Annotated in this window: 64 protein-coding genes, 1 tRNA gene and 1 riboswitch (1 of these 66 running past the window's edge); of the genes, 52 read left to right on the plus strand and 13 right to left on the minus strand. The window is 65.4% G+C overall.

Going from position 1 to position 54572, the window contains the following annotated elements:
- The coding region (locus E4680_RS08965; protein WP_135282074.1) for an ATP-binding protein at positions 1-604 on the minus strand (604 nt) is incomplete at its 3' end.
- Positions 605-654: 50 nt separating this feature from the next.
- Positions 655-867, minus strand: a complete 213-nt coding sequence (locus tag E4680_RS14300; protein ID WP_205688866.1) for a hypothetical protein — start codon at positions 865-867, stop codon at positions 655-657.
- Between the two features lie 475 nt (positions 868-1342).
- Here E4680_RS14300 and E4680_RS08975 point away from each other — a divergent pair, with 475 nt between their 5' ends.
- Both E4680_RS08975 and E4680_RS08980 read left to right on the plus strand, forming a co-directional pair.
- The gene (locus E4680_RS08975; RefSeq protein ID WP_135282075.1) at positions 1343-1570 is read left to right on the plus strand and encodes an FmdB family zinc ribbon protein; all 228 of its coding nucleotides are present in this window, start codon (positions 1343-1345) and stop codon (positions 1568-1570) included.
- Between the two features lie 36 nt (positions 1571-1606).
- Positions 1607-1948, plus strand: a complete 342-nt coding sequence (locus tag E4680_RS08980; protein ID WP_135282076.1) for a (2Fe-2S) ferredoxin domain-containing protein — start codon at positions 1607-1609, stop codon at positions 1946-1948.
- Between the two features lie 158 nt (positions 1949-2106).
- Here the strand turns inward: E4680_RS08980 and E4680_RS08985 are convergent, their stop codons facing one another.
- The 6 genes from E4680_RS08985 to nifH form a co-directional block, all read right to left on the minus strand.
- Positions 2107-2592 carry a hypothetical protein gene (locus E4680_RS08985; protein ID WP_135282077.1) on the minus strand — a complete coding sequence of 162 codons (486 nt, stop codon included), beginning with the start codon at positions 2590-2592 and terminating at the stop codon, positions 2107-2109.
- Positions 2589-2837 (minus strand): hypothetical protein, encoded by a 249-nt coding sequence (locus E4680_RS08990; RefSeq protein WP_135282078.1) that lies wholly within the window; start codon positions 2835-2837, stop codon positions 2589-2591. The genes E4680_RS08985 and E4680_RS08990 overlap by 4 nt, the downstream gene beginning before the upstream one ends.
- A gap of 23 nt (positions 2838-2860) precedes the next feature.
- Complete coding sequence (locus E4680_RS08995) at positions 2861-4030, minus strand: Na/Pi symporter (protein WP_135282079.1); 1170 nt, start codon at positions 4028-4030, stop codon at positions 2861-2863.
- 281 nt (positions 4031-4311) lie between these two features.
- Positions 4312-5868, minus strand: coding sequence for a nitrogenase molybdenum-iron protein subunit beta (nifK, locus tag E4680_RS09000; RefSeq protein ID WP_135282080.1), 1557 nt, complete (start codon positions 5866-5868; stop codon positions 4312-4314).
- Positions 5869-5960: 92 nt separating this feature from the next.
- A complete protein-coding gene (gene nifD, locus E4680_RS09005) occupies positions 5961-7418 on the minus strand; it encodes a nitrogenase molybdenum-iron protein alpha chain (RefSeq protein ID WP_135282081.1) in 1458 nt (485 codons plus the stop codon).
- A 57-nt stretch (positions 7419-7475) separates the two neighbouring features.
- Positions 7476-8354: a nitrogenase iron protein gene (gene nifH / locus E4680_RS09010; RefSeq protein WP_135282082.1), complete on the minus strand. Its 879-nt coding sequence runs from the start codon at positions 8352-8354 to the stop codon at positions 7476-7478.
- Between the two features lie 435 nt (positions 8355-8789).
- Between nifH and E4680_RS09015 the strand changes: the two genes are divergently transcribed.
- The 12 genes from E4680_RS09015 (at position 8790) to E4680_RS09070 (ending at position 16542) form a co-directional block, all read left to right on the plus strand.
- Positions 8790-9188, plus strand: a complete 399-nt coding sequence (locus E4680_RS09015; RefSeq protein WP_135282083.1) for a response regulator — start codon at positions 8790-8792, stop codon at positions 9186-9188.
- Positions 9189-9417: 229 nt separating this feature from the next.
- Positions 9418-10641: an IscS subfamily cysteine desulfurase gene (locus E4680_RS09020; protein WP_135282084.1), complete on the plus strand. Its 1224-nt coding sequence runs from the start codon at positions 9418-9420 to the stop codon at positions 10639-10641.
- Between the two features lie 22 nt (positions 10642-10663).
- On the plus strand, positions 10664-11077 hold the full coding sequence (gene iscU / locus E4680_RS09025) for a Fe-S cluster assembly scaffold IscU (protein ID WP_135282085.1): 414 nt from the start codon (positions 10664-10666) through the stop codon (positions 11075-11077).
- 22 nt (positions 11078-11099) lie between these two features.
- On the plus strand, positions 11100-11453 hold the full coding sequence (gene erpA, locus E4680_RS09030; protein ID WP_135282086.1) for an iron-sulfur cluster insertion protein ErpA: 354 nt from the start codon (positions 11100-11102) through the stop codon (positions 11451-11453).
- A gap of 10 nt (positions 11454-11463) precedes the next feature.
- Positions 11464-11793, plus strand: a complete 330-nt coding sequence (gene iscA, locus E4680_RS09035) for an iron-sulfur cluster assembly protein IscA (RefSeq protein WP_135282087.1) — start codon at positions 11464-11466, stop codon at positions 11791-11793.
- Between the two features lie 27 nt (positions 11794-11820).
- The gene (hscB, locus tag E4680_RS09040) at positions 11821-12357 is read left to right on the plus strand and encodes a Fe-S protein assembly co-chaperone HscB (RefSeq protein ID WP_135282088.1); all 537 of its coding nucleotides are present in this window, start codon (positions 11821-11823) and stop codon (positions 12355-12357) included.
- Positions 12354-14228: a Fe-S protein assembly chaperone HscA gene (gene hscA, locus E4680_RS09045; protein ID WP_135282089.1), complete on the plus strand. Its 1875-nt coding sequence runs from the start codon at positions 12354-12356 to the stop codon at positions 14226-14228. The genes hscB and hscA overlap by 4 nt, the downstream gene beginning before the upstream one ends.
- A 1-nt stretch (position 14229) precedes the next feature.
- A complete protein-coding gene (gene fdx, locus E4680_RS09050; protein WP_135282090.1) occupies positions 14230-14568 on the plus strand; it encodes an ISC system 2Fe-2S type ferredoxin in 339 nt (112 codons plus the stop codon).
- A 10-nt stretch (positions 14569-14578) separates the two neighbouring features.
- The gene (gene iscX, locus E4680_RS09055) at positions 14579-14773 is read left to right on the plus strand and encodes a Fe-S cluster assembly protein IscX (protein ID WP_135282091.1); all 195 of its coding nucleotides are present in this window, start codon (positions 14579-14581) and stop codon (positions 14771-14773) included.
- A 44-nt stretch (positions 14774-14817) separates the two neighbouring features.
- Positions 14818-15126: a 2Fe-2S iron-sulfur cluster-binding protein gene (locus E4680_RS09060; RefSeq protein WP_135282092.1), complete on the plus strand. Its 309-nt coding sequence runs from the start codon at positions 14818-14820 to the stop codon at positions 15124-15126.
- A gap of 199 nt (positions 15127-15325) precedes the next feature.
- Complete coding sequence (locus tag E4680_RS09065; RefSeq protein ID WP_135282093.1) at positions 15326-15910, plus strand: helix-turn-helix domain-containing protein; 585 nt, start codon at positions 15326-15328, stop codon at positions 15908-15910.
- Entirely contained in the window at positions 15907-16542 is a 636-nt protein-coding gene (locus tag E4680_RS09070; RefSeq protein WP_205688867.1) for an RES family NAD+ phosphorylase, read from the plus strand. Before E4680_RS09065 ends, E4680_RS09070 begins: the two co-directional genes overlap by 4 nt.
- 199 nt (positions 16543-16741) lie before the next feature.
- Here E4680_RS09070 and E4680_RS09075 read toward each other — a convergent pair whose 3' ends face one another.
- Positions 16742-17884 (minus strand): FIST signal transduction protein, encoded by a 1143-nt coding sequence (locus E4680_RS09075; RefSeq protein WP_135282094.1) that lies wholly within the window; start codon positions 17882-17884, stop codon positions 16742-16744.
- A gap of 22 nt (positions 17885-17906) precedes the next feature.
- Positions 17907-19463 (minus strand): protein adenylyltransferase SelO, encoded by a 1557-nt coding sequence (locus E4680_RS09080; protein WP_240696164.1) that lies wholly within the window; start codon positions 19461-19463, stop codon positions 17907-17909.
- 61 nt (positions 19464-19524) lie between these two features.
- On the opposite strand from E4680_RS09080, the gene E4680_RS09085 reads away from it, so the two are divergent.
- The 7 genes from E4680_RS09085 (at position 19525) to E4680_RS09115 (ending at position 24808) form a co-directional block, all read left to right on the plus strand.
- Positions 19525-19779: a hypothetical protein gene (locus E4680_RS09085; RefSeq protein ID WP_135282095.1), complete on the plus strand. Its 255-nt coding sequence runs from the start codon at positions 19525-19527 to the stop codon at positions 19777-19779.
- A gap of 18 nt (positions 19780-19797) precedes the next feature.
- Complete coding sequence (locus tag E4680_RS09090) at positions 19798-20082, plus strand: BolA family protein (protein ID WP_135282096.1); 285 nt, start codon at positions 19798-19800, stop codon at positions 20080-20082.
- Entirely contained in the window at positions 20082-20441 is a 360-nt protein-coding gene (locus E4680_RS09095) for a hypothetical protein (RefSeq protein ID WP_135282097.1), read from the plus strand. Before E4680_RS09090 ends, E4680_RS09095 begins: the two co-directional genes overlap by 1 nt.
- 30 nt (positions 20442-20471) lie before the next feature.
- Positions 20472-20939: a hypothetical protein gene (locus E4680_RS09100; RefSeq protein ID WP_135282098.1), complete on the plus strand. Its 468-nt coding sequence runs from the start codon at positions 20472-20474 to the stop codon at positions 20937-20939.
- 12 nt (positions 20940-20951) lie between these two features.
- The gene (locus E4680_RS09105; protein ID WP_135282099.1) at positions 20952-21728 is read left to right on the plus strand and encodes an ankyrin repeat domain-containing protein; all 777 of its coding nucleotides are present in this window, start codon (positions 20952-20954) and stop codon (positions 21726-21728) included.
- An 18-nt stretch (positions 21729-21746) separates the two neighbouring features.
- Positions 21747-22184, plus strand: a complete 438-nt coding sequence (locus E4680_RS09110; RefSeq protein WP_135282100.1) for a hypothetical protein — start codon at positions 21747-21749, stop codon at positions 22182-22184.
- A gap of 317 nt (positions 22185-22501) precedes the next feature.
- Positions 22502-24808 carry a TonB-dependent receptor gene (locus E4680_RS09115; RefSeq protein WP_205688868.1) on the plus strand — a complete coding sequence of 769 codons (2307 nt, stop codon included), beginning with the start codon at positions 22502-22504 and terminating at the stop codon, positions 24806-24808.
- Here the strand turns inward: E4680_RS09115 and E4680_RS09120 are convergent.
- Positions 24781-25164, minus strand: coding sequence for an antibiotic biosynthesis monooxygenase family protein (locus E4680_RS09120; RefSeq protein ID WP_205688869.1), 384 nt, complete (start codon positions 25162-25164; stop codon positions 24781-24783). The two genes, E4680_RS09115 and E4680_RS09120, sit on opposite strands and share 28 nt — an antisense overlap.
- A 141-nt stretch (positions 25165-25305) precedes the next feature.
- Positions 25306-25540: riboswitch (cobalamin riboswitch) on the plus strand.
- 218 nt (positions 25541-25758) lie between these two features.
- Here E4680_RS09120 and cobO point away from each other — a divergent pair.
- The 18 genes from cobO (at position 25759) to E4680_RS09210 (ending at position 41819) form a co-directional block, all read left to right on the plus strand.
- Complete coding sequence (cobO, locus tag E4680_RS09125) at positions 25759-26364, plus strand: cob(I)yrinic acid a,c-diamide adenosyltransferase (protein WP_135282101.1); 606 nt, start codon at positions 25759-25761, stop codon at positions 26362-26364.
- The gene (locus tag E4680_RS09130; RefSeq protein ID WP_135282102.1) at positions 26361-27683 is read left to right on the plus strand and encodes a cobyrinic acid a,c-diamide synthase CobB; all 1323 of its coding nucleotides are present in this window, start codon (positions 26361-26363) and stop codon (positions 27681-27683) included. Before cobO ends, E4680_RS09130 begins: the two co-directional genes overlap by 4 nt.
- 3 nt (positions 27684-27686) lie before the next feature.
- A complete protein-coding gene (locus tag E4680_RS09135) occupies positions 27687-27881 on the plus strand; it encodes a CbtB domain-containing protein (RefSeq protein WP_135282103.1) in 195 nt (64 codons plus the stop codon).
- Complete coding sequence (locus E4680_RS09140; protein WP_205688870.1) at positions 27856-28566, plus strand: CbtA family protein; 711 nt, start codon at positions 27856-27858, stop codon at positions 28564-28566. Before E4680_RS09135 ends, E4680_RS09140 begins: the two co-directional genes overlap by 26 nt.
- Positions 28567-28568: 2 nt before the next feature.
- Complete coding sequence (gene cobM, locus E4680_RS09145) at positions 28569-29366, plus strand: precorrin-4 C(11)-methyltransferase (protein WP_135282104.1); 798 nt, start codon at positions 28569-28571, stop codon at positions 29364-29366.
- On the plus strand, positions 29363-30205 hold the full coding sequence (locus E4680_RS09150) for a sirohydrochlorin chelatase (protein ID WP_135282105.1): 843 nt from the start codon (positions 29363-29365) through the stop codon (positions 30203-30205). Before cobM ends, E4680_RS09150 begins: the two co-directional genes overlap by 4 nt.
- Complete coding sequence (locus E4680_RS09155; RefSeq protein WP_135282106.1) at positions 30202-30864, plus strand: precorrin-8X methylmutase; 663 nt, start codon at positions 30202-30204, stop codon at positions 30862-30864. Before E4680_RS09150 ends, E4680_RS09155 begins: the two co-directional genes overlap by 4 nt.
- A 19-nt stretch (positions 30865-30883) precedes the next feature.
- Positions 30884-31996 carry a cobalt-precorrin-5B (C(1))-methyltransferase gene (locus tag E4680_RS09160; RefSeq protein WP_135282107.1) on the plus strand — a complete coding sequence of 371 codons (1113 nt, stop codon included), beginning with the start codon at positions 30884-30886 and terminating at the stop codon, positions 31994-31996.
- Positions 31983-33314, plus strand: coding sequence for a precorrin-6y C5,15-methyltransferase (decarboxylating) subunit CbiE (cbiE, locus tag E4680_RS09165; RefSeq protein WP_135282108.1), 1332 nt, complete (start codon positions 31983-31985; stop codon positions 33312-33314). The genes E4680_RS09160 and cbiE overlap by 14 nt, the downstream gene beginning before the upstream one ends.
- The gene (cobI, locus tag E4680_RS09170) at positions 33307-34086 is read left to right on the plus strand and encodes a precorrin-2 C(20)-methyltransferase (protein WP_135282109.1); all 780 of its coding nucleotides are present in this window, start codon (positions 33307-33309) and stop codon (positions 34084-34086) included. The genes cbiE and cobI overlap by 8 nt, the downstream gene beginning before the upstream one ends.
- Positions 34083-34835, plus strand: a complete 753-nt coding sequence (locus E4680_RS09175) for a cobalamin biosynthesis central domain-containing protein (RefSeq protein ID WP_135282110.1) — start codon at positions 34083-34085, stop codon at positions 34833-34835. The genes cobI and E4680_RS09175 overlap by 4 nt, the downstream gene beginning before the upstream one ends.
- A complete protein-coding gene (locus E4680_RS09180; RefSeq protein ID WP_135282111.1) occupies positions 34823-35224 on the plus strand; it encodes a cobalamin biosynthesis protein in 402 nt (133 codons plus the stop codon). Before E4680_RS09175 ends, E4680_RS09180 begins: the two co-directional genes overlap by 13 nt.
- Complete coding sequence (gene cobJ / locus E4680_RS09185; protein ID WP_135282112.1) at positions 35221-36579, plus strand: precorrin-3B C(17)-methyltransferase; 1359 nt, start codon at positions 35221-35223, stop codon at positions 36577-36579. The genes E4680_RS09180 and cobJ overlap by 4 nt, the downstream gene beginning before the upstream one ends.
- A gap of 316 nt (positions 36580-36895) precedes the next feature.
- On the plus strand, positions 36896-37627 hold the full coding sequence (gene bluB / locus E4680_RS09190) for a 5,6-dimethylbenzimidazole synthase (RefSeq protein ID WP_422666673.1): 732 nt from the start codon (positions 36896-36898) through the stop codon (positions 37625-37627).
- Positions 37624-38430 (plus strand): cobalamin-binding protein, encoded by an 807-nt coding sequence (locus tag E4680_RS09195; RefSeq protein WP_135282113.1) that lies wholly within the window; start codon positions 37624-37626, stop codon positions 38428-38430. The genes bluB and E4680_RS09195 overlap by 4 nt, the downstream gene beginning before the upstream one ends.
- On the plus strand, positions 38427-39332 hold the full coding sequence (gene cbiB / locus E4680_RS09200; RefSeq protein ID WP_135282114.1) for an adenosylcobinamide-phosphate synthase CbiB: 906 nt from the start codon (positions 38427-38429) through the stop codon (positions 39330-39332). The genes E4680_RS09195 and cbiB overlap by 4 nt, the downstream gene beginning before the upstream one ends.
- Positions 39313-40350 (plus strand): threonine-phosphate decarboxylase CobD, encoded by a 1038-nt coding sequence (cobD, locus tag E4680_RS09205; protein WP_135282115.1) that lies wholly within the window; start codon positions 39313-39315, stop codon positions 40348-40350. Before cbiB ends, cobD begins: the two co-directional genes overlap by 20 nt.
- Positions 40347-41819: a cobyric acid synthase gene (locus E4680_RS09210; RefSeq protein ID WP_135282116.1), complete on the plus strand. Its 1473-nt coding sequence runs from the start codon at positions 40347-40349 to the stop codon at positions 41817-41819. Before cobD ends, E4680_RS09210 begins: the two co-directional genes overlap by 4 nt.
- Positions 41820-42040: 221 nt before the next feature.
- On the opposite strand, the gene norR is transcribed toward E4680_RS09210, so the two are convergent.
- Entirely contained in the window at positions 42041-43597 is a 1557-nt protein-coding gene (norR, locus tag E4680_RS09215) for a nitric oxide reductase transcriptional regulator NorR (protein ID WP_135282117.1), read from the minus strand.
- A 166-nt stretch (positions 43598-43763) separates the two neighbouring features.
- Here norR and hmpA point away from each other — a divergent pair, with 166 nt between their 5' ends.
- The 13 genes from hmpA to E4680_RS09280 all read left to right on the plus strand — a co-directional run bounded on the left by hmpA (position 43764) and on the right by E4680_RS09280 (position 54449).
- Positions 43764-44942 (plus strand): NO-inducible flavohemoprotein, encoded by a 1179-nt coding sequence (gene hmpA, locus E4680_RS09220; RefSeq protein WP_135282118.1) that lies wholly within the window; start codon positions 43764-43766, stop codon positions 44940-44942.
- A 57-nt stretch (positions 44943-44999) separates the two neighbouring features.
- The gene (locus E4680_RS09225; protein ID WP_135282119.1) at positions 45000-45572 is read left to right on the plus strand and encodes a hemerythrin domain-containing protein; all 573 of its coding nucleotides are present in this window, start codon (positions 45000-45002) and stop codon (positions 45570-45572) included.
- Positions 45573-45621: 49 nt separating this feature from the next.
- Positions 45622-46011: a DUF488 domain-containing protein gene (locus E4680_RS09230; protein WP_240696165.1), complete on the plus strand. Its 390-nt coding sequence runs from the start codon at positions 45622-45624 to the stop codon at positions 46009-46011.
- A complete protein-coding gene (locus E4680_RS09235; RefSeq protein ID WP_135282121.1) occupies positions 46008-47468 on the plus strand; it encodes a DUF6306 domain-containing protein in 1461 nt (486 codons plus the stop codon). The genes E4680_RS09230 and E4680_RS09235 overlap by 4 nt, the downstream gene beginning before the upstream one ends.
- Before the next feature lie 569 nt (positions 47469-48037).
- Positions 48038-48424 (plus strand): Fur family transcriptional regulator, encoded by a 387-nt coding sequence (locus E4680_RS09240; protein ID WP_205688872.1) that lies wholly within the window; start codon positions 48038-48040, stop codon positions 48422-48424.
- Positions 48384-49178, plus strand: a complete 795-nt coding sequence (locus E4680_RS09245; RefSeq protein WP_135282167.1) for a DUF1826 domain-containing protein — start codon at positions 48384-48386, stop codon at positions 49176-49178. Before E4680_RS09240 ends, E4680_RS09245 begins: the two co-directional genes overlap by 41 nt.
- Before the next feature lie 31 nt (positions 49179-49209).
- Positions 49210-50403 carry a zinc metallochaperone GTPase ZigA gene (gene zigA / locus E4680_RS09250; RefSeq protein WP_135282123.1) on the plus strand — a complete coding sequence of 398 codons (1194 nt, stop codon included), beginning with the start codon at positions 49210-49212 and terminating at the stop codon, positions 50401-50403.
- Between the two features lies 1 nt (position 50404).
- The gene (locus E4680_RS09255) at positions 50405-50935 is read left to right on the plus strand and encodes a MerC domain-containing protein (protein ID WP_205688873.1); all 531 of its coding nucleotides are present in this window, start codon (positions 50405-50407) and stop codon (positions 50933-50935) included.
- Complete coding sequence (locus tag E4680_RS09260; protein ID WP_167792462.1) at positions 50868-51446, plus strand: DUF2796 domain-containing protein; 579 nt, start codon at positions 50868-50870, stop codon at positions 51444-51446. The genes E4680_RS09255 and E4680_RS09260 overlap by 68 nt, the downstream gene beginning before the upstream one ends.
- Positions 51443-52201 carry an ABC transporter ATP-binding protein gene (locus E4680_RS09265; protein WP_240696167.1) on the plus strand — a complete coding sequence of 253 codons (759 nt, stop codon included), beginning with the start codon at positions 51443-51445 and terminating at the stop codon, positions 52199-52201. Before E4680_RS09260 ends, E4680_RS09265 begins: the two co-directional genes overlap by 4 nt.
- A gap of 5 nt (positions 52202-52206) precedes the next feature.
- On the plus strand, positions 52207-53466 hold the full coding sequence (locus E4680_RS09270) for an ABC transporter permease (RefSeq protein WP_135282125.1): 1260 nt from the start codon (positions 52207-52209) through the stop codon (positions 53464-53466).
- 32 nt (positions 53467-53498) lie between these two features.
- The gene (locus E4680_RS09275) at positions 53499-54101 is read left to right on the plus strand and encodes a DUF3299 domain-containing protein (RefSeq protein ID WP_240696168.1); all 603 of its coding nucleotides are present in this window, start codon (positions 53499-53501) and stop codon (positions 54099-54101) included.
- A gap of 273 nt (positions 54102-54374) precedes the next feature.
- Positions 54375-54449: transfer RNA gene (locus tag E4680_RS09280), tRNA-Lys, on the plus strand.
- 88 nt (positions 54450-54537) lie between these two features.
- On the opposite strand, the gene E4680_RS09285 is transcribed toward E4680_RS09280, so the two are convergent.
- A protein-coding gene (locus E4680_RS09285) for an O-succinylhomoserine sulfhydrylase (RefSeq protein ID WP_135282126.1) crosses the window boundary here: on the minus strand, positions 54538-54572 show its 3' end. It continues 1153 nt past the right edge of the window; 35 of the gene's 1188 nt are visible here — the last part of the coding sequence; its start codon lies off the right edge, out of view — the gene reads right to left on this strand; the stop codon is at positions 54538-54540.

Genomic DNA, 54572 nt, shown 5'->3' on the forward strand with positions numbered 1-54572 from the left:
AAGCCGATACTTCGTCGCTATCGGGGCGAGACGGTTTGCCCAAGCCTCGGCGCATCGCATGATTTGCGAAGGACTCCTCTTGCGAACCTTCCAGAGGCGAAGGCAGATCCGGAACGGGAAGGATCTCGCGCACGAGCTTTTCGTCGATCGGAATAGGCCGCGTGGTGATGACAATTCGCGTCTGGCCGAGCTTGCCGTTGACGGCCTTTTTCAGGTTCTTGAGCGCCTGTCTGAACGAACCGACGCTGAGCGTCAGTTCGTCGAAGGAGTCGAGAAAGAAGGTCGCCGTATCGGACTGGGAAACACGCCAGGCGCCCAGCCGTGCTGCCTCGTCGTTGTCCAGAAGATCGCGCAACGGCTGGCTGGCCAAAGAGGCCAATTCGACGAAAAAGGCGGGCTCGCCCCGATCCCACAGAAGCCTAGACTGCGCTTGGCATTCGTAGGTCTTGCCGGCGCCCGCCTCCGAGATGATGAGTACCCGCTTCGAGCGCAGCAGATCCTGCCAAGTTGTTCCGCGATCCCAACCCAGAGCCACCAGATATTCGTGCTGGTCGGCCTTGTCCATGTCGTCTTCCGGAACATTCTGAAAAGTTCGTTCAATCATTTCGTTTCGACATTTGAAGTCGGGCCGGTGGGAATCCTTTATCGGCCTCTTCACAGCCCAAACAGAGCCTCCATATCGCGGCACGCGACCACGCCGGTTCTCTCGGCCTCGATGACGCCGGCCGGCAGCGGGAATTCGCGCACCGCCACGCCGAGCGCGGCATTGCGGTCGAACTGGTCGCGGTCCTGCAGCAGCCAGCCGGCGGCCGTCAGCAGCGCGTCGATGGATTGGCGGGCAAGTTGTTCTGGGGTTTGCAAGGCCAATGCCTTCTTTTCGGCGAGCCGGTACTTTCGAGCGATCGGATGAACTATAGGGAACCGACACCGAGATTGACAGATATGTAATCCAGCGGATGCGGGCGGTAACCACGCGTCAGGGGCATTTGATCGCAAACCGGTGTTGGATCGCCTCGAATGCTGGCTTCGTGGGCATTTTCATGTTCGCGATCTTGACCGTATGTTTCACACGTAACGCGGAATCTCCAATCCTGCGAAGCGCTGGCGCTTCGGCGCCTTTAGGCTCGGGCGTATGCCGCACTCAACGGTCCTGATCTCCCCTCTTCCCCGCCATTCTCCCGGACGGAATTCGCGCCGAACGCGTGTCGCGAAGCGGACAAACGCGACATGCTGCTTTCGCGAGGCGCTCGTTTTCGATTCGAAATCAGTCGGTTGGGAAACGGTCCCGATCTTGCTTGGAACGCTGGGCCGGCGCGGTGCCGGCGATCGGAGCGGCGATACCATGCCCATCTTCGACTTTCACTGCGAGTCCTGCGGCCAGACCTTCGAGTTGCTGGTGCGCAACGAGGCGCCGGTGTGCCCGCATTGCGGCGGCCAGCGCCTGGAGAAGTTGCTGTCCGCGCCGAACGTTGCGGGCCAATCCAAGAAAATTATCGAGAGCGCCCGGCGTCAGGCGGCGCGCGAAGGCCACTTCAGCCATTACGCCCGTTCGGAAAAGCCGCGCCGCTAGCCCGGTTGCGGACGCCCACGCTGTCCCGGAGGCATCATGTCGACTGAAACCATTGAGCTGCCCGCCGTCTTCCGTCATCACGTGTTCTGCTGTTATCAGCAGCGTCCGCCGGGCCATCCGCGTGGAAGCTGCGGCGCGAGCGGCGCGGCGCCCCTGTGGGAGCACCTTGGCAAGCAGTTGCAGATCAAGAACCTCGCCGATATCGGCATGGCGGCGACCGGTTGCCTGGGGTTTTGCAGCGCGGGTCCGCTGATGGTGGTCTATCCGTCCGGCGTCTGGTACCAGCCGCGGAACGCCGAAGACATCGACGAGATCGTGCAGACCCATCTGGTCGGCGACGGCATCGTCGAGCGGCTGGCGGTGGTGCTGAAGCCCTGAGCGACGGGCCTTCTGATCGACCGGCGGCCGTAAAGAACGGCTACGGGAAGACGTGTCCCCGTAGCTGAATTGAAGCGCCCAGTGAAAAGACGGGCGATTGGGCTGGAAATCGTTGCGGGCGCCGGTGGGTGGCCGAGGCCCGCGACAACAAGGCGGCCTCAGTCGTCGGCGACCTGAATGCGCCGCCCATCTGCGGAGACATCAAGGTCCAGCTTGTCGCCGTTTACCCGGCCGGCGAATTCGTACTGGACGACTTTCTTGCTGGCCGAGTGGCTGGCTTCGATGAATTCGATTTCAAAATCGGGATAGCGACTCTCGACGGCTTTCAGCACGGCGCCGGGAACCAGATCACGCGTGAATTCGACTTCGATTTCTTCGATCTCGCCCGATGGCAGGACATCCACCTCGATCTGGCGGTTATCGATCGTTCGGCCCTGAATTTCATAGACCAGCGTTCCATCCGTTTCCCGTTCGGTATTGGCTGACCGGAAACGGGCCTCCGGCATCGCGGTCCGGGCGGCACTCATGACCGATTCGGGCACTTCGGACAGCGCGATGGGCGTCTCTTCGCCGGCCATGGCGCCGGCGCCGAACAGCCAAACACACAGGGCAACGACGCTGGTGGCGAATGTTCTGGAAATCATGTGGACGAATTCTCCCCGGACTTGTTGGACTTGCCGAACAACTCACGCAGCTCACTGGATACGATGCCCCAGAATTCGCGCAGGTTTTCCCATTTGTTGTCCATCATGGCGAGATACTCGTCGAGGTTGTCGATCGCTTGGTGTTGCTCTTCGACCTCGATCTGCCGAAGCTGGGTTTTCAATCCCGAAATGGCGGTCTCGAGTTCCTCGATCTTGGTTTCCAGATCCTGCTTTTTCGAGCTCATGATGCTTCCTCGATGATTGAGTGCTAGCCCGCCAGGGCGCTGCCGCCGATCAGGACAAATGGAATTACGAAGAACACCAGGCCGATGTAGGCGACAGCATAGAGTTTGTGCTTGACGGTGGCGTCGGCGAGTGTCTGTGCGGCGCGGATGGGGACCTCGCGAAGAAAGGGAATGCCGTAGATCAGAATGACGCCCAGCACGTTGTAGATCAGATGAACCAAAGCGATCTGCAAGGCAAAGATTGCATTGGCACCGGTCACGGCCGTTGCCGCCAGCAGCGCCGTGATGCAGGTGCCGATGTTGGCCCCCAGCGTGAAGGGATAGATCTGGCGCAACGAGAACACCCCACTGCCCGCCAGCGGGACGACCAGGCTCGTGGTCGTCGAACTTGATTGCACCAGCACCGTGATGGCGGTTCCGGATGCGATGCCACTGATCGGCCCCCGGCCGACCGCGCTGTGAAGAATCTCCTTCGCTCGACCCACCATGAGCACCTTCAGCAGCCTGCCGATGTAGGTGATCACCAGAAAGATGGTGACGATGCCGAGTACGATCAGGAGAATGCCGTTCAGCGCATCGGGCAGCCCGCTGAACACCGTGTTCTGGAGGAAATCGACCGGCGGCTTGACCAGCGGCTTGATGAAATCGAACCCGTTCATCGAGACCGAGTCACCACCGACCAGCAACTGGGAACAATAGGCGCCGATTCGCTCCAGCAGCCCGAACATGATTTCCAGCGGCAGGAAGATCACCACGCTGACCAGATTGAAGAAATCGTGGATCGTGGCGGCCGAGAATGCGCGGCGGAACTCTTCGCCCTGGCGTACATGCCCGAGGCTGACGATGGTGTTGGTGATGGTGGTTCCGATGTTGGCGCCCATGACCATGGGAATCGCGATGCTGACCGGTAGTCCGCCGGCCACCAGCCCGACAATGATCGAGGTGACCGTGCTCGAGGATTGGATCAGTGCGGTGGCAACGGTACCGACCACCAGCCCGGCAACCGGATTGCTGGCGAAGGCGAACAGCTCCTTGGCCTGATCTCCCGCAGCCAGCTTGAACCCGCCGCCGATCAGCGAGACGGCAACCAGAAGCAGGTAGACCAAACCGGCTACCTGCAGCCATTTCAGTCCATTCGGACCGTGGGCGGCCAAGGGTTCGGGATGTTCCGTGGCGTGGGTTGTTGCCGTCATGATTGCAGATCCTGTCGGTAAGGAGGGCTGTCCCGTGCGGACGAACAGCGGATGGCAGGATCACGATAGGAGCGCGATGTGACAGCGCAGTGATGATTTTGTGACTGCGCGCGGTCAATCCGTCCTGACCACGTGCGGACGAGGCCGCAGGTTTTGGTCGCGTTTTCGGCGTGGTCGGCGGAGTCCAGAGGTTGAAGGATCGAGCCGGTCTGCGGGCGGCATTTCCAAAAGAATCGGCCGCGAGGACACGCCCCGCGGCCGACAGATGCCGCTTGCGCGGATCAGCGAATGATGTCGTAGCTGTAGTCGGTCTTGGCCGGAACGATGGTGTTCTTGTCGATCTCGTCGAAGATCTTGTCCAGGATCCACACCAGCACGTTCATGGCGCCCTGATAGCCCCACACCGGGTAGCGGTGATGGTGGTGGCGGTCGAACACCGGGAAGCCGATGCGGATCAGTGGCGTGCCGGTGTCGCGCTCCAGGTACTTGCCGTAGGTGTTGCCGATCAGGAAGTCGACCGGTTCGGTGAACAGCAGCGAGCGCATGTGCCACAGATCCTTGCCGGCGTAGGCGTTGCAGCTCTTGCCGAAGGGCGAGCTGTCGAACAGCGCCTGCATCTTCGCGGCCCAGTCCTTGTTGCCGTTGGTGGCCAGGACGTGGGTCGGCTCGGCGCCCAGTTCCAAGAGGAACGCCGCCAGGCCGTAGCACAGGTCGGGATCGCCGTAGATGGCGAACTTCTTGCCGTGGATGTGGGCGTTGGAGTCGGCGATGGCGTCGACCAGCCGGCCGCGTTCCTTGGCCAGCGCTTCGGGGATCGCCTTGCCGGTGAGCTTGGAGATGCCCATCAGGAACTGATCGGTGGCGGCGATGCCGATGGGATGGTTGAACGCCAGCGTTTCCTGACCCTTGTCGGCACAGAAGTCCAGCGTCTTGGTGGTGCAGTATTCCTGCATGGAGACCGTGGCCTTGGCATTCAGCGCCGCGGCAGCGTCGTCCAGCGTGGTGCCGCCGTCGTACATGCGGAACTCGCCGTCGGTGGGCGTATCCCACACGTCGGACGCATCGCACAGCAGGGTGTACTCGACGCCCATGAGATCGAACATCCGCGCGATTTCGCGTTGGTTGCCGACGGTGTAGCCGTCGAAGCCGCCGATGAAGTTGATCTTCTCGTTCGGCGTCCGCTCGGGCACCGGTACGGTGCCGGCCTTGCCGTCCCAGAAGTGCTTGAGCACGCCCAGCAGGGCGTTGTCGTAGCCGGTGATGTGGCTGCCGACGAAGGCCGGGGTGTGGGCGAAGGGCACGTCGAATTCTTCCGGCACCGAGCCCTTTTCCTTGGCGTTTTTGATGAACGCATTGAGGTCGTCACCGATGACCTCGGCCATGCAGGTGGTCGACACCGCGATCATCTTCGGCTGATACATGGCGTAGGCGTTGGCCAGACCATCGACCATGTTGTTGAGGCCGCCGAACACGGCGGCGTCTTCGGTCATGCTGGAGGACACACAGGAGCTCGGCTCCTTGAAGTGCCGGCTGAAGTGGCTGCGGTAGTACGCCACGCAGCCCTGCGAGCCGTGCACGAACGGCAGCGTGCCCTCGAAGCCGACGGCCACGAAGACCGCCCCCAGCGGCTGGCAGGCCTTGGCCGGGTTTACGGTGAGCGCTTCGCGGGCGAAGTTCTTCTCACGGTATTCCCAGGTCTTGGTCCATTCCCGGGCCTGTTCGAGCTTGTCGGCTGGCTCGGGGTTCTCGAACTGTTTCTTGTTCTCGAACATCTCGATGTATTCCGGGCTGCGGAACAGGTTGAAATGGTCGAGCACGTTTTCAGCATTCTGGCTCATGGTGCTACTCCTGCTGGAATCGGTAGGGTGGGCAGGGCGGCCCGGCCCACCAGTCAATCAATCGGGTACGCCGCCCACCCTCCGTGTGCCGATCAGGCAGCCTTCCACGGCGCCTGCGTCAGCGACCACACCGGGTTGTTGATGGCCATGTCCATGTCGCGGGCGAAGATGGCGAAGCCGTCATAGCCGTGATACGGACCGGAATAGTCCCAGGAGTGCATCTGCCGGAACGGGAAGCCCATTTTCTGGAAGACGTACTTTTCCTTGATGCCCGAGGCCACCAGATCCGGCTGCAGCGCATCGACGAATTGCTCGAACTCGTAGCCGGTCACGTCGTCGTAGATCAGCGTGCCGTCCTTCACATAGTGGGTGGTGCGCTGGTAGTCGTCGTTGTGGCCGAACTCGTAGCCGGTGCCGATGACCTCCATGCCGAGATCCTCATAGGCGCCGATGACGTGCCGCGGGCGCAGACCGCCGACGAACAGCATCACCTTCTTGCCTTCCAGGCGCGGGCGGTATTTATCCACCACCGCCTGCATCAGCGGCTGGTACTTGGCGATGACGCGCTCGGCGCCTTCCTTGATCTTGTCGTCGAAGTGGTTGGCGATTTCGCGCAGACTGGCGGCGATCTTGGAGGGGCCGAAGAAGTTGTATTCCACCCACGGAATGCCGTACTTCTCTTCCATGTGCCGGCTGATGTAGTTCATCGACCGGTAGCAGTGCAGCACGTTGAGCTTGGCCTTGGGCGTGGCTTCCAGCTCGGCCAGAGAGCCGTCTCCGGACCACTGCGCGATCACGCGCAGACCCATTTCTTCGAGCAGGATGCGCGAGGACCAGGCATCACCGCCGATGTTGTAGTCGCCGATGATGGCGACGTCATACGGCGTGGCCTCGAAGGTGGTTTTCTCGGGATCGAGCTTGTCGAACACCCAGTCGCGGATGGAGTCATTCGCGATGTGGTGGCCGAGCGACTGGGACACGCCCCGGAAGCCCTCGCAGCGCACCGGCACGATGGTCTTGCCTTCGTATTGCTTGGACTTCGACTTGGACACGGCCTCGATGTCATCGCCGATCAGGCCGATCGGGCATTCCGACTGCACGGTGATGCCGTGGTTCAGCGGAAACAGGTCCTGGATTTCATCGATGATCTTGGCGAGCTTCTTGTCGCCGCCGAACACGATGTCCTTTTCCTGGAAATCGGATGTGAACTGCATGGTCACGAAGGTGTCCACGCCGGTGGTGCCGATGTAGTAGTTGCGCCGCGCGGCCCAGGAATACTGGCCGCAGCCCACCGGACCGTGGGAGATGTGGATCATGTCCTTGATCGGGCCCCACACCACGCCCTTGGAGCCGGCGTAGGCGCAACCGCGAATGGTCATGACGCCGGGAATCGACTTGACGTTGGATTTCACGCCGCAGTCGGACTTGCCTTCTTCATAGGTGCCGAGGTGCTTGCCGCGGCGCTTGGCCGTCTTGTCGGGATAGACCGACAGCACCTCGTCCACCAGCGCCTTGTTGCGCGCCTTGGTTTCTTCGACAGTCATGCTCATGGGAGCCTCCAGAGGGAAAAGAGGCCGGGCGGATGAGCCGCCCGGCGGAAACCGGCTTCAGGCCACGGCTTCGGCGGTCTTGCCGACCATGGTCTCGTCGATGGTCTTCATCACGCCGTGTTCCATCAGCAGGTCTTCCAGCTCGTCCATGGTGATGGGGGTCGGGATGATGCCTTGGCCCGCATTGCCATGGACCTTCTGGGCCAGCGTGCGATACTCGTTGGCCTGCTTGGAGTCCGGGGCGTATTCCATCACCGTCATGCGACGCAGCTCGGCGTGCTGGACGATGTTGTCGCGCGGCACGAAGTGGATGAGCTTGGTGCCCAGCTTCGCGGCCAGCGCTTCAGCCAGTTCCAGTTCCTTGTCGGTCTGGCGCTCATTGCAGACGAGGCCGCCCAGGCGCACGCCGCCGGAGTTGGCGTACTTCAGAATGCCCTTGGAGATGTTGTTGGCCGCGTACATGGCCATCATCTCGCCGGACATGACGATGTAGATTTCCTGGGCCTTGTTCTCGCGGATGGGCATGGCGAAGCCGCCGCACACCACATCACCGAGCACGTCGTAGGACACATAATCGATGTCCTCGTAGGCGCCTTCCTCTTCCAGGAAGTTGATCGAGGTGATGACGCCGCGACCGGCGCAGCCGACACCCGGCTCCGGGCCGCCGGATTCCACGCAGCGGATATCGCGGTAGCCGACCTTCATCACGTCTTCGAGATCCAGGTCCTCGACTGTGCCGGCCTCGGCAGCCAGCGACAGGATGGTGTCCTGGGCCTTCGAATGAAGGATCAGGCGCGTGGAGTCGGCCTTCGGGTCACAGCCGACGATGAGGATGCGCTGGCCCATTTCGGCCAAGGCGGCCAGGGTGTTCTGAGAGGTGGTGGACTTGCCGATGCCACCCTTGCCGTAAAAGGCGATTTGCCGTAATCCGTCCATCGAAATCTCCTTCAAAATGCCGTGTGAACAACTTCCGCAACTGCCGTGTGTGATGCTTGACTCTGGCGAGGGCCACCGCGTCGTGAATGCGGATAGAACGCGCAGCGGCCGCCTGCCAACCCCCCTTCTGCAACCCTTGCGCCAAGTTGCTCAATCGATATTCAAGAGCCTGATTTTCAAGGATATTTTCGGAGTTCTGCGCGCCGTGATGGCCGCGTCGCCGGCTGTGACAAACCCGACATCACCCCGCCTGTCTGTCTGAAACAAAACATCCCGCGGGGCGCCTTCGGACAACGCGGCCGCGGCCGACGCGGGCGGCGCAGCGACCCGGGATTCAAGGCGGCGCCGGCGCGGTATGGATGTTGCTTGGGACCCCTGATGAGCCGGCGGCCGGGCGCGGCTCACCCCCTGCATCCCGGATCGGAGGACATCCCCATGCAAATCGGAGTGGAAAGCGCCCGCGCGGTCGAAAACCGTCGCGTCTTCGTCGTGGACAGTGACGAAATCATTCGCGCCGCACTGCAGTTCATGCTGCACGACGAAAACGAGGCCCATGAGATCGAGTCGATGGATGCCGCGATCCAGAAAGCCGCCGATTGGCCACCGGATCTGATTCTGGTGGGGCAGGAACTGCTGAGATCCGCTGGTTCGTCGGCGGTGCTGGAACGGCTGAAGGCCACGCTCGGGCCGGTGCCGGTCGTGCTGGTCGGCGATACCGCTGATGCGGCGGTCTGCCAGGCCCTCGACGGCGGCGCGCAGGCTGTGATCCCGCTTCCGCTCAAGCTCGAATCGGTGCGCGCGGCGGTGGATCAGGCGCTGGGACGCCGTGCCTGAGGTGGGAAAACGAGGTGCGCAGGCTCTGGCGGATGTCGGCCATGATTTGTCGGATTCGCGACAAGGCCGCCGGGTTCAGGAAGCAGGATCCGGCGCCGCGATTTGATTCGGATCATCGCCAATCCAAACACTTAAGCGGTCCGGCGCAGATTGGCACACGCATTGCTCAAGACCCTGTAGAAGCCTTGCACCGCAGGGCAGGAATCCTGATCACACAGGGGTGTTCGATATGACCAGCGCCCGCCGCCTTCCCGTTTACCTCGACTATTCCGCCACCACGCCGGTGGCGCCGCAGGTCGCGGAAAAGATGATTCCCTACCTGACGGATATGTTCGGCAATCCGGCCAGTCGTACGCATGCCTATGGCTGGCAGGCCGAGCAGGCGGTCGAAACGGCTCGGGAACAGGTGGCCGCGCTGGTCGGTGCGGATCCCAAGGAAATCATCTGGACCTCGGGCGCCACCGAATCGGACAACCTGGCCATCAAGGGCGCGGCGCAGTTCTACCGCGGCAAAGGCAACCACCTGATCACCCTCTCCACGGAACACAAAGCCGTGCTGGACCCGATGCGGGAGCTGGAGCGGGACGGTTTCGTGGTGACCTACCTCGATCCCGAGAGCAGCGGTCTGCTGAATCTCGATAGCTTCACCAGCGCCCTCACCCCCCAGACCATCCTGGTGTCGGTGATGCTGGTGAACAACGAGATCGGAGTCATCCAGGACATTGCCGCGATCGGCGCGATCTGCCGCGAGCGCGGGATTCTGTTTCACGTCGATGCCGCCCAGGCACCGGGCAAGATGCCGATCGACCTCAAGACCCTGCCGGTCGATCTGATGTCGTTCTCGGCCCACAAACTCTACGGCCCCAAGGGTATCGGCGCCCTGTACGTCCGGCGCCGGCCGCGCGTGCACCTGACCCCGCTGATTCACGGCGGCGGTCACGAACGCGGTCTGCGTTCCGGCACCCTGCCCACCCACCAGATTGTCGGCATGGGCGAGGCGTATCGTCTGGCCGGCGAGTTGATGGCGAGCGAGAACGAACGCATCCGTGCCCTGCGCGACCGCTTTCTCACCGGTATCGCGGACATCGACGAGGTCTACGTCAACGGTGATCTCGAAGCGCGCGTGCCGCACAACCTCAATATCAGCTTCAACTTCGTCGAAGGCGAATCGCTGATGATGGCCGTCAAGGATCTGGCCGTTTCCAGCGGCTCGGCCTGCACCTCGGCAAGCCTGGAACCCTCGCATGTGCTGCGTGCCCTGGGTCGCAGCGACGAACTGGCGCACAGCTCGCTGCGTATCACGCTGGGCCGTTATACCACCGCCCAGGACATCGATTTCGCGGTCGCGCTGCTCAAAGACAAGGTCGCCAAGCTGCGTGCGCTCTCGCCCCTCTGGGACATGCATCTGCAAGGCATCGATTTGAACACGGTGCAGTGGGCGGCCGCTCACTGAGTCATCTGAAGGAGGTCATCCCATGGCTTATAGCGACAAGGTAATGGATCACTACGACAACCCGCGCAACGTCGGCAACTTCGACACCGGCGAGACCGCTGTCGGCACCGGCATGGTCGGTGCCCCGGCCTGCGGGGACGTGATGCGGCTGCAGATCAAGGTGAGCCCCGAGGGCATCATCGAAGATGCGCGCTTCAAGACCTACGGCTGTGGTTCGGCCATCGCGTCCAGTTCGCTGGTCACCGAATGGGTGAAAGGCAAGACGCTCGATGAGGCGCTCACGATCAAGAACGCCGACATTGCCGAGGAGTTGGCTCTGCCACCGGTGAAGATCCATTGCTCGGTGCTGGCCGAGGATGCCATCAAGGCGGCGATCACCGATTACCGCAGCAAACAGGGAGGCGATGCCTCCGAATCCGCCGCCTCGGCGGCCTGATCCAATTCCCGGGAGAATCGTTATGTCTGCCGTCGCCACACCGACCCCCGCTCCGCTGCAGTTGACGCTCAGCGCCATCGGCAAGATCAAGGAGCTGCTCAGCGAGGAAAACAACGCCGATCTCAAGCTGCGGGTTTATGTCACCGGCGGCGGCTGTTCGGGTTTCAGCTATGGCTTCGCGTTCGAGGAAACCAACGCCGAGGATGACAGCCTGTTCGCGCAGGATGGCGTCGCGGTGGTCGTCGATCCGATGAGCTTTGCCTATCTGGCCGGCGCCGAGGTCGATTTCGAGGAAGGGCTTGAAGGCGCCCGTTTCATCATCCGCAACCCCAATGCCAAGACCACGTGTGGCTGCGGCAGCTCGTTTTCGGTGTGAGGAATCGGTCATGAGTGTGACATTGACGGAACGTGCCGCGGCCAGGATGCAGCGTTCGCTGGCCGGACGCGGCAAGGGGCTCGGCATCCGGCTGGGCGTCAAGACCAGTGGCTGCTCGGGCATGAGCTACGTAATGGAGTTCGTCGACGAGGTCGATGACGGCGACGCATGCTTCGAAAGCCAGGGCATGACGGTCGTGATCGACGCTCGCAGCATGCCGTATCTGATGGGTACCACGCTCGATTTCGTGCGCGAAGGCCTCAACGAGGGCTTCAAGTTCGAGAATCCCAACGCAAAGAGCGCCTGCGGCTGTGGCGAAAGCTTCAGCGTCAGTGCCTGAACACGAAAACGCCTGAGGTCATTCGTCATGACAGCAATGGTCGCGATCGACTATTTCGCGGTGTTCGGCTTGCCGCCTGCGTTCGCGCAGGACCTGACCGAGCTCGAGCACCGCTATCTCGACCTGCAGCGGCACGCCCATCCGGATCGCTATGCGCATCAGGATGCTGCGCAGCGCCGTGCCGCCGCCGAGGCGGCGGCGCACATTAACGAAGCCTATCGGCAGCTCAAGGATCCACTAGCCCGTTCCACCCACCTGCTTGCCTTGCGTGGGGTGGAGGTCTTGTCCGCCGGTTCCATCCCCTTGCCGGCGGACTTTCTTCTTCAACAGATGGATTGGCACGAAGCGCTCGACACTGCCCGTCGAGCCGGCGATGCCAGCCAGCTCAGCGGCCTGACTCGGGACCTGCGCGCCGAATGGGCGCGCCTCGAATCCCGGCTGTCCAGGGCGCTCGACGAGGGCGGCGACAATGCGGACGCCGCGGCCACCGTGCGCCAGCTCATGTTCCTGCGCCGATTGATCGAACAGGCGCAGAGCGCGCTCGATGCCGAGGAGTTGTCATGAGTCTGCTGCAGATTCTGGAGCCCGGCAGTGCCGCGGAAACACCCGTTGCCCGTCGCCGCGCGGTGGGGATCGATCTCGGCACCACCCACTCCCTGGTCGCCACCATCGAAGCGGACGGCAGCAGCCGGATCCTGCGCGACGAGAACGGTGGCGCCCTGCTCCCCTCGGTGGTCTGTGTGCTGCCCGACGGGCAGGTTCAGGTCGGGCGGCCGGCGCAGGCCCTGGCCGGCACCCATCCGCAGACGACCTTCCGGTCCATCAAGCGGTTCATGGGTCGCGGCGCGGTCGATCTCAGCGAAGCGGGCACCCTGCCCTACGCCATCGTTCCCGGCGAAGGCACCGTGCGGTTTCAAAGCGCGCGCGGCCCGCTCTCGCCCGTGGAAATCTCGGCCGAAATCCTCAAGCTGCTGCGCCAGCGCGCCGAGCAGGCTCTGGGCGGCTCCGTCGAAGGCGCGGTGATCACGGTGCCAGCCTACTTCGACGATGCCCAGCGCCAGGCCACGCGCGATGCCGCGCGGCTCGCCGGGATCGAGGTGCTGCGCCTGCTCAACGAGCCGACCGCCGCCGCCGTGGCCTATGGCCTGGACAATGCCAGCGAGGGGGTTTACGCCATCTACGATCTGGGCGGGGGCACCTTCGACCTGTCCATCCTGCGGCTGCGCCAGGGGGTGTTCGAGGTGCTTGCCACTGCCGGCAACACCGCGCTGGGCGGGGATGATTTCGATCGCCGTCTGGCCGAGTGGTTCATCTCCCAGATGGGATTGACGCCGAATGCAGCGGGCTTCGGCGAACTGCTCACCCAGGCGCGCCAGGTCAAAGAGGCCCTGAGCGCGACCGAGGCGCTGGAAATCGCTCTGGACACCGGCGCGGACGCTCCCGTGGTGCATCGCATCACCCGCGCCCAGTTCGGCGAGATGACGGCCGATCTGGTGGACAAGACGCTGCGGCTCACCCGGCGCGCGCTGCGCGATGCCGGCTTCACACCCGATCAGGTCGATGGCGTGGTGCTGGTGGGCGGCGCCAGCCGCATGCCGCAGGTCCGCGCAGCGGTCGCCGAATGCTTTGGCCGGCCGCCCTTGACCGATCTCGATCCCGACCAGGTGGTGGCGCTGGGCGCCGCGCGCCAGGCCGACGTGCTGGCCGGCAATCGCCGCGATGGAGATGACTGGCTGCTGCTGGATGTGATTCCGCTGTCGCTCGGCATCGAGACCATGGGCGGACTGGTGGAGAAGATCATCCCGCGTAACAGCACCATCCCCATCGCGCGGGCCCAGGATTTCACGACCTTCAAGGACGGCCAGGGCGCGATGAGCGTGCATGTGCTGCAGGGTGAGCGCGATCTGGCGGCCGATTGCCGCTCACTGGCGCGCTTCGAGCTGCACGGCATTCCGCCCATGGCGGCCGGTGCCGCGCGCATCCAGGTGATGTTCCAGGTCGACGCCGACGGGCTGGTGAGCGTCTCAGCCACCGAACAGACCACGGGCGTCGCCGCCCAGGTGACCGTCAAGCCGTCCTACGGCCTCAGCGATGAGGAAATCACGCGCATGCTCGCCGATTCCCTCGCCCATGCCGGGGACGACGCGGCGGCGCGCATCCTGGTCGAGCAGAAGGTCGAGGCCGAGCGCCTGGTGGAGGCCACCCGTGCGGCCCTGAATACCGACGGTGCGGCCTTGTTGACCGATGCCGAAGTCGCGGCGCTGCTCCAGGCCCTGCACGGGATGGAGCAGGCCATCACGGGCCATGACGGCAGCGCCATCAGCGCGGCCAAGGCGATGCTCGAGCCGCTCACCGATGCGTTTGCGGCGCGCCGCATGGATCACAACATCCGCACCGCACTGGCCGGGCGCCAGGTGGGCGAGCTTGGAGGCTGACGTGACCCGACTCACCGTGTTGCCGCATCCCGAACTCTGTCCCGAGGGCGCCGAGGTCGAGGCCGCGCCCGGCGTGCGCCTGTCCGATGCCCTGCTCAAGGCGGGCGTGGAAATCGAACATGCCTGCGAGAAGGCCTGCGTGTGCACCACCTGCCATGTGGTGATCCGCAATGGTTTCGAATCCCTGCGTGCGGCCAGCGACGACGAGGAAGACCAGCTCGGCAAGGCCTGGGGACTCGAGCCGACCTCACGGTTGTCCTGCCAGGTGCGCGTACCGCAGAGCGGCGCGCTGGTGGTGGAAATCCCCCGCTACAGCCGGAACTTCGTGCGTGAACACTGAGGCGCCTGTCATGAAATGGACCGACGTGCTGCCGATTGCCCAATCCCTGGCCGATCATCACCCCGAGGTGGATCCGCGCGCGCTGCGCTTCACCGATTTGCACCGCTGGGTAACCGAGCTCGACGGCTTCGCGGATGATCCCACCCGTTCCAACGAGCGGGTGCTCGAAGCGATCCAGATGGCCTGGATCGAGGAAATGGACTGAACGTGCTGTTTGTTAAGTATCTCTGCGTTTGAGGAGTTGCTGAAATGTCCCTGCTCACCATCATGCCATCCGGAAAAACCATCGAGGCCGCCGAGGGGCAAACGCTGCTGGAGCTGATTCTGGCGGCCGGTGAATCCATCCCCCACAAATGCGACGGTAATGCCAAATGCGGCAGCTGCCACATTTTCGTTCAGGCCGGACGCAAGAGCCTGTCGAAAATCAGCCCACTCGAAAACGAGAAGCTGGACAGCATCGTCGGCGTGGGGTCCAAGTCGCGCCTGGCCTGCCAGAGCCGCATCACCGGCACGGAAGACATCAACGTCGAGCTGCTCGGGTTCGCCTCCGGCTTCTGAGTCCGTTCCACCGCAGCCGGGCCGATCCACTCGCCCGGCCGCGCGTGACGCTTGCCGCGATTCCCCATCGCCGCAATTCGCGCTTGCAGGACGCCGATCTTGACCGTCTGTTGGTCATTCCCGGCCTGATCTGCGCCTTGACCAACCTGCGTTGCTTTCGCTAACTTGTGACGAAATGGTTCAAAAGAACGGTGGAGTCATGGCGACGGCCAAAGCAACGGATGATCGGTACTTCGAGCTTCATGGACTGAAATCACAAGCCCCGGAAGCGTTGAACCGGGCGCTGCAGGACGCCATCAGTGCGATGCACGAGACGCTCTACGGCCCCTCGACCGAGGAACTGCCCGCTGAGGAGCAGGCCCTGCTGAAGGGCGCCGGCATGCGCATGGCCGAGCGCGCGGGCGCGCCCGATCCGTTGCTGGACTACGCCACGTGCTTCGCGGCGCTGCTCGACACCAGCCTGACCCCCGCCGAGGCCGCATTGCGCCTTGGCGTGACACCGACCCGGGTGCGCCAGCTGATCAGCGATGGCGCGCTGTACGCGTTTCGGGTCGACCGCAACCTGCGCATTCCGCTGTTCCAGTTTCAGGGAAACGGGCTGCTGCCGAATCTGGCACCGGTCAATGCCGCGCTGACCAGCGATCTCGACCCGGTCTCGGTATGGCGCTGGTTCAGCGCGCCGGATCCCGAGCTCGAGACCGAGGCCGGTCCGCTGAGTCCGCTGTCGTGGTTGAAATCCGGCCGTGATCCCGAGGTGGTGATTGCGATCGCCCGGCAGTTGTGACGGCCCGGATTCCCGTCGAGCCGGACTCTGAGCGGCTCGCCGAACTCGACCCCGAGCTGCGGACGCTGCCGGCCGGCAGTCTGCTCTGGCGGGTTTATTTCCGCGCCGGCGCGCATCCGACACGATGGCGCGATTTTCGCCACTACGGCCCCGCCGACGCCCGTTTCGACCACCATCGCGATCTCCGACCCGGCTTGCAGGCCCAGGCCGTGATGTATCTGGCCGAAAGTCCCACGACCTGCCTCGCCGAAGTGTTCCAGAAAACCCGCGTCATCCATCGCGAAAGCCGTCAGCCCTGGCTGGTCGGGCTGCGTCTTGCCGCTGCGGTGGATTTGCTGGATCTGAGCGGTGCCTTTCCCACCCGCGCCGGCGCATCCATGGGCCTGATGAGCGGGCCGCGCTCGGTCGGGCGTAACTGGGCGCGGGGGTTCCATCGGGCCTATCCCGCAATCCACGGGCTGTATTACCCCTCCTCCATGCATGCCAACCGGCCCGCGCTGGTCCTGAACGAACGCGCCGAAGCTGCTGGCGTCATTCCGGTCATTCCCCAGTTTCACCGCGCCCTGGCCGATCCGGCCCTGCTGGCCGTTCTCAAGAACGCCGCGCTGGACATCGGATTCGCTCTGGGGTGATTTCCCCGGAAATGGCTACAAGGCCGACGATGGGACGCGTGGTGTGCCTTGCCGTCACCGCAGCGCGGAATCACCGGCATGCTCGGGGCTTATCCCGCGATACGACGCGGGTTGGGCGACGCATCGGATCTCAACGCGGTTTTATGCGCCGTCCTGTGCCGGGAATCGGCAGCATCCAACCGTGCGTCCGCAAAAACCCTCAGCCGAACAGCAGCAGCACGCCGGTATAGCCGTAGAGTCGATCGTGGGCGATCTCACCATTGCAGAAAAAGCCAGCCAGCGGCACGTCCCCAAGCCGTTCCTGGATGATGGCGAGTTCGGCTGAACGGCGGCCAAACAGGCGCTCGCCGCGGCCGAGGCAGGAGAAATAGAGCCCGCCGCGAGGCGGCCCGGCGAGCCCGGCGCGGATCTCGTCGAGCATGCGCAACAGATCCTCGTGAGCGCTTTGGGTGTCGCGCCGGCAGAACAGGATGGACTGGCCGGCTTGCACCAGATCGCCGATGACCAGCCGGCCCTGCTTGCGGTCGATGCCCAGCAGGTTGCGTACCAGGTAATCGCCCGTATCCGAACCAGCCACGGGCAGTCCGATATGGACGCTCTGGAGATGATCCCGCAGATCGGGATCGGTGGCTTCGATGCCCAGCGCTTCGCACAGCACGTCCAGCGCCGGGCGATGATCGAGCGAGGTGATGACGTTCCCCTCGCCCGCGGTGATCATATGGCGCGGTGCGTGGGCAGTGAGCGGCGCGCAACCCTGTGTGAGACGCACTGCGAGGGGCACAGCTGCCGAAAACACCACGCCGGACAGCTTGTCCTCGAAGGCGGCGCTGGCGAAGTGATAGCTTCGGGTGCGCGAGCTGGTGATGCCGCCTACCAGATAGCCGCTCGCGAGCCCGCCGCACAGTTCGGCGAGCTGGGCAGGCAGGGTTTCGTCATGGGATCCGGCGTGCACCAGCGCCAGATGGGCCGCATCGAATCCGCTGGGCGTCTGGCTGTTCAATGCCGGCGGTGCCGCGGCCGGCGAGAACACCTGAAACTCGCCTTCCGCAAAGCCGCCCAGCATCACCACCACGGCCGGTTCGTCGAGATATTCGACCCCGGTGGCGAGAATCCCGACGCCGACCGAGCCGACCCAGTCCTCCACGCCCGTGGCCTGTTGCAGATAGCGCACGATGGCCCGGCCCGCCGGGGCGAGGTGATCGGTCACATAGACGAATCCCAGGTTGGCGCCGGGCGGTGGATCGCCGATTTGACGCAGTGCAGCTTCCACGGCGTCCTGCCAGTGTTCGTGCCGGCCGTGCCCCACCCGGAAATCCGTTCCTCGCCCCTGTGCCTGCTGCATCGTCCTGCGTCCTCTGGCGTGCTCAGCTCGAACAACTCACCGTCAGGCCCGTCGCCCAGTCCGGTGGCGGCGCGGCATAGTGCGCAAGCTGCGGATGTTCGTCGAACGGTCGGCGCAGACAGGTGAGTACCTCGGCCACGCCACCAAAATCACCCTCGCGCGCCTGGCGGATGGCTGCCTCGGCCACCCAGTTGCGCAGCACATACTTGGGGTTGACGGCGCGCATGGCCGCCTGGCGCTCGGCGTCGACCGAGCCTTCCGCCGCCAGCCGCGCGCGCCAGCGGGTCAGGAAGGCGTCGCAGCCGGGCCGGTCGGCAAACAGATCGCGTACCGGCGCATCGATGCGGCGACGCGCCGCCGTCTCGACCGTTCCCGGAAGCTGGCTGAGCCCGCGGAAGAACGCGGGATAATCGGTCCGCCCCGCCTGCAAGAGGCCGAAGAGTGCATTGATGAGTTCGGTGTCGTCCGCACGCGCGGTGGCCAGGCCGAGCTTGGCGCGCATCAACTGCAGAAACCGCGCCTCGAACGCTGCCGGAAACGCCTCGTCGATGATCGTCTTGACCTCTTCCGGCCGGCCGATGAGCGCGCTCAAGGCATCACCCAGGACATAGAGATTCCAGTACGCCACGCGCGGCTGGGCGCGGTACTGGTAGCGGCCGGTGTGGTCGGAATGGTTGCAGATGTGGCCGGCGTCGAAGGCTTCCATGAAGCCGAACGGGCCGTAGTCCAGCGTCAGGCCGAGGATGGACATGTTGTCGGTATTCATCACCCCGTGCATGAAGCCCACGGCCTGCCAATGAGCCATGAGTTCGCCGGTGCGCTGCGCCACGTCGCGCAGCAAGGCGGCATAGGGCTGCGCGGCCTCACGCAGTGCCGGCCGGCAACGGTCGATGACATGATCGGCCAGGATGCGCAGTTCATCGGTGCGGTCGTGGGCGTGCCAGTGCTCGAAGGAGCCGAAACGCACGAAGCTGGGCGCAAGCCGCGTCACCACGGCGGCCGTTTCCTGCGTTTCACGCTGCACCGGCGTATCTGAGCCGACCACGCACAGGGCGCGGGTGGTGGGCACGCCCAGGGCGGCCATGGCCTCGGAAGCGAGAAACTCGCGGATCGAGGAACGCAGCACGGCGCGGCCGTCGGCAAAGCGCGAATACGGCGTGGGGCCGGCGCCCTTGAGCTGGATCTCCCAGGGCCCGTCGGCACCGTCGAGCTCACCCAGCAGATGCGCACGGCCGTCACCGAGCTGCCCGGCCCAGACGCCGAACTGATGCCCCGAATAGACCGCCGCCAGCGGCTCGGCCCCTTCGGGAAGGCGGTTGCCGGCGAACAGCGCTGGGAAATCGGGGTGATCGATCAGCGCCGGATCCAGACCCAGCAGAGCCGCGGCATCAACGCTGCCGGCGACGAGATAGGGTTCCGGCAAGGGCGTCGGCGGCAGCCGGGTGTGAAACGCCGCAGGCAGCCGGGCGAAACCGGTTGAAAGACGCAGCCCATCGAGACTGCCGTAGCGAATGTGGGGAGATGAAGCCATGTCGTCGAACCAGTCGCGCCGTGCGTTGCCGAAAATATCATTGCTCACTATAGCCCTGGTGAGCACCGGGCTCATACCGCCGCCGCTCCCGAAACGCCGCGGGGGCCTCATGCAAGTTGAGCTCCAGATCACGCCAGTCGGCGGCGTCAACGGGTTTTCGGGCAACCCCCGCGCCTCAGGTGTGATTCCTGTCGTGTCGCATGTGCGACAAACCCGACACCCACGGCGTCGACGCCAAGGCGATCATGGCCCGCAAACCGGGGATTTGCCGCGCTTGACGCGCGCTGCGCGCCGTTGGCGTGTGCATTGCATCACCTGCAGCGAAGCGACACGGCCGCTGCCGGTCGCCGGTTCGGCCGGCTGATTGCGTGGAGAACATCCTATGGGGATTGCACAGGAACGAGTGGACCGCTTGCGGGCCCGTCTGGAAGCGGCACTGGATCCCGCAGCGCTCGACATCATCGATCACACCGAGGCGCATGGCCACGACCCCCAGGCCAATGGCGCGGGGCACTACCTGATCCGGGTGGTGTCGCAGCGCTTTGACGGCGTGTCGGTCATCGGCCGCCATCGCCTGGTGTACGACGCCGTGGCCGCGATGATGCCGGCCGAGGTGCATGCGCTCAGCATCAAGGCGCAGACGCCAACCGAAGCGGGGGTGGCGTGATGGCACAGGAACAATCGGACTTCCAGGCGGGCGACGCGGCGGAAACGCCGGTGCTCATCCGGCACACCCAGGACGGTCGGCGGGTCGAGGTCATCGGCCGCTTCCTCTGCCTGGATGGGCGCCGTGAGACCGATGCACTGGTCGATGTGCGTCAACATCCCAACCGCATGGCCATCTGGCAGGCCGCACCCGAGGCCACCCACATGGCGGGCCGCATCCCGCTCACGCGCGAGGAAGCCGCCCGCGCCCAGGCAGCGCTGGACGCGGCCCGCGCCGTCTACGAAGCAAGCCCCATGGCCATCTCCGAGCGCATCCGCCACGCGGCGGACGACATTCTGCGGTTGCGCATCGATGAATGAGCACGCCGCCCCGGCCGGGAACGCGACGCCATGATTCATGTCGTGGAGGTGCCGTGGGACGGCCGTCCGCAGGCCTGGTTCGCCTTCGATGAAGACGATCTGATCGGCAAGATTCAGGCTCGGCGTACCGGGGTCGGCCAGCAGATCTACGCGGTGGCCACGCCGGGCGAACTGCTGGCGGCCGCTGGGGTGGATTCGGATGCGCCGCCGCAGTGGATCGCCGACCTCGCCGCGCAGCATGGCTGGGACACACCGCTGTATCGCGCCGATGCGCTGCTCGAGCCGGGGCACTACCAGCGCGAACCGGTGAACGTTCTGCACGCGCATCTGGCCGCCTTGGCCGAGCCCCTGCAATCGTGCCGCGTGCATCCGGACGATGAAAGCGCGCTGGAGGCGCTCTATGGCGATCCGGCCTATCAGGCGCGTGCCGGATTCTACGCGCACATGGCGCTGCGCGAGCAGCTCATCGCGCTGGAGGTCCTGGCCGATGACCTCTGAACGCCGCGCGCCATGACCGAGTTTCTGCCGATCGACGGGCAGGACTTGCAGCGGCTGCTGCAGGACCCGCGCACGCGCATCATCGATGTGCGCTCATCGCGCGCCTATGCGGCGGGACATCTGCCCGGTGCCCGGCACTTTACCCGGAGCCTGCTCGGCCGTATGCGCCGGGAATGGCCCGGTGATGTCCCCATCGTGGTCTATGACGACGCCACCGGCGCCAGCGAGCAGATCGCGCAGCTGCTCAACCATCTGGGGTTCACGGCGGTCCACAGCCTGCGGGGCGGCTACGCCGCCTGGCGCATACCGCGCTCCCGACGCAGCGCCGGCGTCCTCCGGCTTTCGGCGGCCCTGCGCGCCTGGCTGCTCGATCAGGGCTTCGACACCGAGGATCTGGAACGCGCCACAGCCAACGGCATGACCGCCCTGCTCCAGGCCTGCCGGATCGGCCATGCGGCCCATGTCCACGCCCTGCTCGAGGCCGGCGCCAGCCACAATGCGGTCACCGTGGACGGCACGACCGCGTTATGGCTGGCCTGCTTCGCCGACAGCCCGCTCTGTGCGCTGCACCTGATCGAACGGGGCTTCGACGTCGACCACGCCAATCCAACCGGCGATACCGCGCTGATGTACGCCGCTTCGGCAGGGCGCGACCGCATGGTGCGGCTGTTGCTGGAAGCCGGCGCCGATCCCGGGCGCTGCAATCAGGATGGATTCACCGCCTTCGACATGGCCGCGACCCAGAACGCCTATTTCCTGTTGCGACCCAAACGGCCACAGGTCGCCTGAAGCGCGGGGAGATTCCGCATGAGCTCGATTTTCATCAGCATCAACAAGTCCGATACGCTGGAAAAGTCGCCCATTGACAAGGCGATCACCCGCACGGCTGCCGCCCTTGCCCGCCAGCGCGCCCTGTTGCCACCCGGCCCGGGTCTGGAGGTGACCTTCATGCCCGCCTCGGAGGATTGGCAGCCGGATTTCATGGGCATGCGCATGGGCGGCTACCATGACGACGATCCGGTGCTGCGCTTTCAGGTGGCGATTCCGGCGCATCTCGCGCACTCGCCGCTGGCCCTACGCTATGTGCTGGCGGTTCTGGAGGATGTCCTGGCCAATGCCCAGGCCTATTTCGATGAGCAGCGCATCGTCTTCGACCATGCCGCCTGGCAACGCGCCTTGAGCGTTGCTGCCAGCGTTTCGGAGGATCCACCCGAATCGGCCTGGAACGAATATCCCCTCGAATGACGCCGCCGCTGAACCGCTGTCAATCCGGGGCCGGCCAAGCCGTCTGCGGTCGCGCACCATCCCGCCCGTCAGGACGACCCCGCGACGATTTGCCGCATTCCCAAAGAAAACCCGAGTTTCTACTATCGGGGCAGAGTTCCCTCATGGCACGACCGTGCCCGAAGGCGCTGTGACGCCATCCGAGAAGGGGCCGTTGTTCCGCGCTGTCTTCCGCCATTGAAAACAAATGCGCTCGATTCGCCACCCGGCGGCTCACGACGCGCCTGCGCGGCCGGTTCACTGGCTCGCGCTCAAGCCCGATTTGAGAGGTGATTTTGATGGCACGCCGCCAACCCACGACAAGCCTGCGACCCGGCCCGGTTCCGGTCACCGTTCTGATGCTGCTCGCGCCCCTGATCGCGGGCGCCGAAACGGCGCAGAAACTTCCACCCGTCACCGTCACCGGGGAAGCGGAAGCCCTGGAAGCTTTCGGCGGCAGTCCGGTCCGTGAGCAGGATCTCGCCGCTCGGCGTGCGGCCACCAGCGATACGGCCCGCTTGCTGGCCGATGCACCCGGTGTCGCAGTCAATGCCGCCGGCGGTATCTCGAGCCTGCTCAGCTTGCATGGGCTGGCGGACGACCGGCTGCGCATCCTGGTGGACGGCATGAGCCTGATCTCGGCCTGTCCGAATCACATGAATCCGCCATTGTCGTATCTCGATCCGGCCCAGGTCGAATCGATCAAGGTCTGGGCCGGCCTCACGCCGGTGAGCGTCGGCGGCGACGCCATCGGCGGCACCATCGCCGTCGAGTCGGCCGCGCCGGAATTCGCCAAGGACGGTGCGCAGCGCCTGACCAAGGGCGAGATCGGCGGCGGCTATCGCAGCAACGGCGATGCCTATCGCGGCCATGTGTCCGTGACCCAGGCGAGTGAAAACATCAGCCTGCGCTATGACGGCGCCTACGCCCAGTCCGACAACTACGAGGCCGGGGGGGACTTCAAGAATTTCACCGCCACCGGCCGCCCCGGTCAGGACCTGCCGCGCGATGAGGTCGGCTCCACCGCCTACGAGGTGCACAGCCACCAGCTTGGCCTGGCCTTCAAGGATGGCGAGCAACTGATCGAGGCCCGGGCCGGCTATCAGGACATCCCTGAGCAGAACTACCCCAACCAGCGCATGGACATGGTGGACAACACCGAATATCGCTTCAACCTGCGCTACCGGAATCGCTATCAATGGGGCCGGCTGGATGCGCGCGCCTACTATGAAGACGTCGATCACAAGATGGACTTCGGCGATGACAAGCAGTTTATCTACGGCGCTGCGCCCGGCATCGTGGCTCCGGGCATGCCGATGGAAACCGAGAGCCAGAACATCGGCGCCCGGCTGATGGGGAGCATCGATCTCAGCGAGGCCGACATCCTGCGACTGGGCGGGGAATACCAACGTTACCGCCTGGATGACTGGTGGCCGCCCTCGCCAGCGGATCTGACCGGTATGCTCAATGCCGACGGTGAGCCGGCCACCTTCGGCGGCATGGCGCCGAACATCTTCTGGAACGTCAACGATGGCCAGCGGGACCGGATGGCCGTGTTCGCCGAGTGGGAACGCACCATTGATGCCCAGTGGAGCACGCTCCTCGGCGGGCGCTACGAGCGTGTCACGACCGATACGGGACCGGTGCAGGGCTACAACGACATGTCCGCCGGCTATGCGCAGTCGGCGGCTGTCTTCAATGCCGAGGATCGCGAACGCAACGACGACAACATCGATCTGGCCGCGCTGGCGCGCTATCGGATCGATCCGACCATGGATCTCGAGTTCGGTTACGCCATGAAGACCCGCTCGCCGAACCTCTACGAGCGCTATGCCTGGTCGCAGAACGCCATGGCGGCCATCATGAACAACTTCGTGGGTGACGGAAACGGCTATGTGGGCAATCCGGATCTCGATCCGGAAACGGCGCACACGGTCTCGGCCAGTTTCGACTGGCACAGCGCCGACCATGCGCGCGGGCTCAAGGTCACGCCCTTCTATACCTACGTCACCGATTACATCGACGCGCAGCGCTGCGCCGGAAGCGGCATGATGATGAACGCGTTGTGTGCGGGACCTGCCAACGACATGGCGCGCGATCAGTTCGTGGTCCTCGAATATGTCAACGAGACAGCGGTGCTCTACGGCGTCGACCTGTCCGGGTATCTGCCGCTGGCCGACACAACCCTGGGCGCCTTCGGGGTCAAGGGGCTGGTGAACTACACCAAGGGCGAGAATCGCGACACCGATGACGGGCTCTACAACATCATGCCGCTCAACGCCAAGGTCGCCCTCACCCACGCGCAGGGCCCCTGGGATAACGCCGTAGAAGTCGTGATGGTCGATGCCAAGGACGATCTGTCGGATGTGCGCAACGAGATCGAAACCGCCGGCTATGCCCTGCTCAATTTGCGGGGCGGCTATGAACGCCAGCAGGTGCGCTTCGATTTTGGTGTCGAGAACCTGTTCGACACGCTTTACGACCTGCCCACCGGCGGCGCTTATGTCGGACAGGGCACCACCATGGGCATCAACAGCATTCCCTGGGGCATCGCCGTGCCGGGCCTGGGCCGGACGATCTACGCTGCGGCCACGCTCAAGTTCTGATCATCTGCGGCACGAAGCCGGCGCCCGTCACGGCGCCGGATTGGCGTGCGCCCGCTCGACCCGAGCGATCCTGACCGCATAATGCGCATACCACGCGCTTGGGCGGCACGATGATCCACATCCGCCTTCCAGGCCGCGATGGCCTCGGTGGATGCCCAATAGGAAACCGTGATGCCGAAACCATCGGTGCCGCGCACGCTGTCAATACCGAGAAAACCCGGCCGGCGCGCCGCCAGCCGGGTCATCCTCTCGGCCATCTCCCCGTAGCCGTGATCCCCTTCCGTGCGCTGCGAGGAAAAGATCACGGCGTAGTACGGCGGCGCGGGCATTTGGGCGAATCCGGTTGCAGCGTTCATGGTCACAGCTTCCCGCCAATCTCAAGACGATCATGCCCTGGGATGGGGCCGGGGTTTCACCCCGGATACGCGCGCTTCGATGTGCCCGCCCCTCCAGTGGACTTTGCGCCCGAGCCTTGCTCCGCCGGCCGGCCCGCGCTTATGATGAAGTCCGCTTCAGGTGTCCCACGGGCGTTCCGCCCACGGGATGAAACGGGAAGCCGGTGCGTTCAGGATCTCTTGCGGATCCGAACCAGTCCGGCGCTGCCCCCGCAACGGTAGGCGAGTCAAGACGGATCACAGCTGCCACTGCGCTTTCGGCGCGGGAAGGCGATCCGTCCGGATCCTCGGGGATCTGCTCGCAAGCCCGGAGACCGGCCTGAAGCCATCAAGGGCATTGCGGAGGGCGATGCGTGCGGCGTGCCGGTCTGCGAGACCGTCCTGCGTCTGTTCGTTTCCTCCGCCTTGTCCCGCAGTCCGGCGAACCGCGTGCGGGTGAGCACGCCTGGAGGAAACCGACATGACCAATCTGTCCCCGAGCGGGTCGGCGTTGCCTGCGCCAATGTACCGCGATCGCTTCCCGTCCCCTGCCTGCCTGCTGCGTGCCGCCCGGCGATGAGCGCTGCGGATGCCGAACAGCGCCACCAGGACCGGATGGCGCGTAAAAAGGCGGTCGTGGATGCCGGCATCGCCCGCGCGGACCGCGATCAGGGCCTGCTGCTGGTGCTGACCGGGCCGGGCAAAGGCAAGTCCAGCTCAGCCTTCGGCATGGTGGCGCGCGCGCTGGGGCACGGCCTCACCGTCGGCGTCGCGCAATTCATCAAGGGCCGCACCGATACCGGCGAACAGGCGTTTTTCCAGAACCATCCCGGCGTGCGCTGGGAACTGCTGGGCGAAGGATTCACCTGGGAAACCCGGAACCTCAAGCGCGACACCGAAACGGCGCGGCTCGGCTGGGCGGTTGCGCGGGACATGCTGCACGATCCCGCGCTGGGGTTGGTGGTGCTCGACGAGCTCACCTACCCCATTCGTTACGGCTGGCTGCCGCTCGAGACCGTGCTGGCCGATCTCGCGGCCCGGCCGCCCCTGCAACATGTCGTCATCACCGGCCGCGGCGCACCCCAGGCATTGCGCGAGGCGGCCGATACCGTCACCGAACTGCGCGATGTGAAGCACGCGTTCCGGGCCGGGGTGCGCGCCCAGAAAGGGGTGGACCTGTGAGCGAACGCCGCTGCCCCGCCCTGCTCGTGGCCGCCCCCGCCTCGGGCCAGGGAAAAACCACCGTCACGGCCGCGCTGGCGCGCGCGCAGCGGGCGTGCGGCCGGCACGTGCGTGTCTTCAAGACCGGCCCGGATTTTCTCGACCCGATGATTCTGGAACGTGCATCCGGCGCGCCGGTCTACGCGCTCGACCTGTGGATGGGTGGCGAGGCGCATTGTCGGACGCTGCTGTTCGAGGCCGCGGGCGAGGCCGACCTCATCCTGATCGAGGGGGTGATGGGCCTGTTCGACGGGCAGCCTTCCAGCGCCGATCTCGCTGCCCTGTTCGGTATTCCGATCCTCGCGGTGATCGATGCCTCGGCCATGGCGCAGACCTTTGGCGCCATCGCACACGGCCTCGCCAGCTACCGACCCGAGCTGCCTTTTGCCGGCATTTTCGCCAATCGGGTCGCCGGCGAACGGCATCACGCCATGCTGACCGAGAGCCTGCCCGCCCATCTGCCGACGCTGGGCTGGCTGCCCCGTGATCCCGACATCGCCCTGCCGGAACGGCATCTGGGCTTGGTTCAGCCCGGCGAAATCGGGGATCTGGACATGCGCATCGATCGCGCTGCCCTGGCCTTGAACGGAATGACGGCCGACCTGCCGCCAGCCGTCTGCTTCAGCGCGCCCGCCGTCGCGCCGCTGCCTGACCGGCCGCTTGCGGGCGTGCGCATCGCCATCGCGCGCGATGCGGCATTTGCCTTCCTCTATCGCGCCAATGTCGATCTGCTGCGCGCCCTGGGCGCGGAACCCGTATTCTTTTCGCCCCTGGTGGATGGCGATTTGCCGGCGAACAGCGATGCGCTCTACCTGCCCGGCGGTTACCCCGAGCTGCATCTGAACGCGTTGTCCGCCAACCGCACTCTCCACGGCGCGATTCGCGCCCATCACGCAGCGGGCAGGCCGATCGTCGCCGAGTGTGGCGGCATGCTCTATCTGGCCGACTCGCTGACCGACCGTGCCGGCACCCGCGCCGCCATGGTCAGCATCCTGCCCGGTCACGGGGTCATGGGTGAACGGTTGGCCAACATCGGGTTGCATGGCGTCGCGCTGCCCGAAGGCGCGCTGCGTGGCCACAGCTTTCACTACTCGCGCTTCGAAAGCCCGCTCGATCCCATCGCTTGGAGCGAGGGCGCGCGCGCCGGCCAGCGGGGCGAGCCGGTCTACCGGTTGGGACGCCTGACCGCTGCTTACCTGCATGCCTATTTTCCCGCCAACCCCTTGGCCACCGCGCGGCTGTTCGCGCCTGCGCTGTCCACCTTCAACCCCGAGGATTGACCCATGCCCACCCTACCCGCGAGCGCTCCACAAACCCCGATCGCTGCACCACAAACCGTCGCGGCCAGGATGGTGCCCGCAGTCGTCTTTGCCCTGCTCGGCGGCGCGCTGCTTTATCTGGCCGGCTTTGCCGCATCGCCCAGCCTGCACAACGCTGCGCACGATACGCGTCATGCCGTTGTCTTCCCCTGCCATTGAGCGTCAGCCGATGCACGCCGCCGGATTTCGACATCGCCTGCTGATCGCGCTGACAGCGGCCATCATAGCCGGAACGCTGCTCACGGCCGTGCAGCAGGTCCGGGTCGTGCCGCTGATTCTCGAAGCCGAGCGCTATGAGCACGGCGCCCATCCGCAGGGGATGGACGGCCCTGCGGGGGGGCATGATTCTCGCGCCGGCAGCGCTCTGCGCGCCGTGCAGACCGCCATGGCCAACCTGGTGATGGCCTGCGGTTTTGCCATGCTGCTGGCGGCCGCAACGACGCTGCGCGGCGTCCGGCTTGACGGGCGCTCAGGCCTGTTCTGGGGGATTCTGGGCTATGCCGTGTTCTTCGTGGCGCCGGCCATCGGCCTGCCGCCCGAGCTGCCCGGCGCGCAAACCGCCGAATTGGCGGCACGCCAGCAAGGATGGCTGCTGGCCGTGGGCGGGGCCGCCTCGGGTCTTGCGATGATCGGGTTCGCCGCGAGCCCGTTGATCCGGGGCTTCGGCCTGGTGCTGATCCTCGCGCCTCACCTGATGGGCGCACCCGAGGCGGCGCGCGCCCTCGGTACCGTGCCGCCCAATCTGACGCACGCCTTCATCGTCGCCACAGCCGTGACCAATGCCCTGTTCTGGCTCGTGTTGGGCGGCACGTTCGGCCTGCTCGACCAGCGCTGGAGCCCTTGAGCATGGGTACGGTGTGGTTCGTCGGCGCCGGACCGGGTGATCCCGACCTGATCACGGTCAAGGGGCGGGATCTGATTGCCTCCGCCGGCGCGATTCTCTATGCCGGCTCGCTGGTGTCCGAGGCGGCCTTGCGTTGGGCGCCGCCCGGTTGCGCGGTGGCCGATTCGAAGACCATGACGCTGGAAGAAATCAGCGCCTGGCTGATCGGACAAGCGCAGCGCCACGCAGTTGTGGTGCGTCTGCAGACCGGCGATCCGAGTCTTTACGGCACCCTGATCGAGCTGGCGCAACCGCTGGATGCGGCGGGCATCGATATTGCCGTCGTTCCGGGCATTTCCTCGGCGATGGCGGCGGCGGCCAGCGCGGTGGAAAGCCTGACACTGCCGGAGATCACTCAGACGGTGATCCTGACCCGTGTCGCCGGACGCACCCCCATGCCCGCCGGCGAGTCGCTCGCCGAGCTGGCGCGCCATCGCTGCACGCTGTGCCTGTTTCTGTCCATCACCCTGCTCAAGACGGTGCAGGATGAATTGCGCGATGCCGGTTGGCCGGACGATGCGCCGGTGCTGGTGGTGCACAAGGCGAGCTGGCCCGGGGAGGAACGGATCATCCGGGGCACACTCGCCGATATCCGCGAGCGCTGTCGCACCGCCCGAATCAACAGTCAGGCCATGATCATCGCCAGTCCGGCACTGGGCGCGCGCCACTGGCCGGTGGTCGCCAAATCCCGGCTTTACGACCCCACCTTCACCCATCGCTTCCGCCGCGGCGCAACACCACCGGTCGAGGACAAGCCATGAATGACGTCATCCTGCTCATTGGTCACGGCTCGCGCGAGCCGGCGGGCAACCACGAGATCGAGATGTTTGCCCAGATCTGGCGACAGCAGCAGCCCGACTGGACGATCGAGGTGTGCTTCATCGAATTTGCCGAGGTGCTCATCGCCGAGGGCCTGGCGCGGGCAGCACGGCGGGCCCGACGGGTGGTGGTCGTCCCGCTCATCCTCAATGCCGCTGGCCACGTGAAGATGGAGATCCCGGAACACATCGAGGCGGCGCGCCGCAACCATCCCGAAACCGAGTTCGTCTACGCGCCGCATCTGGATGCCTGCGATCCCATCCTGGCGATCCTGAAGCGACAGCTGCGCACCGCCATGCACGAGCTGGACATGCCCGACCCCCGCACCACCGGCGTGATCCTGCTCGGCCGGGGGGCTTCGGACCGCATGGCCAACGGCGAGGTCGCCAAGATGGCGCGCTGGCTGCAGGAGTCCAGCGACCATGAACTGGTCGACACCGCCTTTACCGGCATCACCCATCCACGCCTGGAGCGGGTCGTCCAGCGTCACGCGCAGCTGGGCATGATGCAGCTCATCGTCCTGCCCTACTACCTCTTTACCGGAACGCTGATGCAGCGCATCGAGCGGCAGGTGGCCCATCTGCAACGGCAGTACCCGCACCTGCGCATTGCCTGTGGCGTGCATTTCGGTTTCGAGGCGGAAATCTTCGACCTGCTCACCCTGCGCGTCGCCGAGGCGGGCTGCGAGACCACGCGCATGCCCTGCGACGGCTGCAAGTACCGTGAATTCGCCCACACGCACGGCCACGGTCATCATTCGCATGCGGTGGCGATGCCGTGACCAATACCATCACCGAGCAGCTGACCCCGGCCGGCCGGCAGATCGAGCACGATTCCTTCGCCATCGTCGATCGCGAAGCCGGTGCGCACACCTACAGCGCCGCCGAGTGGCCGATCGTGCGGCGCATGATTCACGCCACCGCCGATTTCGAATTCAACGGCCTGACGCGCTTTCATCCTCAGGCGGTCGCCGCAGGCGTTGCGGCCATTCTCGCCGGCCGGCCCCTGGTGGCCGATGTCGAGATGATCCTCGCCGGACTGTCGGCGCCGCGTCTGGCCCATTTCGGCGTGGCTCTGCACCAGTTCATCGCGGCGCCGGAAGTCATCGACCAGGCGCGCAGCGCAAACACCACCCGCGCAGTGCAGGCCATGCGCTGCGCCCATCGGCGAGGGCTGCTCGAGGACGGCATCATCGCGGTTGGCAATGCGCCCACCGCCCTGCTCGAGGTGGTGCGTCTGATCGAGGTGCATGCGCTGCGCCCCGCGCTGGTCATCGGCATGCCGGTGGGTTTCGTATCGGCAGCGGAGTCCAAGGCCACGCTTGCCCAGCTCGAGCGAGTGCCCTGGATTGTCATCGACGGCCGCAAGGGCGGCTCGACGCTGGTGGTTGCGGCCATCCATGCGCTGCTGGCGCTGGCCGAGTCGCAGCAGTCGGCGTGAGACGGCGAGGCGGCGCGGCATGATGTCCAAGACCCGAACCCGAGGGACGCGCACCGGTTTCACCACTGGCGCGTGCAGCGCCGCTGCGGCAAGGGCGGCGACCCTGGGGCTGATGCGCGGGGTCGTGCCCGAGACGGTGGAGTGTCTGCTGCCCAATGGCGAGGAGGTGCGCTTTCCCGTCTGCGAGGGCGGCTTCGAAGGCGGCATCGCCCGGGCCGTGGTCGTCAAGGATGCCGGTGATGATCCGGACTGTACCCACGGCGCCCACCTCACCGCTGCGGTGGGTCCCCTCCCCGCAGCGCCGGGCGAGGTATGGCTCAAGGGCGGCCCTGGCATCGGCGTCGTCACACTGCCTGGGCTGGGCCTGCCGGTCGGTGAGGCGGCGATCAATCCCGTGCCGCGCCGCAACATCGAATCCAACGTTCGCATCGCGGCCGGCGATCTGCTGCGCATCCTCGGCCTGGAGGTGACGCTCTCGGTTCCCGAAGGTGAGGCCATGGCGCGCAAGACCCTGAACGCCCGTCTCGGCATCGTCGGGGGTATCTCCATCCTCGGCACCACCGGCATCGTACGCCCCTACTCCACGGCCGCGTTTCGCGCCAGCGTGATCCAGGGCGTCGAGGTGGCGGTGGCGCAGGGACAGGATACCGTGGTGCTGACCACGGGTGGCCGCACGGAGAAGTTCGTCATTCAGGAACTGCCTGATTTGGCACCAGCCTGTTTTGTCCAGATGGGGGACTTTCTGCGCTATGCCCTCGACACGGCGGTCCGCACCGGCATCCGGCACGTGGTGATCGGCGGCATGGTCGGCAAGCTCACCAAGATGGCCCAGGGCGAAACCATCACTCACGCCGGACGCGCCGAGGTGGACATGAATCTACTGGCCGGACTCGCCGCAGGCTGCGGCGCGCCGGCAGCCGTCTGCGCAGACATCCGGGCGGCGGAAACGGCGCGTTATGCCGCCGAGCGCATGGCTGAACTGGGCCTGGCGGCAGCCTTTCACCACGCTTTGGCCTGCGCCGTGATCGACACGCTCGTCGGGCGCTACCCCAGGCGATTCACCCTGCGGGTTCTGGTCTGTGACTTCGACGGCCACAAGATGGCCGAGGAATACCATGATGGACGCTGCTGAACATCGGGCTTGCCCGCCCGGCCCCGAACCGCACCCCCGTTGCCGCATCATCGGCGTGCTGGACGACGGCCCTGCCAGCCTGGGCGCGCGGGCACTGGATCATCTGGCGCATGCGGATCTGGTGATCGGCGCGGCGCGCACGCTGGCGCTGTTCGCCGGGCACCTGCCCGCACAGGCCGAGCGGCGCGACCTGACCGGCCGGCTGCGCGCGGTGCCGATGTGGATTCGCTCGGCGCTGGGCGAAGGACGGCGCGTCGTCGTGCTGGCGACGGGCGATCCACTGTGCCATGGCATCGCCGCGTACCTGCAGGCGCATCTGTGCATCGATGCGTGCGAGGTGCTACCGAATGTGTCCACGGTGCAACTGGCCTGCGCGCGGTTGGGGCTGCCGTGGCACGACCTGAAGATCGTCTCGGTGCACGGCCGCGATTGCGGGGAATGGTTGCCCGATGCCGATCCGGACCACGGCCTCTACCCGCTACGGCATGCCCTGGAACAGGCCGAAAGGCTGGCCATTTTCACCAGCCCCGACAACGGCCCGGACCGGATTGCCCGCATGCTGGTGGCCGCGGGGGTCGACGCGGACTGGCACATGGCGGTCGCCGAGCGGCTGCTGCAGGCCGGAGAGCGCGTGCGCGCCGACTGCACCATTGCCGAGGCGGCGCAGATGCGCTTCGCAGACCCGAACGTCGTGCTGCTCTGGCGCGCCACGCCACGGCCGCGACCGGTACGGTTTGGTCTGCCCGATGAGTCCTATCAGCCGCGCCAGCCGGACAAGGGGCTGATCACCAAACGTGAAGTGCGCGCGCTGGTGCTCGCGCGCTTGCAGCTGCGCACCGACAGCATCGTCTGGGACATCGGTGCGGGCTCCGGGAGTGTGGGTCTGGAGGCGGCGCAGCTCTGCCCGGACGGCTATGTCTATGCCATCGAGAAGAACGCCGAGGATGCCGTTATCGCCGCCCGCAACGGCGCGCGGCTGGGTGTGCACAACTACGCCCTGGCTCACGCCAAGGCGCCGCAAGGCATGGCGCACTGGCCTGCGCCCGACGCTGTCTTCATCGGCGGCTCGGGCGGCGAACTGGACACGCTCATCCGCATCGCGCTGATGCGTCTGAAGCCGGATGGTGTTCTGGTGATGAGCTTCGTCACCTTCGAAAACCTCGGCGCCGCACTGGCCACGCTGAAGGCATTGGGCGCAGTGTGGGACATCACGCAACTGCAGGCCGCACGCAGCCGCCCTTTGCTCGACATGCACCGCCTCGCCGCCGAGAACCCGGTATGGGTCGTGTGCGCCACACCCGGAGCGACCGATGACTGAACCGGGCACGCTCTATGGTCTGTCCCTCGGTCCCGGCGATCCGGCACTCATCACCCGCCGCGCCTGGACACTGCTGCACGGCGAAGCCCTGTGGGCCTACCCGGTGCGCCGCAAAGGCGGCGCCAGCTATGCGCTGGACATCGTCCGGCGCGCCGGACTCGCGGTACCGCCGGACGCCACCGCGCTGCAGTTTCCCATGACCCACGATGCCACACGTCTGACCCGCTATTGGCTTGCCGCGGCTTACACGGTGCAGGCGCATCTGGCCGTCGGACGGGATGTCTGTTTTCTGGTGGAAGGCGACGCCTCGACCTATTCCACCTTCGGCCATCTGGCCCGCACGCTGGCCGCGCTCGAGCCGGCAGCACGCATCGTGACGGTTCCGGGAGTGAGCGCCTATCACGCCGCCGCGGCCCGGCTGGGCATGCCGCTGGCCGATACCGACGAGGCCATTGCCATCGTTCCGGCGGCCTACGGCATCGACACCGTCGAAGCACTACTCGATGGGTTCGACACCCTCGTACTGCTCAAGGTCAAGCCGCTGCTCGATCCGCTCATCGCACTGCTGTCGCGGCGCGGGCTGTTGGCGCACACCCGGTTCATCGAAAAGATCGGCACGCCCGAGGAACGTACGGTCTGCGACGTGACGCGGCTGTGCAATACCGAGGTGAACTATCTGTCATTGCTGCTGGTGCGCAATCCGTACCGGGCGCGCGGTCCCATGGTGCGGGGCTGCCGCCGGAAATCCTCCACCCCGGAGCCTCCCCCATGAATGTCGATCCACCCCGCGTCGCTCTCGTCGCCATCACCCGCCACGGCGCAGCCCAGCTCGTCCGGCTCGCGCCCGCTCTGCCCCAGGCGGAAGTCGTGGTCCCGGAAAAGTTCGCGGCCACCATGGCCGACCTGCCCCATTGCGTGCAGGTCTACGCCGGTGCCCTGAGTGCACAGATCGGCGGCCTGTTCACGCGCTATGACCAGATCGTGTTCTTCATTTCCCTGGGCGCGGTGGTGCGCCTGATCGCGCCGCATCTCAAGTCCAAAGACGAGGATCCGGGCGTGCTGGTGGTGGACGATGCCGCGCAATTCGTCATTCCCGTCTTGTCCGGCCACGTCGGCGGCGCCAATGCCTATGCCGAGCAGCTCGCCGACCGGCTGGGCGCCACGGTGGTCCTGACCACGGCATCAGATGTGGGGGCCACCATTCCGGTCGATATTCTCGGGCGCGAGCTCGGCTGGCGGCTGGAGGCGCCCAAAATCAATGTGACCCGGGTTTCCGCCCATGTCGTCAATGGGGAGCCGATCGCCTTCGTCCAGGAGGCCGGCGCGCGCAACTGGTGGACGCGCCAGACGCCGTTGCCCGCCAACATCGTGTGTTTCGACCGGTTCGAGGCGGTGGTGCTGGAGCGCTTTCGCGCCGTGCTGTGGGTGACGCACCGCAACATTGATCCGACGCTCTGGCAGCAGCTGGCGGAGCGGCTGGTGGTCTACCGGCCACCGCAGGAGCCGGCGTGCGCCAGGTGATCGTCGGGTTGGGCTGCGACCGGGACGCTGCGATCGGCACCGTGCGCGCGGCGGTGGATCAGGCGCTGGCGTTGGCCGGCCTCGAATCCACCGCGGTCGATGCGGTCGCCACCATCGACCGGAAACGCGATGAGGGCGCGATTCTCGCACTGGCCGCCGAGCGCGGCTGGACGCTGCATTTCTTTAGCGCCGCGGCGCTGGCGGTCGTGGCCGTACCCAGTCCTTCGGAAACAGTGCGGCGCCACATGGGCACGCCATCAGTGGCGGAAGCGGCTGCCTTGCTCGCGGCAGGCGCTGGCATCGAGGCGCTCGTTCTCGAAAAGCACAAACACCGGGGCACCGATGGCAAGCACGCCACGGTTTCCATTGCCAGGAGGACATCGGCATGAGCAAGGGCAGGATTTTTCTGGTCGGTTTCGGCCCGGGCGCCGAAGCGCACATGACCCAGCGGGCGCGCGAGGCCATCGCCGCTTCCGATGTGGTGATCGGCTACGCCACCTACATCAAGTTGGTCACACCCCTGCTGTCCGGCAAGCGGGTGATCCGCAAGGGCATGACCGAAGAAATCGATCGTTGTGTCGAGGCTCATGCCCACGCGCGGGAGGGCCGTACCGTCGCGCTGATCTCCTCCGGCGACATCGGCATCTACGGCATGGCCGGTCCCACCTACGAAGTCCTGCTGCAGGCCGGGTGGCATCCGGACAGCGACATCGAGGTCGAGGTCGTTCCGGGGGCAACCGCCCTGTCGGCCTGCGCCGCGCTGGTGGGCGCTCCCCTGACCCATGATTTCTGCGCCATCTCGCTCTCCGACCTGCTCACGCCCTGGCCGGTCATCGCGCGGCGGCTCGAGGCGGCCGCGCGCGCCGATTTTGTCGTGGCGCTCTACAACCCCAAGAGTGGCCGACGCACGGGACAAATCGTCGAGGCACAGCGTATCCTGCTCCGCCATCGCGCGCCGGATACCCCGGTCGCCGTGGTCAAGTCAGCCTACCGCCCGAAACAGTCGATCCAGGCCACGCGTCTGGCGGACATGGCCGACTGCGAGATCGGCATGCTGTCCACGGTGCTGATCGGCAATCGCAGCACCTACCGCCAGGCGGGGCTGATGATCACACCGCGCGGCTATGCCAACAAGTACGACGGGATCACCGGCGCGCTGAAATCCGGCGAACGGGCCGGGCGTTCGCTGAGCATGGGGCTCGACGGATGGCCGGCGTGCGTCCGGGCCTATCTGAGCGCGATGCCATCGTCCTCGCTGTCGGCGACGGCGCAGGCGTTCGATGTGTCCATAGGAGAGGTCCTCTCGGCCATCGGCGGTGCCTCGGCGACCGATCCGGCCGGCGGCTACGTGGCTGCCGGCGCGCGTCCCGGGACCGAAATCGCCGTGCTGGAGGCGGCGCGCCGCTGGGGCCGCCTGCGCCTCGCCATGCACCACGAATCGGGCATCGCGGGCGAGCTGCAGTGCGCGGGGGATGACCTGTACACCTCCGGAGAACAGATGGAACTCGTCACCGCGCAGTTGCGCATGCACATCGACCTGACCCGCATCCACCGGATCTGGTTTGCCCGCTGCGGTGAACAGCGGCGCAGCGTGTACGGCGTCGATGCCGCGGGGGCGGGCGTGTTCACGCTGTCTCTGGACGCGGATGACCAGGACATCGATCCGCAGGCGGCGCAGCGCTTCGATCAGGACTGGCGCACCCTCACCCACCCCACCGAAATGGAGTTGCTGGCGCATGGCTGAACCGGAACAGACCCCGATCGACAAACCTCGCATGGGCCCCTACGCCCGCCATCTGCTGGTCTGCGTCGGACCGCGCTGCACCCAGGATGGGCAATCGCAACGCCTGTTTGACCAGCTGGGCGAGAAATTCAAGGCCGCTGGCCTCGACAAGGGTGCGTTGCGCGTCAAGCGGACCCGCACGCATTGCTTCGCCACCTGCAAATCGGGCCCCATCGTCTGTGTCCAGCCGGACGGCATCTGGTATTGCGATGTCACCGAGGCCAATCTTGACCGCATCATCGCCGAGCACCTCGTCGGTGGCGTGCCGGTGGCGGATCTGATCTACCACCGCGGTCCGGATGGCCACGCGCGCGTGGCGGATTTCTCGGCCGCCGATCGGGATGCGGTCTACCGCGTCATCGCCGAGCGCCGCGACATGCGCCATTTCGTGGCGGGCAGCCGCGTGAGCGAAGCGACGCTTGCGCGCCTGCTCTCGGCTGCTCATCAGGCGCCATCGGTTGGACTCATGCAGCCGTGGCGCTTCATCCGCATCACCGATGCCGGCCTGCGCGGACGCATCGCGACCCTGGTCGAGGCCGAGCGCACCGCGACGTCGCATATCTTGGGATCCCGCGCCGCCGAATTTCTGCGGCTGAAGGTGGACGGCGTGCGCGAGTGCGCGGAACTGCTGGTGGTCGCCCTGGCGCCCGACGACGGCACGGTTTTCGGTCGACGTACCTTGCCGGAAATGGATCTGGCCTCGGCCGCCTGCGCCATCCAGAATCTATGGCTGGCCGCGCGCGCCGAAAATCTGGGCATGGGCTGGGTCTCGATGTTCGATCCAGCCGCGTTGTCGGCGTTGCTGGAACTCCCCGAAGCGGCCCGTCCGATGGCGATCCTGTGCCTGGGGCCAGTGGCATCCTTCTATCCCGAGCCCATGCTGGTGCAGGAAAACTGGCGGCCGGCGCAACCGCTGTCCGCGATGGTGTTCGCCGATCGCTGGGCCCAGCCCGACCCGGCGATCTCCGGAAATGTCGATGCACAGGCCGGCATGGCGGGCACGTCGTGAGCAGCCCGCGCGGTGCCCGGCGCATCGTCTGCCTGACCGAAGAGACCACCGAAACGCTCTACCTGCTCGGGGCGCAGGCACGCATCGTCGGCATCTCGGGCTTCACTGTGCGCCCGCCACAGGCACGCCGCGAGAAGCCGAAAGTCTCGGCCTTTACCAGCGCCCGGATCGATCGGATTCTCGCCCTCGAACCCGATCTGGTGTTGGGCTTTTCCGACCTTCAGGCCGACATCGCGGCGCAACTGATCCGCGCCGGGGTCGCGGTGCATGTCTTCAACCAGCGATCCGTCGCCGGCATCCTCGAAATGATCCGTCTGGTCGGCGCCATGGTCGATGCGGCGGACAAGGCTGCCCGTCTCGACGAGACGCTGCGCGGCGGGCTGGCCGAGATCGCCACATCGGCCGCCACCCTGCCGCGTCGGCCGCGGGTGTATTTCGAAGAATGGAACGACCCACTCATCTCGGGCATTGGCTGGGTCTCCGAACTGATCGGCCTTGCCGGCGGTGACGACTGCTTCGAGGAGCTCGCCGCATCGCCCGACGCCCGTGGCCGCATCATCGCCGATCCCGGCGAGGTGGTCCGCCGTGCCCCGGATCTGATCATCGGTTCCTGGTGCGGCAAGCGCTTCGCGCCCGAACAGGTGGCGGCACGGCCGGGTTGGGCCGCCCTCCCGGCGGTGCAGGCAGCGCGCCTTCATGAGATCAAGTCCTGCGACATCCTGCAGCCGGGCCCGGCCGCGCTTACCGATGGCGTGCGCCAGTTGCACACCCTGATCCGGCGCTGGGCCGAGGCTGCCGCGTGATCGGCTGGGTTGTGCTCGCCGCGCTCCTGCTCGATGCCGCACTGGGCGAACCGCGCCGGTGGCACCCCCTGGTCGGCTTCGGCAATCTGGCGCAGTGGCTGGAACAGCGCCTGTACGCCGATTCGCGGCGGGCAGGAACCGTGGCGGTGGCGCTGCTGCTCCTGCCCGGACTGCTCCTCGCCACGGCGATCGCCACCCTGCCCAGCCCGGCGATCGCCGAAGTGCTGGTGCTCTATCTCGCCATCGGGGCGCAGAGCCTGCGCGCGCATGCCGAGGCTGTGTACGCGGCCCTGGGGGCGGGCGATCTGCCCAGCGCCCGGCAGGCCGTGGCGCGTCTGGTCAGCCGCGACAGCGCCGCACTCGACGCCTCGGGGGTTGCAGGCGCAACGGCGGAATCGGTGCTCGAAAATGGCAACGATGCACTGTTCGCATCGATATTCTGGTATGCCTTGGCAGGCATACCCGGTGTCGTGCTGCATCGCCTGGCCAATACGCTGGATGCCATGTGGGGCTATCGCAATGCCCGCTACGGACGCTTCGGCTGGGCCGCGGCGCGGCTGGACGATGGACTCAACTACCTTCCCGCCCGTCTGACCGCGCTCAGCTACGCCGCCGCGGGCGATTTTTGCAGCGGGCTGCGCTGCGCGCACCGACAGGGCCGGCACTGGAAGAGTCCCAACGCCGGACCGGTGATGGCGGCGGGTGCCGGCAGCCTGGGCATTCGCCTCGGGGGACCGGCATGGTACGACGGCCGCCTGCAGCAGCGCGGCGTGCTGGGCCGTGGCCGCGCCGCACAGCCACAGGACATCCGCCGCGCCCAGGAGCTCGTGCGCCGGGCGCTCATCCTGTGGCTGGTGGCCTTGTTCGGGGTAGCGTGGATCCATGAATCCGGGCTGGTCTGAATCCACTGCCGCCCTCGCGCATGGGGGCCGCATTCTTGCCGCGGCCCGGCACTACGGCATCGCGCCCGATGGATGGCTCGATCTGTCGACCGGCATCAATCCGCACGGCTGGCCGGTACCCGCCCTGCCGTCCACATGCTGGCAACGGCTACCCGAAGACGATGATGGTCTGGTGGCGGCTGCACGTACCTATTACGGCGCCGCGCACATCCTGCCGGTGGCGGGGTCGCAAGCCGCGCTCCAGATGCTGCCGCGCTTGCGTCCGGCCTGCCGGGTCGGTGTGCTGACTCCCGGTTACGCCGAGCACGCGCTGGCCTGGCGACGCGCTGGGCATCGGGTGCAACCGGTATCGGTTCCCGAGCTGCCGGACGCGGTGGCGCAGTGCGACGTCATGGTCCTGATTTCACCGAACAACCCGACCGGCGAGCGCTTCAATCCCGAGCGATTGCTCGACTGGCATGGCGCGCTTGCCGCGCGCGGCGGCTGGCTGGTGGTCGACGAGGCCTTCATGGACATGACGCCCGAGACGAGTCTGTGCGCCGCGGATGCGCGGACCGGACTGATCGTGCTGCGCTCGCTGGGCAAGTTCTTCGGCCTGGCCGGTCTGCGCATGGGTTTCGTCTGCGCAGTGCCGGCCCTGCTGGACCGGTTGAGCGCCGCGCTCGGTCCGTGGGCCGTGAGCACGCCGGCACGGCACGTCGCCTGCACCGCCCTGGCCGATCGGGTCTGGCAGGCGGACATGCGCAAACGCCTGGCCGCGGATGGGGGCCGGCTGCACGATCTGCTCGTGCGCCACGGCCTGGCACCCACCGGCGGCTGCGATCTGTTCCAGTGGGTGGCCACCCCACTGGCGGCCGATCGGCATACGGCGTTGGCGCGCCAGGGGATCCTCACGCGCTACTTCGATCAGCCGCCCAGCCTGCGCTTCGGACTACCGGGATCCGAACCCGACTGGGCGCGGCTCGAGACGGCGCTCCTCGCCGTCCACGGGACACCTACCGGTACGGGATCGCCATGACGATACGCACGCTGATGATTCAGGGGACGACCTCCGATGCCGGCAAGAGTCTGCTGGTGACGGCGCTGGGTCGCTGGCTGCATCGCCAGGGCGTGCGTGTCGCCCCGTTCAAGCCGCAGAACATGGCGCTCAACAGCGCGGTCACGGTCGAGGGCGGCGAGATCGGCCGTGCGCAGGCGGTCCAGGCCCAAGCCTGCGGCGTGGTGCCACACACCGACATGAATCCGGTGCTGCTCAAGCCCAATACCGATATCGGCGCGCAGGTCATCATCCATGGTCAGGCGATCGGCACCATGGATGCGCGCGGATATCACGATTACAAACCCGTCGCGCGCGCGGCCGTTCTCGACGCCTATCACCGCCTCGCGGCGCGTCACGAATTCGTGTTGGTCGAAGGGGCGGGTTCACCCGCCGAGATCAATCTGCGCGCCGGCGATATCGCCAACATGGGTTTCGCCGAAGCCGTGGATTGCCCGGTGATCCTGATCGCGGACATCGATCGGGGCGGTGTCTTTGCTCATCTGGTCGGTACGCTGGCCTTGCTCAGCGAGACGGAGCGCGCGCGTGTGACGGGGCTGGTGATCAACCGTTTCCGCGGTGATCCGGCGCTGCTCGATTCGGGCCTGGAATGGCTAGAACGCCATACCGGCAAGCCCGTGCTGGGGGTGCTGCCCTACCTGCAGGGTCTGCATCTGGAGGCCGAGGATGCGCTGCCGCCGCCGTCGGCCTTGCGCGCCGGCACGGTGGACGACCGGTTACGGGTGCTGGTTCCTGCCCTGCCGCGCATCAGCAACCACACCGATTTCGATCCGCTGCGGCTGCATCCGTCGGTTGTCCTGCACTACGTCGGCCCCGGCGCGCGCATCGAACCCTGCGACCTTATCGTCCTGCCCGGTTCCAAGAGTGTGCGCACTGATCTGGACTGGCTACGCGCGCAGGGCTGGGATGCGGCCATCGCGCGGCATCTGCGTTACGGCGGCAAGCTGATCGGCATCTGCGGGGGGTTTCAGATGCTGGGACGCGCCATCCACGACCCGCATGGCCTGGAAAGCGCACCGGGCAGCAGCCCCGGCCTTGGGCTATTGGACATGGAGACCACTCTGGCGCCGCACAAGCAGCTGCGCAATGTCACCGGCGAGCTGGCCTGGGATGGCGCTGCGGTGAGTGGCTACGAAATCCATGCCGGCATCAGTACCGGCCCCGCCCTGCGCCATCCCGCGATGCAGCTCGGGCATGGCCCGGATGGCGCCCGAAGCGCGGACGATCAGATCTTCGGGACCTATGTCCACGGCCTGTTCGATGCCCCGTCAGCCTGCCAGACGCTGCTCGATTGGGCTGGCGTGGAAAGCAGTGCGCCGTTCGACTATCCGGCGCTGCGCGAGCAGGCCTTCGACCGGCTGGCCGAGACCGTGGAGGCGCATCTGCAAGCCGATTGGTTGCGCAGGTTGCTGCTGTCGACATCGGCTTGACCGCGCATGGCCGCGCCGCGTGTTGCGCGTCGACGCCGCAAACCGTGCTGGGCAACGCCCTGATTCAGGCTGTTTTCGGGTGCGTAGGGTTCGTGCGTTGCACGCGCTGAGTGAGCGTACGCCAGCGCCGGCAATACCAATCGGTCACGGGATGGTCGTCGCGCGGGCGATCCGTCGAGGAAGGCTGCGGCTGCGTTGAATTGCCACCGGCCGCTGGACGATCAGGAACCTCCACCATCGAGACGTTTGAGCAGGCGATGCAGATTGGCTGGATCGAGGCCGAGTTCGCGCGCGGCAGCCGCGCGGTTGCCGCCATGGCGTGCCAGCGTGTCCGCCACCATCGTCTGTTTGAACGTGTCCACCGCTTCGCGCAAGGTGAGCGTGGGGGTTTTGGAGTCGGTCGGCGGCGCGGGTACGAACGGGGCGATGCTCGGTGCCAGATCCAGATGCGCGGCATGCAGCGTCACGATGCGGATCGAGTTGGGCTGCTCTTGTGCGACCGCCCGGACTGCCGCCCGGCTGATGAGGTGTTCGAGTTCCCGCACGTTCCCGGGCCAGGACTGACGTTGCAATGCGGCCTGTGCGTCGGAAGCCAGCCGCAAACCACGCAAACCCAGGCGAGCCCGGTTTTCCTCCAGAAAGCCACCGGCCAGCAGCAACACATCGTGTCCGCGCTCGCGCAGCGGCGGTACGTGCAGTGGATAGACGCTCAGACGGTGATAGAGGTCGGCCCGGAAACGTCCGGCGCGCACCTCCGCAGCAAGATCGCGATTGGTGGCCGCCAGCACCCGGACATCAACACGATGCTCCCGATCCGAACCCAATCGCTCGATCTGCCCACTCTGAAGGACGCGCAGCAGTTTTGCTTGAATGGGAAGCGGCAGTTCGCCAATCTCGTCCAGCAGGAGGGTGCCACCGTCAGCGAGTTCAAAGCGACCGCGCCGCTCCCCAACTGCACCGGTAAACGCGCCGCGCACGTGACCGAACAGCTCGCTTTCGACCAGATGTTCCGGAAGCGCCGCGCAGTTCAGGGTGATCAACGGCCGGCCCGCTCGGCGTGAGCGGGCATGAACGGCCTGCGCCACCAACTCCTTGCCCGTTCCGGTCTCGCCGGTGATCAAGACAGTGAGATCGGTATGGGCAACGGCCTCGATCTCCTTTTCCAAACGGCGCATCGCCCCGCTGTGCCCGGTGAGCGTCCGACCACCGTTCGGACCTCGAGCCTCGAACAGCAAGCGAGCCACCTGCTGATCCTGTTCGGCACGCCGGGCGAGACGTTCGAGACGTTCGACGGCGATCACGGTTGCGGTGGCCAGCGTGGCGAATGCCTGCAGCACGACTGGGTCGCAGGCCTCGAAGGCCTCCGGCTGCAAAGCGTCCAGGGTAAGCAGTCCCCAGAAATGGTCCTCGACGTACAGCGGACACCCCATGCAGTCGTGGATTTCGAGTTGGCCGGTCAGTCCCTCGATCAAGCCGTCGTACGGATCAGGAAGGCCGCAGTCGCTCGGGAGTCGGGTTGGGCCGCGTCGGTTCACCATCGTCAACAACCGTGGATGGTCGACCAGTCGGAAACGTCGGCCCAGTGTGTCGTGGCTGAGCCCGGTAACGGCCAGTGGTACGAGGCTGTCACCTTCCAGACGCAACAGGGCTGCGGCATCACATGGAAACACGCTCCGCAGCCCATCGAGGAAGGCCCGATAGCGTTCCTGGGGGGTAAGCTCCCGGGGCAGGTTCCCGACCAGTCCGACGTAGGTGGAAAAGAATGTGGGCGGAGTCATTTTCACATTCAGTAATGTCATATTAACAATGGTCAGTCGTTGTCATTGTGACCTGATGAAGCATTGATCTCAATCATATCAGCAGCTTCTCTCATGGCACGAAATCTGTCTCCTGGAGCACAGGCGCGCATGGCGCGCCGTCACCGGCAACCAGGAGGATGATTCCATGCTTTCGGCTCAACACCGCGACATCGTCAAGGCCACCGTCCCGCTGCTCGAAACCGGCGGCGAGGCGCTGACGCGCCACTTCTACGGAATCATGCTCGCCGAGTATCCGGAGGTCCGCCCGCTGTTCAACCAGGCGCACCAGGCCAGCGGCGCGCAGCCACGGGCGCTGGCCAACGGCATCCTGCAGTACGCCCGGCACATCGACCGGCTGGACACGCTCGGCCCGCTGGTCGGGCAGATCGTGCAAAAGCACGTGTCGCTGCAGGTGCTGCCGGAGCAGTACCCCATCGTCGGCAGCTGCCTGCTGCGCGCCATCCGCGAGGTGCTGGGACCGGACATCGCGACCGATGCCGTCATCGAGGCCTGGGCGGCGGCCTATCAGCAACTGGCGGATCTGCTGATCGGCGCCGAGGAAGATGTGTACGCCGCCGCCGCGGCGACCCCCGGCGGCTGGCGCGGCGCGCGGCGGTTCGAGGTGGTGCGCAAGGTGCCGGAGAGCGTCGAGATCACCTCCCTCTACCTCAGGCCGGCCGACGGCGGCGCCGTGATGCCATTTAAGCCCGGCCAGTACATCGGCATCCGGCTCACCGTCGACGGCCAGGAAGTGCGGCGCAACTACTCGCTCTCAGCCCCGCCGAACGGCAGCACCTACCGCATCAGCGTCAAGCGCGAACCCGGCGGCGTGGTGTCGAACCACCTGCACGACGCGCTCGGCATCGGGGCCGCGATCGACCTGTTCCCGCCGGCCGGCGAATTCGTGCTCGCGCCCGGCGAACGGCCGCTGGCGCTGATCAGCGGCGGTGTCGGCATCACCCCCACGCTGCCCATGCTGCACGCGGCGCATGAGCAGCGCCGGCCGGTCACCTTCGTGCATTTCGCGCGCAATGCGGCGGTGCATGCGTTTCGGGACTGGGTGGACGACCTGGTCGCACGCAGCCCGCAGGCACGACGCTTCTACTGTCACGAACAAGCCGGCACCCTACCGGTGGACGCCCACGGCCGCGCGTGCACCGACCTGTTGGCGCGCTGGCTGCCGCAGGCGCGCGACATGGACGCGTACTTCATCGGCCCGCCACCGTTCATGGCGGCCGTGAAGCGGGCCCTGGGCGAGCTTGGCGTACCGCCGGCGCAGATGCACTGGGAGTTCTTCGGCCCGGCGGCGGCGCTGGAGACCTGAGAGGATCTGGAGCGCTGCCGGCGGCTGACCCTGCCCCATCCGGAGGAGGAATCCACCATGCCCCATGACAACCCCATCCAGCAGCTCACGCACGAGCATCACCACATCCTGCAGGTGGTGCACGGCCTGAGCGCCATCGATCAGGAACTGGCCGCAGGCAACCGGCCGGACCCTGCACGCCTGCGAACCATCGTCGCCTTCATGCGCGAGTTCGCCGACCAGTGCCACCACGCCAAGGAAGAGGCCATCCTGTTCCCGGCCATGGAGGACAAGGGCGTGCCGCACGGCGGCTGCCCGCTGGAGGCGCTGCGGCGCGAACACGTGCTCGGACGCGAGCGGGTCGGCGCCCTGGCGGCGGCCATCGACGCCCTGGAGCGTGGCGACAACGACGCCCCGGCCGCGCTGCACGGGGCCATCGCCGCGCTCCAGCAGCTGTACCCGAACCACATCTGGAAGGAAGACCAGATGGTGTTTCCGATGGCCGAGCGCCTGTTCACCCCGGCGGAGCTGGACGCGCTGAACGCGCGCTTCGAACAGGCGGAAATCGAGCTGGGGCAGGACCACGACCGCTACGTGGCCTTTGCCGAGGACATGGCCGCGCTGCTGGGGCAGACGCCGGCGCAGGCATGAATGACCGGTATGGGGTCGCGCTGCAGCAAAGGCGCTCCTACGGCCCGAAATGCACGCCGTACTGATGCCGGCCGACATTCGCGTCAAGCGCATCTATGAGCCTGCGCACGCCGACGATGGCGCGCGTGTGCTGGTGGATCGCCTGTGGCCACGTGGGGTGCGCAAGGAGGCAGCGGCGCTCACACGGTGGCATCGAGCCGCCGCGCCGAGTGCTGCGCTACGACGATGGTTCGGCCACGACCCAGCGCGATGGGAGGCATTTTGCGCCCGCTACCGCGCCGAGCTCGACGCCAATACCGATGCACTCACGCCGCTGCGCGAGTTGACCGATACAGGTCCGCTCACGCTGCTGTACGGCGCCCGCGACGATGTGCACAACCATGCCATCGTGCTGGCGGAATACCTGCGTGAACACATGGAGACAGAGGAAGGACCATGAAAAGCTCACTGCACCGCCCTGTGTGTGACTTGCTTGGCTGCCGCTATCCGCTGGTATTGGCCGGTATGGGTGGCGTGGCACGCGCGGAGCTGGTGACGGCCGTGAGTCGCGCCGGCGGCTTCGGCTTTCTCGGCATGGTGCGGGAACCGGTGACGCGCATCCGCGCGGAGGTCGCGGCCGTACGCGCGGCCGGGGTCGAGCACTTTGGCGTGAACCTGATCCCGGCGGGCACCGACCCGGCGCTGCTGGAGGCGCAGATCGAGACACTGATCGCGCTCGCCGTGCCGGTTGTGGGGTTGTTCTGGGACGTACCCGCAGCGCTCATCGGGCGGTTGCGCACAGCGGGCCTGCGCATTGTCTGCCAAGTGGGCTCCGTCAAAGAGGGATGTGCCGCAGAGCTTGCTGGCGCCGATGTGCTGATCGCTCAAGGTGTCGAGGCCGGCGGGCACGTGCGCGGCGATCAGCCGCTGCACGCGCTGCTCGGCGATCTGGTGCCGATGACAAATGCACCCGTGCTGGCAGCGGGCGGGCTTAGTGACGGCGCGGATGTGGCCACCGTGCTTGCGCTCGGCGCGCAGGGCGCTGTGTTCGGTACGGCGCTGATCCCAACGCCGGAGAGTTTTGCCCACGATTTCCATAAGCAGCGACTCATCACCGCCAGTGCCGCCGATACGCTACTCACCGAGGATTTTCACATCAACTGGCCAGAGGGCGCCAAGGTCCGGGTGTTGCCCAACAGCGTCACCCGCGGTGAACACGGTGATCCCCGTTCCGGCCCACCGACGGTCATCGGTGAGGACGACGGGCGGCCGATCTATCGCTTCAGCACCGACTCACCGCTGCGCTCAACAGCGGGCGATCTCGAGGCCATGGCGCTGTATGCCGGGATGGGTATCGACCGCATCGATTCCATCATGGGTGCAGCCGAACGGGTTGGGCGGATCGCCGCGGAGGCCGAGGCCCTGCTGGCAGTCGACGCAAGTCCGCCAGCCGGATCGGGGCGCATGAGTTCATCTCCCCCGCAGCGTCCGAGCCGCGTCGCGCAGGAGGCGCTGATCGCGACTCTGAACGAACTGTTGGAGGCTGAACGCGCCGGTGCGCGCGTCGCGCTGCAGACGCTCAAGGAGGCGCCCGCCACGCTTCTGTCACTGATGCGCACCATCCAGCACGATGAGGCGCGCTGGTGTGCCTTGCTCGTCCAGGCCATCCAACATCTCGGCGGCAAGCCATCGCGCCGGACCGGAAGCTTCTACGCCAAAGCGATGGCTATCGAGGACTTGCCGGCACGGCTAGTTTTCCTGAATCACGGCCAACGCTGGGTGCTGCGGCGGCTGCGGGCGATCCTGCCTCAGGTAGACGATCCCCATTTACAGGCCGGACTTCAGGCCATGCGCACCGCACATGAGGATAATGTTGAACGCCTCGCAGCCCGGATTGACGCGCAAAACGCCGATTAGACGGCTGCCTGATGCCGACGCAAGATCGGGTCGCGATACGCTGTCTTGATGCAACGACGAAGCTGATCAGCTTGGCTCGCCAGTCCGTCGTCTCCCGCCGCGGTATTCGCTTCGCGTCAGAACCTCCAGTCGGTTCTGCCTGAGCACTGAAGCAGCAGCACGGAAACGTGAGATGACGATGCTCCGCGCAGGTCAATCAACCGATTCCGCCACGCCATGGCGTAGCAGCCGACGGAACCCGTAAACTCCGCCGACCGTGATCGGGCCGTGTCGCCGATCCCGAGAGCCGAAGCAATGTCGGAGCGCGCTGCCCTTCCCCTTGGAGGGCGAAGTTCGCCCGATTGGACGATCCGTACCGGGGATCAGTGTCACGTGTTCCAAGAGCACGTCGATACATGACTGACTTTCCAAGAGTCTTGGCCAAGCCGGGGTGGTTGACCGCTCGACGAAGCGATGAAGGAGACCGGCTGAACCACCCAGAGAAATGCAACAGAGTTGTGATGTTTGGCCGATCGTGTTGAACTGTGTGCATGGGAAGAATCAACCGAAGTGCTGAAGATGCGCTAGCCATGATCCGCAAGATGGGATTGCGCGCCACCGCGGCACGGGTCACCGTGCTGGACGTGTTGCTGTCGGCCGACCATGCACTCTCCCATAGCGAAATCGAACGCGCCGTTGAAACAACGCACGACGTGGTAGAGCGTGTGACCCTTTACAGGGTCCTGGATTGGTTGGTAACGCAAAAGCTTGCCCATAAAGTCGTTGGTGCGGATCGGGTTTGGCGTTTCAATGCGACCCCCACCGCCGATCATGCACATTTCAACTGTACGCGCTGCGGCCAGATTTACTGCCTGGAGAATCTGACGCCCGCTGTCGCTCTGACCCTGCCTGAAGGCTTCAGCCTGCAACATGCCGATGTCGCGGTACAGGGGCTCTGTCCCCACTGCAGCCGCTGACTTCAGATTCGTTAGCCTCCAGCGCCATTCCACTTTTAATGCAACAGAGTTGCATTACTTTTCGTCCCGCGTAAAATGCAACCATGTTGCATTCTTTGCGGTAGGCATCCCGGTGACAGCGTTACGGTCACACCGATCGGCCCACTGTCGAGTGGATTCACTCGACGCGTTTGGCCGTATTCATTCTCCCGAGTCGTCGCTCGTGATCTGGGATCGCCCGGTGTTGGCCGCCATTGGCCTTGAACTGGAGATCGTGGGGGCCGACGCATTTCCCGACGTGCGGGCGCGCGTCCATTCCGGGAAGGCCCGCGACGGGCTCGCGGCGCTGATTTCGGCGCAGGGTTATGACGCGCTATCCGCGTTCCCCGGCTGGCTCGACGATATGACCAGGCTGTCGGAAGTGTTTTTCGATTTCGCCGGCCACCGGCCTGTCACGGTGCGCCTGGAGACGCTGGCACGCACCGGCTGTCCCCGTTTCCATGTGGATCATTCGTACTTGCGCTTGGTATGCACCTATCGCGGACCGGGTACCGAGTGGCTGGACGATGCACAGGTGGATCGTGCGGCGCAGGCGAGCGGAGCGCCGAACGAAGCGATCGTTCGCTTTGGCTATCCCCGCTGCATGCCGACGTTTGCCGTCGGCCTGATGAAAGGTTGCGGCTATCCCGGTTGTGCCGATGCCGGCCTGGTACACCGTTCACCGGCGGTTGAACCGGGCGATCCGGCTCGTGTGCTGTTTTGCTTGGACTGTTGATGAACAAGAGAACGTGTGTGGAGCAACGACCATGAAACAACTGCCGGTCACGGTACTATCCGGATTTCTCGGTGCGGGAAAAACCACGCTGTTAAATCACATCCTCCATAATCGCGAGGGCCGGCGCGTTGCGGTCATCGTCAACGATATGTCGGAGGTCAACATCGACGCCAAGCTGGTCAACAGTGAAGTGCGGCTCAACCGGTCCGAGGAAAGACTGGTGGAGATGAGCAACGGCTGCATCTGCTGCACCCTGCGCGAAGATCTGTTGAAAGAAGTCGCGGTGCTCGCCAAGGAAGGCTGCTTTGACTACCTGGTAATCGAATCCACGGGCATATCCGAACCGCTGCCGGTTGCCGAGACATTCACATTCCGGGACGAGCAAGGTGTCAGCCTTTCAGATGTCGCTCGTCTCGACACACTGGTCACCGTTGTCGACGCTGTCAACTTCGCCGGGGACTTGGATCAGGCCGATAGTCTGCAGTCACGCGGCGAGTCGCTGGGCGAGGAAGACCAGCGCACGGTGGCAGACTTGCTGATCGACCAGGTGGAGTTTGCCGACGTCATCATCGTCAACAAGATCGACTTGATCAGCCAGGCTGAGCGCGAACGCCTGACGCATGCCCTGCGGCAAGTCAACCGCGATGCCGAGATTGTTCCCGCCTGCTTCGGTCAGGTCTCGCTCGACCGGATTATCGGAACCGGCCGGTTCAGTTTCGAAAAAGCTGCAAAAGCACCGGGCTGGCTCCGGGAGATGCGCGGCGAACACACGCCGGAAACCGAGGCATACGGGATCACGAGTTTCGTCTATCGGGCCCGGCGGCCTTTCCATCCCTTGCGATTCCACCAGGCCCTGCAGCAGGACTGGGAAGGTAACTTGCTTCGCTCAAAAGGGTATTTCTGGCTGGCAAGCCGTCATGACATCGCCGGAACCTGGTCGCAGGCGGGCGGTATCGTTCGCCACGGTCCAGCGGGTTACTGGTGGAGCGCCGTGCCACGTGCGGATTGGCCACAGGATGAATCCGTGATCGCCAACATCCAGTCCGAATTTTCCGGTGACTACGGCGATCGGCGTCAGGAGATCGTGTTTATCGGTCAGTACCTCAATCCCGGCGCGATTGAACGGAGTCTTGACGCCTGTCTGCTGGATGATGAGGAATACGCGCAAGGCCCCGCAGCCTGGCAGGCGTATCCCGATCCGCTTCCAAACTGGGTGGAGACCTGAGATGCAACGGCCATTGGATCTGCTCGCCATCTCGATTTCCGGCCTGTGCGCGGTGCATTGCCTGCTGATGCCGCTGGTCCTGATCATATCGCCGGTGCTGTCCGGCAGTTTGTTCGCAGGCGAGGACTTTCATCAGTTGCTGCTTTGGGTCATCCTGCCGACCAGCGGATTTGCCCTGTGGCTGGGTTGTCGGCGACACAAGGACAGACCGGTATTGCTGTTCGGTGTGGCCGGATTGTCGTTGTTGCTGCTGGCGGCTTTTCTGGGACATCGCTGGTTTGGCGAATGGGGGGAGCGCTTGCTGACCGTGCTCGGCGGGGCCATCATGGCCAGCGGGCATGTGCGGAACTACCGCTTGTGCCGGCGCGACCATTGTGCTGCCCAAACCCCGTCAATGCTTGCAAACCCCTGCTTCCATTCGGCCCTACCGCAGGTTCCGCCGCGACCTGTCTCGGAGATTCGTCATGACCGTACTGAAGCCGATTCTCGTACTGCTGTTGGCCACCAGCGGTCCTCTGGCGCTCGCGGATGAACAACGTCAACACGGTGCCCATGCGCATGGCGTTGGCCGACTCGATGTTGCGCAGGAGGGCACCACGCTGCATATCGAGCTCCACAGCCCGGCGGTGAATATCGTGGGCTTTGAGCACGCGCCGCGTAGCAAGGAAGATCATCACACCCGGGAAAGCGCATTGGCGCGGCTCAAGGATGGCGCTGCCCTCTTCGCGTTGCCAGAGGCGGCTGGTTGCCATCTGGTTCATGCCGATGCGCGTACACCGCGGATGGACGAAGCCCGCCATGACGACGAACACCACGAAGCGCATGCACCCCACCCCGAGCAAGAACAACGGCATGAGGAGACGCACTCGGATATCATCGCGAGCTGGCGTTTCGACTGTGCGCATCCCGAAGCACTGGATCGGGTCAAGGTCGGCGTGTTCGCAGCCTTTCCCCAGACCGAGCGGCTTCACGTCCAGTTCATCACTGAAAAACGCCAAGGCGCCGCCGAACTGCGCGCATCGCGACCGGAACTGCACTTTTGAATCAGGAACGCAGGGACGCTGCCCAGAGCCTGTCTGCAGTGGACAGGGCCGTCGATATCCGCCATCTGTCATTCCGCTGGCAGCGGCAGGCGCCTATCGCTCTGGCGTTGGATCGCCTTAGTATCGGAAAAGGCGAACGTGTTTTCATCGAGGGTCCCAGCGGTAGCGGCAAGAGCACGCTGCTGAGCCTGCTGGCCGGTGTCACCGTGCCGCAGCAGGGCGAGCTCACGGTCCTGGGCCGGCGGCTGGATCAGCTGGCCGGCGCGCAACGGGATCACTTCCGGGCGCACCACATTGGTTACGTTTTCCAGATGTTCAACCTGATCCCGTATCTGTCGATGGTCGACAATGTCGTGTTGCCCTGTCGCTTCTCCAAAGCGCGTCATGACAAGGCCGTGCAACGTTCACGCTCACTGAAGTCGGAAGCCATGCGCCTGCTTGAACATCTGGATATGGCGCAGGCGGATTTGCTGCACCGTCCGGTGACGGCGCTCAGTGTCGGGCAGCAACAGCGCGTGGCAGCCGCGCGTGCACTGATGGGTGAGCCCGAACTGCTGATCGCCGACGAACCGACGTCTTCGCTGGACGCGAATCGTCGAGAGGCGTTTGTCCGCCTGCTGTTCCAGGAGTGCGAACAAGCTGGTTCCACCGTCGTTTTCGTGAGTCACGACACATCGCTGGAAGGTTTGTTCGATCGCACCATCCGGCTTGCCGAACTCAATACGGCGGGTGAATCGCGTGCGCGAGCGGATTGACGACCATGCCCATCGTGCGCCTTGCCTGGAAGAGTTTGCTCAACCGCCGCCTGACTGCCGGCCTGACCCTGTTGTCGATCGCGCTCAGCGTGACCCTGCTGATCGGAGTGGAACGCGTGCGCGTGGAGACGCGCGAGAGTTTCGCTCACACGATTTCAGGGACCGACCTGATCGTCGGGGCGCGTTCAGGTGGCGTACAGTTGTTGCTGTACGCCGTGTTCCGCATCGGCAACGCCACGAACAACATATCCTGGAAAAGTTACCAGGATATCGCCGCGCTGCCGAATGTGGCCTGGAGTCTACCGATCTCGCTCGGAGACTCGCATCGCGGATATCGGGTTATGGGTACCACCGAGGATTACTTCCGCCAGTACCGCTATGCTCGTGACCGCGGCCTGACATTCGATCAGGGCCACGCTTTCGATGATCTGTACGATACCGTGCTTGGTGCCGAGGTCGCCGAGGCGCTGGGCTATCAGCTCGGCGATTCGGTGGTGATCGCGCACGGCGCCAACGACGTCCGTTTCGCGCGCCACGAAGACAAGCCATTCAGGGTCGCCGGTGTTCTCAAGCGGACCGGGACACCGGTGGATCGTACCGTGCATGTGAGTCTTGAGGCCATTGAAGCGATTCACATCGACTGGCGCGGCGGTGCGCCGTTGCCCGGCCTGTCGACTTCCGCCGAAAAGGCACGCCACAAGGACCTGACCCCCAGGGCGATTACCGCGGCCCTGGTTGGCCTCGAGTCCAAAATCGCCACGTTTCAGGTACAGCGCACGATCAATGACTACGCGGAGGAACCGCTGACCGCCATCCTTCCGGGAGTGGCGCTCAGCGAATTGTGGGGCATCACCGCCATCGCGGAAAATGCCCTGCTGATCGTCTCCGGCTTCGTGGTGGTGGTCGGCCTGTTCGGGATGCTTACGGCGCTTTTTACCGGTCTCAACGAACGCCGTCGTGAAATGGCGATCTTGCGCTCGGTTGGCGCCCGCCCTATGCATGTATTCGCGCTGATCATGGGCGAGGCCGCGGCGCTCACTTTGGCGGGCATCGGGGTGGGGCTGGGCCTGCTGTATGGTCTGTTGGCGGTAGCCCGGCCCATCATCGAAGCCCGGTACGGAATCCACATCTCGCTCGGCGGCTTGAGCCGGCACGAACTGCGGCTGCTCGGTATCGTGGTGCTGGCGGGCCTGGTGGCGGGCATGCTCCCCGCCTATCGTGCCTACAAGCTATCGCTTGCCGATGGCCTGTCGATTCGGATCTGATTGGAGAGTGGACAATGCAACGACGTCGGCTGATGCGCATCTTCATGGCGCTGAATCTGTACGGGCTGCTGGCGGCTTGTGACGGAAACAACCCGGAGACCACCCGGCCGGTTGCTGAAACAACGGCGCAGGACCCCGTGACGGTCGCGAGGCAAGCCGATGTGACCGCGCCAACGGCTCCCGAACCCATCGAACTTGATTGGGACGCGTTGATCCCGGCGGACTGGCAGTTGGACAAACTGATGGACGAATTCGATGCCGAAGATCTCAGTGATGATGATCCCCGCGCTCAGGAGTTGCTGGAAAAGCTCAAGACATTCTGGCGAGAAGCACCAGTGGTCGAAGACCACGACGGCAAGTTCGTCAAGCTGCCGGGGTTTGTCGTCCCTCTTGAAACGGATGCCAAGTCCATACGGGAATTTCTGCTGGTCCCGTACTATGGCGCCTGCATTCATACCCCGCCGCCGCCCGCCAATCAGACCGTATATGTCGTAACCGATATAGGGCATGCCTACGAGGGGCAGCTGTTCGACACCGTCTGGGTGACCGGGGTGCTCAAAGTGGAAAAGCTCTCAAGCAAGCTTGGCGATGCGGGATATCGGATTGAGGCTCGTTTTGTCGAGCCGTATCAATAAGATGCCGATTCACGATGAAGACTAGCCTACGGCTGATACCGGCCTTTGGCATTCGATGCAGGTTCCACGACCGGTTCAGTGCGGCGCTGCGTCGCCTACCCACTTTGCGAGACTGGCGGCCCGAAGGAATGATGCGCTTTTGCCATGGGCGTTGATCGTCGATGTCGATGCTCGGACTCATCCCAGTGTGTGATTGATTGACACAATGAGCGAAATTTGGGATGATCTCGGGCTGTTTCGGCCTTTCTCTGGCCAGGCTCTTCTGATCGTTTCGGGCCGTTAGCTCAATGGTAGAGCAGCTGACTCTTAATCAGTAGGTTCGGGGTTCGAGTCCCTGACGGCCCACCATATCCCACTGCTACACTGCGGCGTTTGGCCTCCCCGCCAAACGGCGTTTGGTCGCGCCGGCGTTTGCCGCGCGGCCCGTTCGGCGCCCTCAGGCGAGGGTGCGCCCCAGATCCTGCATCAGGT

The sequence above is a fragment of the Candidatus Macondimonas diazotrophica genome, assembly GCF_004684205.1.
GTDB lineage: Bacteria > Pseudomonadota > Gammaproteobacteria > UBA5335 > UBA5335 > Macondimonas > Macondimonas diazotrophica.

What these genes read in the sequence shown, in the direction of transcription:
- E4680_RS09135 (WP_135282103.1), top strand. Translation starts at nt 27,687, where the DNA reads ATGCCCACCCTACCCGCGAGCGCTCCACAAACCCCGATCGCTGCACCA.
- E4680_RS08985 (WP_135282077.1), bottom strand. Translation starts at nt 2,592, where the DNA reads ATGATTTCCAGAACATTCGCCACCAGCGTCGTTGCCCTGTGTGTTTGG.
- hscA (WP_135282089.1), top strand. Translation starts at nt 12,354, where the DNA reads ATGAGTCTGCTGCAGATTCTGGAGCCCGGCAGTGCCGCGGAAACACCC.
- E4680_RS09100 (WP_135282098.1), top strand. Translation starts at nt 20,472, where the DNA reads ATGATTCATGTCGTGGAGGTGCCGTGGGACGGCCGTCCGCAGGCCTGG.
- zigA (WP_135282123.1), top strand. Translation starts at nt 49,210, where the DNA reads ATGAAACAACTGCCGGTCACGGTACTATCCGGATTTCTCGGTGCGGGA.
- nifK (WP_135282080.1), bottom strand. Translation starts at nt 5,868, where the DNA reads ATGAGCCAGAATGCTGAAAACGTGCTCGACCATTTCAACCTGTTCCGC.
- E4680_RS09085 (WP_135282095.1), top strand. Translation starts at nt 19,525, where the DNA reads ATGCAAGTTGAGCTCCAGATCACGCCAGTCGGCGGCGTCAACGGGTTT.
- E4680_RS09255 (WP_205688873.1), top strand. Translation starts at nt 50,405, where the DNA reads ATGCAACGGCCATTGGATCTGCTCGCCATCTCGATTTCCGGCCTGTGC.
- cobO (WP_135282101.1), top strand. Translation starts at nt 25,759, where the DNA reads ATGAGCGCTGCGGATGCCGAACAGCGCCACCAGGACCGGATGGCGCGT.
- E4680_RS09235 (WP_135282121.1), top strand. Translation starts at nt 46,008, where the DNA reads ATGAAAAGCTCACTGCACCGCCCTGTGTGTGACTTGCTTGGCTGCCGC.
- iscA (WP_135282087.1), top strand. Translation starts at nt 11,464, where the DNA reads ATGAGTGTGACATTGACGGAACGTGCCGCGGCCAGGATGCAGCGTTCG.
- norR (WP_135282117.1), bottom strand. Translation starts at nt 43,597, where the DNA reads ATGACTCCGCCCACATTCTTTTCCACCTACGTCGGACTGGTCGGGAAC.
- E4680_RS09060 (WP_135282092.1), top strand. Translation starts at nt 14,818, where the DNA reads ATGTCCCTGCTCACCATCATGCCATCCGGAAAAACCATCGAGGCCGCC.
- E4680_RS09090 (WP_135282096.1), top strand. Translation starts at nt 19,798, where the DNA reads ATGGGGATTGCACAGGAACGAGTGGACCGCTTGCGGGCCCGTCTGGAA.
- E4680_RS09115 (WP_205688868.1), top strand. Translation starts at nt 22,502, where the DNA reads ATGGCACGCCGCCAACCCACGACAAGCCTGCGACCCGGCCCGGTTCCG.
- E4680_RS09160 (WP_135282107.1), top strand. Translation starts at nt 30,884, where the DNA reads ATGATGTCCAAGACCCGAACCCGAGGGACGCGCACCGGTTTCACCACT.
- E4680_RS09150 (WP_135282105.1), top strand. Translation starts at nt 29,363, where the DNA reads ATGAATGACGTCATCCTGCTCATTGGTCACGGCTCGCGCGAGCCGGCG.
- E4680_RS08980 (WP_135282076.1), top strand. Translation starts at nt 1,607, where the DNA reads ATGTCGACTGAAACCATTGAGCTGCCCGCCGTCTTCCGTCATCACGTG.
- cobI (WP_135282109.1), top strand. Translation starts at nt 33,307, where the DNA reads ATGACTGAACCGGGCACGCTCTATGGTCTGTCCCTCGGTCCCGGCGAT.
- E4680_RS09275 (WP_240696168.1), top strand. Translation starts at nt 53,499, where the DNA reads ATGCGCATCTTCATGGCGCTGAATCTGTACGGGCTGCTGGCGGCTTGT.
- cobM (WP_135282104.1), top strand. Translation starts at nt 28,569, where the DNA reads ATGGGTACGGTGTGGTTCGTCGGCGCCGGACCGGGTGATCCCGACCTG.
- nifH (WP_135282082.1), bottom strand. Translation starts at nt 8,354, where the DNA reads ATGGACGGATTACGGCAAATCGCCTTTTACGGCAAGGGTGGCATCGGC.
- nifD (WP_135282081.1), bottom strand. Translation starts at nt 7,418, where the DNA reads ATGAGCATGACTGTCGAAGAAACCAAGGCGCGCAACAAGGCGCTGGTG.
- hscB (WP_135282088.1), top strand. Translation starts at nt 11,821, where the DNA reads ATGACAGCAATGGTCGCGATCGACTATTTCGCGGTGTTCGGCTTGCCG.
- E4680_RS09075 (WP_135282094.1), bottom strand. Translation starts at nt 17,884, where the DNA reads ATGCAGCAGGCACAGGGGCGAGGAACGGATTTCCGGGTGGGGCACGGC.
- E4680_RS09065 (WP_135282093.1), top strand. Translation starts at nt 15,326, where the DNA reads ATGGCGACGGCCAAAGCAACGGATGATCGGTACTTCGAGCTTCATGGA.
- E4680_RS09020 (WP_135282084.1), top strand. Translation starts at nt 9,418, where the DNA reads ATGACCAGCGCCCGCCGCCTTCCCGTTTACCTCGACTATTCCGCCACC.
- E4680_RS09120 (WP_205688869.1), bottom strand. Translation starts at nt 25,164, where the DNA reads ATGAACGCTGCAACCGGATTCGCCCAAATGCCCGCGCCGCCGTACTAC.
- E4680_RS09230 (WP_240696165.1), top strand. Translation starts at nt 45,622, where the DNA reads ATGCACGCCGTACTGATGCCGGCCGACATTCGCGTCAAGCGCATCTAT.
- E4680_RS09015 (WP_135282083.1), top strand. Translation starts at nt 8,790, where the DNA reads ATGCAAATCGGAGTGGAAAGCGCCCGCGCGGTCGAAAACCGTCGCGTC.
- iscU (WP_135282085.1), top strand. Translation starts at nt 10,664, where the DNA reads ATGGCTTATAGCGACAAGGTAATGGATCACTACGACAACCCGCGCAAC.
- E4680_RS09110 (WP_135282100.1), top strand. Translation starts at nt 21,747, where the DNA reads ATGAGCTCGATTTTCATCAGCATCAACAAGTCCGATACGCTGGAAAAG.
- E4680_RS09245 (WP_135282167.1), top strand. Translation starts at nt 48,384, where the DNA reads ATGTCGCGGTACAGGGGCTCTGTCCCCACTGCAGCCGCTGACTTCAGA.
- E4680_RS09175 (WP_135282110.1), top strand. Translation starts at nt 34,083, where the DNA reads ATGAATGTCGATCCACCCCGCGTCGCTCTCGTCGCCATCACCCGCCAC.
- iscX (WP_135282091.1), top strand. Translation starts at nt 14,579, where the DNA reads ATGAAATGGACCGACGTGCTGCCGATTGCCCAATCCCTGGCCGATCAT.
- E4680_RS08975 (WP_135282075.1), top strand. Translation starts at nt 1,343, where the DNA reads ATGCCCATCTTCGACTTTCACTGCGAGTCCTGCGGCCAGACCTTCGAG.
- E4680_RS08990 (WP_135282078.1), bottom strand. Translation starts at nt 2,837, where the DNA reads ATGAGCTCGAAAAAGCAGGATCTGGAAACCAAGATCGAGGAACTCGAG.
- E4680_RS08995 (WP_135282079.1), bottom strand. Translation starts at nt 4,030, where the DNA reads ATGACGGCAACAACCCACGCCACGGAACATCCCGAACCCTTGGCCGCC.
- E4680_RS09260 (WP_167792462.1), top strand. Translation starts at nt 50,868, where the DNA reads ATGACCGTACTGAAGCCGATTCTCGTACTGCTGTTGGCCACCAGCGGT.
- E4680_RS09225 (WP_135282119.1), top strand. Translation starts at nt 45,000, where the DNA reads ATGCCCCATGACAACCCCATCCAGCAGCTCACGCACGAGCATCACCAC.
- E4680_RS09270 (WP_135282125.1), top strand. Translation starts at nt 52,207, where the DNA reads ATGCCCATCGTGCGCCTTGCCTGGAAGAGTTTGCTCAACCGCCGCCTG.
- cbiE (WP_135282108.1), top strand. Translation starts at nt 31,983, where the DNA reads ATGGACGCTGCTGAACATCGGGCTTGCCCGCCCGGCCCCGAACCGCAC.
- E4680_RS09240 (WP_205688872.1), top strand. Translation starts at nt 48,038, where the DNA reads ATGATCCGCAAGATGGGATTGCGCGCCACCGCGGCACGGGTCACCGTG.
- E4680_RS09095 (WP_135282097.1), top strand. Translation starts at nt 20,082, where the DNA reads ATGGCACAGGAACAATCGGACTTCCAGGCGGGCGACGCGGCGGAAACG.
- E4680_RS09105 (WP_135282099.1), top strand. Translation starts at nt 20,952, where the DNA reads ATGACCGAGTTTCTGCCGATCGACGGGCAGGACTTGCAGCGGCTGCTG.
- cobJ (WP_135282112.1), top strand. Translation starts at nt 35,221, where the DNA reads ATGAGCAAGGGCAGGATTTTTCTGGTCGGTTTCGGCCCGGGCGCCGAA.
- hmpA (WP_135282118.1), top strand. Translation starts at nt 43,764, where the DNA reads ATGCTTTCGGCTCAACACCGCGACATCGTCAAGGCCACCGTCCCGCTG.
- erpA (WP_135282086.1), top strand. Translation starts at nt 11,100, where the DNA reads ATGTCTGCCGTCGCCACACCGACCCCCGCTCCGCTGCAGTTGACGCTC.
- E4680_RS09140 (WP_205688870.1), top strand. Translation starts at nt 27,856, where the DNA reads ATGCCGTTGTCTTCCCCTGCCATTGAGCGTCAGCCGATGCACGCCGCC.
- E4680_RS09210 (WP_135282116.1), top strand. Translation starts at nt 40,347, where the DNA reads ATGACGATACGCACGCTGATGATTCAGGGGACGACCTCCGATGCCGGC.
- cobD (WP_135282115.1), top strand. Translation starts at nt 39,313, where the DNA reads ATGAATCCGGGCTGGTCTGAATCCACTGCCGCCCTCGCGCATGGGGGC.